This window comes from Mesotoga sp. H07pep.5.4, from assembly GCF_003664935.1.
In the GTDB taxonomy this organism is placed as follows: Bacteria; Thermotogota; Thermotogae; order Petrotogales; family Kosmotogaceae; genus Mesotoga; species Mesotoga prima.
The window spans coordinates 1-47,688 of sequence record NZ_JFHM01000027.1 but is presented as its reverse complement, the minus strand read 5'-3'; the positions used below and the strand labels follow the sequence as shown (position 1 = coordinate 47,688).

The window sequence follows — 47,688 nt, the reverse complement described above, 5'->3', positions numbered from 1 at the left end:
ATGGAAGCGGTAACAAGAATACCACCAAGATGAGAAGTAACTGCAATCACTATCTCAGAGGGACTCTTCATATAGCCAGTCTTGCTGCAACAAATAGCTCTAAATGGATGAAAAGATTCTACGACAACAAAAAGAGCGAGGGCAAGAGCTCTGCTCATGCCCTCCGTGCATTGGCGAACACCATCCTCAAAATCGCCTTCGCCATGCTTAGGGATTTGACTCCCTACTCAGAAGAGAAATTCTTCAAGAGGAATCCTCTTTCTGATTATACTCCTTCTAAAAAGGAGGGAGAACAGAAGCCTGAATACTCGCTGAAAGTGTCTTCAGTAGCTACCTGCCGGTCTACTGCTTGATCCTTTCAGTCTGCCTTTTTTATAACTGTTGACATAGTAGAAGCCAAATCATTATTCATAGAGTAGAAGGGAAAAGCAAAGAGGGCAGGTAAGGTTCCGCGATATTGAAAAGCTCTTAATCACCTCTCGAGAAGGGTGTCGACGGCTCAATCGTCGACGTGGTGTGTGCACATCAAGAACGGACCTCATTTTCAGTCATGACGGAATTCTCTACCAAGAACGAGCAACCTGCACGCGCAGCGTCGAAGAACCGTTCTTCCCAAAGGACGGGTTCATGGTTTGGGACGAAGGACCAAGGACGGCTCTTTGCAGCGACCAGCGGGTTTTTGCTCTTAAGCGCACAGCGATTCTTAGGATCTCGATGCTGAAACAAGTTCAGACGGATTGTAAGGTTTTCAGACCGTTCTTGATCTTCATACCTCTGTCCTCTAACCTCTAGGTTTTTCACATGAACCTCGAGTATTCGATTACTCCGGATATCAGTCCGGCGAAGACCTCAAGAAGCTCTATGTCTGCTCTGCTCCAATCGAATTGGCCACTAAGCCTTTCCAGTCCGACGAAACCGGCCGGCATCTGCCGAGAGAAAATCGGAATGACGACAAGTGAAACGACTCCCTGCTGCGCAAGAACTTCGGCTTCTCTGCTTGCCTCCTCTGGGAGTTCACTGACCACATAAGAGTGTACCCCGCCTTTTTTCATTTCCTTTATCCACCAGGAGAACTCCTCGAACGGCATGTTTTGAAGATGGGGTTTGGCGCTCTTGACGCCTTCTTTACACCATTCGTGGGTGTTCCTGGTCGAATTGGTCCTGTAGTCCAACAAGAAGACATTGGATCTGTCTGCGGAAGTCAGCTCGCCTAGTTGTCCAAGCGCCTTTTCTATCGCATCGTCTATGTTCTCATACTTTTTTAGCGCTCCGGAAACCTCTGAAATCACTCGTTCGAAATTCTGTCGCCACTGGAGTTCTGCGGCCACCTTTCTGAATGCACTCGTGTCTCGGGCCACAACCATTGTGACTATGGAGTTCTGAAGATCAAGCACCTTCAAGCAAATCTCCACTTGAAGTTTCTCCCCGCTCTTCATAGTGAGAAACGAATCAGTTGTACACATTCCCTTTATCTGAAGATCGGCCCTTATCTTCTTTATCTGAGAATCGAGATCTCCGGCCACTGAATAGAAACTCATCTCAAGAAGCTCGTCGTAGGAGTATCCAAGTTTTTCGGCTGCACTGTTGTTAGCTTCGACTATCCTGCCGGGCCTCAATGGATCGTCTAGGCTTACCAGGAAGATCATATCGTCAATCAGGCTAGAAAAACCTTCATACTTGCTCTTGAGATAATTGTTCAGCGTATAGAACTTATTGGACCTTGAGGTTTCTCCGACAAAGGGATCCTCTGAAACAGTTTCCACGTGCATATTCCATCTCAATTTGGAAATCCGCTCAGATAATGTCTTGATCTCCGCCGTACCGTTGTCAACGATGTACACTTTTATTGGTTCCACAGGATCCCTCCATAACTGGGTAGAAAGAAGTCCTACTCAGGATTTAAACACTGTCTTCCCGTTCAGAACGGTTTCTTCAACTTCAAGATTTTCGTCGAGCAATACCAGATCTGCACGATAGCCTTCGGAGATTCTTCCGCGGTCCTTTATGCCCAGGGAATTCAGGGAGTTCAGAGATGAAACCTTCGCAAGTTCCTTCAGTGAACAGCCAGTGAATTCTCTGAAATTTCTTACAGCTCCGCTGAAGACGAGTACGGCCGCGGCAATTGTTCCGTCCTCAAGAGTAGGTCTCCCATTTTTCAGAATGACCTTCTGTCCTCCCAACTCATACTCTCCATCGGGCATGGCTGTCGCATCGATAGTATCTGTAACTATCATAATCTTCTCTGCGCCTTTTATTCCAAAGATAAGCTTCACAAAACCCGGCAAAGAGTGAATACCATCCATTATCATCTCAACCGAAAAAGGCAGCGAAAGAACAGCTCCAACGCAGCCCAGTTTTCTGTGATGAAGAGTGTTCATCCCGTTTGGAAAGTGGGTTATTCTATCGCAGCCTTGGCTATATGCTCTCTCCATGTCTTCGTAAGTTGCATCGGTATGTCCCAACGAAAGAGTTATACCGCGCTTCTGTATCATTTCTTGCGCGTGTGAGAATCCCTTGAGCTCCGGAGCCACAGTAATGAGCTTCACCGATTCGATTAGCGTCTCCTCAATTTCCTTCAGGTCTATGCTTCGAATAAGTTCTGGATTCTGAGCCCCCTTTCTTTTCAGACTCAGGTAGGGGCCTTCATAGTGAATGCCCCCAACTGAAGTCAGACTGTTATTCTTCATGTAATCTCTCACTACTCTGGCTGCTGAAAGGATGGCCGAAGGAGTCGATGACATAGTAGTGGGCAGGAAATAAGTCACTCCCTGAGAATAAAGGAAGTTCTCCCACTTTTCGAGATCTTTTTGACTCATGGAAAGAGTGTCCACACCCACAGAACCATGAGTATGGGGATCGACAAATCCCGGCATCAGTATTCTCTCGAATTCTTGAGTCCCTTGAACTCGCTTAATTTCCGAGATTACGTTTTCTTCAATTTCTACACTTCCCACAAACTCTCCATCGATAGGATCAACAACCAATACGTTCTCGAATCTCATCTTCCTTCCATCCTCCCTGCTATGAAAAAATCATGGCCAAGTTATTTGATTACCCGTCGACATCTTTCCTCTTCCCATAAGAACCCTCTCATCGAGATCGAAGATGCCTCTGTAGTAGGCCGAATATACTGCGAACCACTGGAGAGGGATCATCAGAAGGAACGGGGCGAAGAGTGGGTCGAAGTCTCCATAATCCTTCACATCAAAGCGTATTACCTCCGCGCCGTTAGACTCAGCGATTTTTATAACCCGTTCGCTCATATCTCTCGACTCGTCGCTCCCCACAAGGAAGACCATCAGTGGCTTGTGACCGTCAAGCATTTCCGCAGGGCCATGTCTGAACTCCGACGTTTCAATGAATGAAGCGTTGACTCTCATATTTTCCATGAAGACAGTCAGTCCGAACTTATAGCCTATGGCGTAGGCCGCTCCGCTTGCTAACACGTAAAAGAGGTCACTATCCTGATACTTCCTGGCCAGTCTGTAAGCTCTTGACTCCTCTTCCCTGTATATTCTGCCCAATTGCTCAGGCATAATCTCTATCTGTTCGTATAACTTCGAAACGTCTCTCCCTTTGAACCTGGCTATTTCAAGACTGAAAATGAAGGCTCCGGCGAGTGGAAGTATAAACAGTCCATTAGAATCGTATACTATCGATTCGTCGGCTTCCCTTGCCAGAATGCTGTCGGCTTTGCTTGTAAATGAAATCGTTGTCGCTCCCTTTTCGTTGGCAAATCTAAGTGCTGCCGCAGTATCTTCGGTATTTCCAGAGAAGGAGGCGAGTATTACCAGCGCATCCTTGTCAAGTCTAGAAGGACTCGTCCAGATGAAATCATAGCTCTTGTAGTAATCAGAGGGAAGATCGGTCATCTTCTTGAGTATATAATCACCTGAATAGAGATTGCACCAGGAGTTCCCGCTACCCACCCAGTAAATCTGCTTAAAGCCTTTATCTAAAGCAGTCTTCGCAAGATTCTTGATTCTTTCCGCATGCTCTTCAAGGAAGGCAGAAAGATCCTTCTCAAGAGAAGGGGCAGTAAAGAGTACGCTTTGTTTTGCATTATTCAAAAAATCTTGAATTGTCAATCCAAACACCTCCGAATATCTATCAAGAAGTTTAGTTAGTCTCTTGGTGAGGTACATGATTCCCTTATGATGAGTCGTGTAGGCAGTCTGGTAAGTCCCTTTTCATATCTCTGACCTCTGATATTCATCAGTATCCTTTTCGCGGCCATACTGCCAATCTCTCTCGTATCCTGAGCCACAGATGTTATTGGAGGATTACATAGATCAAACCAAACAATATCATCGAAGCTAATGACCGATATATCTCGCGGAACCACAATTCCCATGTCCTTCGCAGCAAGAAGCAGTCCCGCCGCCATATAATTGTTTGTTGCTATCACCGCTGTAATATCTTTGTTCTGACCCAAGAGAGAGACGCCGCTTTTGTAAGCTCCCTCAACCGTAAAGCCGCCAAGTTTTACCCACGACTGCTTTTCCTCTATTCTGTACTTTGAAAGCGCTTCCCTGTATCCGGCAATCCGATCGTAGTTTGTACTTATGTCGAGCGTATCCGAAAGGAAACCGATTCTCCTGTGACCAAGCTCCAAAAGATATTGAGCTGCCTCAAAACCTCCACCGAGATCGTCGCTTACAATCATGTCAACATCAAGGCCTTCAATGATTCTGTCAATCAGCACTATGGGTATCTCGGACTTCACAAGATCCTTTAAATGATCGGAATTGCTCCGCGAAACCGGAGCGAGAATCAAGCCATCTACCTGTTTCTGAAAAAATCGATCTATAGATGTCTTCTCGACCTCCACTTTTTCGTCGGTACTTGTGACAATCAAACTGTACCCTTCCGGAACAATGACATCGCTTATCGCTCTCGCTATCGTGGAGAAAAAGGGATTCTGAATATCGCCCACGATCAATCCGATATTCTTCGTCTCACCGGTAGCCATGCTCTTGGCAATGTAGTTTGGCTTGTAGTTAAGTTTCTTTGCAGCCGCTATGACCTTTTCTCTCGCCTTCTTGCTGACGTATCCATATTTCCCGATCGCCCTCGCTACCGTTGCCCTCGAGAGACCGGTCTCTTTTGCAATGTCGTCCAGCGTTGTTGCCATAACTCATCACCTGCTCAAAATCCAGATACACGATTCATTATGATACCGCTATCATATATATCAATTCATTCTATCCCAAAATCAGATATCATGTCAAGTTTTTTTCGCGTTTTAAGTTAGCTCATGGATGGGTGTTTAATTTCTCCCAGTTTTGTGTTATATAATTGACTCAAGATAACTATGATACCGCTATCATATTTTATGGTGGCTTTTGTTTGATTCTCTCGCTAATTTTGCTTACGGAGGTGCCTCTTTGGAACAGATCGACAGGTTTTCGAAAAGGTTTGACAGCACGCTTCTGAAGGCGACCGCTACAGTAAAGGAGTCCGAAGTCTTTATCGACGATAGTATCTCCTATGGCTTCAGAGCGATTGTCGTTCCCTGGTATTTGATGGACAGAGTCGTTAGAAAAGTCAGAGGTACGGATATCTCGGCGGCCTGCGGGGCGGGTTTTCCCTTCGGGTTCGAGACAACGGAAACTAAGGCTTATATGATCAGGCAGTCGCTTCGGCTCGGCCCCGAAGTGAGAGACATAGACATAACAGCCAACATCTCCGCTATGAAGTCCGGAGACTGGGATTACTTTGAAAGGGAGATCTCTTATCTTTCCGGTCTCCTGAAGAATGTCATTTGCAAGGTAATTATCGAAGTTTCTTATCTCGACGCAGTTGAAATTGAAAAAGCTTGCTCTATTCTGATGAAGCTTCCTTACGTCGATTTCGTCAAGACCGGTACGGGCTACGGTTCCAGAGCCACCACGGTAGAGGATGTCAAGATAATCAAGAGAGTTGTTGGAGATCAGAAAGGAATAAAGGTATCGGGAGGTGTGAAATCTCTCTCTCAAGTTGAGGATTTCATGGCTTCAGGAGCGGATATTTTCGGTTCCAGCAGTGCGATAGCAATATACGGGGAATTTACCGAAAAATACCCTGGAATAGCCGATCTTAAATGAAAGGAAAATGAATGGAGGCATAAATGAGGCTTTTTATAGATGATGGAAATGTACAGGCGATAAGCGAACTGTTCGATTTAGGTTTCTTTTCCGGGATAAGCACTAATCCCAGTATTCTGAAGAGAACGGGAAGAAAACCGCTCGAAGTCATAAAAGATATGTTGAATAGGTTCACGGGTTCTATCTTTGTCCAGTGTGCCTCGAGAGGTCACGATGAAGTTCTCAAGGAGGGGCAGGAACTCTTCCGGCTAGACCCCGAAAGGATAATTCTCAAAATCCCCTTCTCCCGAACGGGCATAATGGTCTTGAGAGAATTCAAGAAGATGAATATAAATACTTTGATTACGGGGGTTTTCTCCGTTCCTCAAGTGCTGATGTCTGCAGAGGCAGGCGCCGACTATGTGGCGCCATATGCGAACAGGATCGAAAATCTGGGAATAGATCTCTCTGTTGTCGGTAGTATGCAGAAAGTCTTGTCCAACGGCGACTACGAGACGAAGTTGATTGCCGCAAGCTTCAAGACCCTGACACAGATCTCAAAGATGGCGGAGCTACCCATTTACGGAATGTCGCTTCCTGTAGGTATGTACAACGAGTTCTTTTCACACAGCGGTACATTGAAGGCGATCGACAATTTTGAGGCCGATTGGGATTCTATTGAAGACCGTGAATGGGTCCCTCTGAAATCATGAGCAACCATTCTCTCTGAAAGCGAGGTTTTCCCTTGAAGTATATAATGGCACATGACCTGGGAACAACTGGAGATAAAGCGACTTTGTTCAGCCAAACAGGTTCTCTCGTCGCTTCATCATTCGCCGGTTATGAAACCTTCTACCCCGGACCCGGAATGGTTGAGCAAGATCCTGAGGCATGGTGGACTGCCTTCTGCAAGACTACCTCCGAAATCGTCCAGATGGCAGAAATCGACAGAAAAGAAATCTCTGCACTCAGTATTAGCGGCCAGATGATGGCAGTAGTGCCGGTAGATAGATCGGGCAAACTGCTCAGAAGGTCAATAATTTGGGCAGATTCGAGAAGCAGCGAACAGGTAAGAGAACTTCTAGCGAAAGTTCCGGCAAGCGATCTGTACAAAATAACCGGTTCCAGGCTCTCACCAACATATCAGGGGTTGAAGATAGCCTGGCTGAAAAAGTACGAACCCGATCTCTATGAAAGAACTTTCAAGTTTCTTCAAGCAAAGGATTACATAAACCTTCGCCTGACAGGTAAGTTTGCGACAGACTTTTCCGATGCCGTCATGACAGCTCTATTTGATATCTCGAGGTTAGAGTGGTCTGAAGAACTGATTTTCGCTCTCGAAATTGAAAGCTCAAAGCTTCCAGATGTGCACGCTTCCATTACAGACCTTGGAGAAATAAGGAAAGAGGTGGCGGCTGACCTAGGCCTTCCAAACTCATGCAGAGTAATACTCGGGGCAGGAGACGGTTGTAGTGCGGCCGTGGGGGCAGGCGCCGTTGAAGTGGGCGATACTTACCTTTATCTCGGGTCCTCGGCCTGGATTTCCACAATTGCTGAAGAGCCTCTACTTGAGAAGGAAATGAGAGTATTTTCCGGGGCGCATGCAGTAAAAGGCCTCTACTTTCCGTCCGGCACTATGCAGGCCGCCGGAACCTCATACAGCTGGATTAAGGATACTATGTACTGTGATGGATCCATGAAAGAAAGCGATCGTGATATCTATTCTTATCTCGACACCCAACTCTGCCAATCTCAACGTCATAGTGAATCAATATTATATCTTCCGTATCTGCTTGGAGAGAGAAGTCCGATATGGAATTCCAATGCAAGAGGTACTTTCATAGGATTGTCGGCCTCCCACAAGAAGGTCGATATCGTGCGAGCGGTAATCGAAGGCGTTTCTATGAATCTGAAATGGATTCTGGAAAGTCTGGAAGAATCCTTGCCTATAGGTAAGATCAGGGTCATTGGAGGAGTAATAAAAAGCAGAATTTGGAAGCGAATGATCTCAAACATTCTCGGAAAGACTATCACCATTCCGCAAAACGTCGATGAAGCTACTTCTATCGGGGCGGCAATGATTGCCGGAGTAGGTGCCGGTCTTTTTAATTTCTCCGCGGTTCGGAATTTCGTCGTTGATGTCGAAGAAATCGAGCCGAGCGGGGAACAGCAAGAAGATTACCTGAGACTCTACGACTTGTTCAAAGAATCATATCTTGCTCTAGAGAAGACATTTGAAGGGCTTAATGGAGTCAGAAGGGGTTAGGCTAACGTTACGGGAGTTGTACTGAAACAGGGTGTCGCGGATCTTTTAGCATAATGGCTGCGACACCCTGTTCTTTTCTTCCTTCTGGAAACCTTCTTCAAAAAAGCCCTCAATGTAGGGAAATTCTTTTCCTGAACAAACCTATCTTTTGAACATACTAAGTTCATAACCCTTGTTTTTCGACAGGAATCACCTTGAAATGGCTTCCCACGTATGTTCAAAAGTGTTGCCTCCTAGGTCAATTACAGAATCATTTTGCTCCATTTTTCCCTTCTGCTAACCTCGTTTTGAACATCACTGCTCCACTAATTCTCAACAATTAATGAAGACCATTTGTGTATCCAGCTATAATGGCTAATTACAACTTATACGCTTTTGAACAACCCCAAAACTCTCTTCTAAACAGCCATCTCAAGGTTGTCTACATTCAATGTTCAAAGCGAAAAAGTTTTGAACATGACTCCAAACACTTAGCAGAAAAGAGATCTGTGAGTTTTCGACGAGTTTTGAACATACCTAATTATTATTATCTATAAAGATATATAGAATAAGAAAAAGACCTATACTACACTCCACCGAAACCAACTATATTGAAAATCACCAAGCATAATTGATTACACAACAACCTCGAAACTATTGCAAACATTGACATAAATCAAAAAGCATCTATGACTGAGAATTCTCTATCTACAATTATCGATTCATGATCATTTCCATTGGAGAAATCGATCTTATTAAGATCTACAAGAAACAGAGAGGAACAATCATAAGACCTGAAATAGAGCTTCAAATTTTTGTTGTCCTTTATGGTAACCCACTGAGTATTCTCGAAAGATGCGATGCCACTACCTCCTCTCTTTGAAACTCCTGCAGGAATGTCCACTGCATTTGGATTATCGTAAATCTTCATATCACCATCAATGAACTCGACAACATGCTTACACTAGACTTGTCATGCAAAGAGGGGTGAAGAAGGGGAACTTCCCCAAGCAATTCGTTTTCTTTGCCCCATATTGTCATACTTTCAAGAGCTTCTCTAACTGATCGAGTGTGTCAAAGTTTCCAAGAATCCAGGAACGAAGATCGAACAGCTCTATAACCTTTGTAGGATCTGAATCGGGAGAGACTTCTTCATACTCTGTTCCCGTTAACCAAAGGGCGCTTAAAGACAATCCCTTTTCATTCAATCCATCTGAAATTGCTATGGGAATATCAAAAGCATTCAATCCCGCAAATGCATATTTATTTTCCCACGAGACGGCTTCAGACCCATCAGGCATATGACTGCTAAAACTTGCACCCCTGTTGAAGAATACAACTTTCGAGTTCAGAGGATATGAGAACTCCATACTTCTACCTGAGATAACTAAACCATTGTTTTTTTCAGGCGAAAGAAGAAACTCAGTACATCCAAGCGAAGCGGAAATGAAAGCTAACAAAAGAAGAAAGACCAATGCGATTTTTCTCACCTAAATACCTCCTTTTTGCGGCAAATCTGACAACTGCAGTAACTATATGACCATGAATTCCATGAGAGGTTTCCAGAAATCAAATGCAGAAAACAAGAGTGTGATTATGAAGTATAAACAATATCAGGAGCCATACATAACCATTATACCCGAACTGAACTCGAGAACTTGACTTTCTCAGCAGTAAAAGAACAAAAAGAAAAGAGGGGATATAGATTGATGCATCCTTACCCCATCTCAAATTCAAAGAACTCATCCAGTCTTAATTACGAAGAAATCACTTCTTCTATGCAGACTCCTTGCCCATAAACGCTAGAACAATGTGGTTTACACCAAAAACAAGGAGAGTTATCCCAATAATTACGGCAACCGACAGACCGGCAATGAGCGGGTGTAGAACGAGTATTATTCCTCCAAAAAGAACAAGAACATTGAAGACAATGCTCAGAAAGTAGATTCCCTTTCCCGCAGGTTTCAGCCGATCGGCGTTTATCAGGTTGTTAATGGCATCCACAATAAACCATATCGCTATTATGAAAGCAAATACGTTTGTGGCAAAAAGCGGTCTGAAGAGAAATATTACCCCCGTAATAGCCAGCAATATTCCTAGAATTAGCGCGAAGAAAACCTTAGCTCCGGTTCGGTTTTCAAGTTTGAAGTAGGCAACTATCAACATGATTCCAAGAACAAGAACAACGATACCTAACATTATTGCAAGGGTAAGGAACGTTGCAAGAGGATTGCTAAGAGAGAAAATACCTCCAATTATCAGTACGAAACCCACGAGAAGAGAGATCCAGTCGAATTTCCTTGCTTCTGCCATGCTATCCACCACCTTTACCCGTTAGCATATAACGGGTCTATTGTAAATCATTTGCTCTTTGTAAGTATCAGACGCCATTGTGTTTCATGAAGCCTAACCGAACTCCACTTGACTTCTTTCATCACAACCGTGTTCATCCCGCGTGAAAAGAAACTGTATTCTCCCCAGCCGGATTCCTTCTGAGATATCTCACTACCCAACACTCTTAGCTCCTCAAAGGGCTCTTAAAGCTGGTCAGTAAAGAGATTTCTGCCTATCTCCATTTTATCTTGATCATTGAATATTAACCCATCTGGCTGCATGACCCAAAACTCATAAGGTTCATAGTTCTTGGGGATTAATAAGGGCGCGAGGCGGCCACTTTTTCTTTGAGGGAGCTATCATGGACATTACGTGAGTTCCTTCTGGACATATCGAAGGTATGTATACTGTGACATCGCTTTTGGCTATTTCGTCAAATTCCTCGACAAGCATCTCCAGCAGATTAGTTCCGGCCGGGATAGCAGAGGAATCTACAGCGGCGTACACGACCATGGCGGGAAAAGTCGGCTCAAGGGACTCCACCCATTTAACTCTTTCCTGACTAACATGTTCCTCGGGAATGATTCCTCCATAGAGATTCCAGACCGTTCCGCCGTAAATCACGAAGTCAGATCTAATTTTGCTCCCATCTTCCAGCTTTATCCCCGATGCCTTCCCATCATCAAAGAGTATTTCATTAACGCGATTTTCGTATAGCATGTAGCCGCCGTTTTTCTCGATCGCCTTTTCGAGTTTGCTCGGTATCATCTGAGAAGAACCTACGGGGTAAAAGCCGCCTCCTTCATGATTGTCTATGAACATAGTTACGGCCAGTACGCCGGGGGTTTCCTTTACAGTCGTATAGCAGTACGTGGAAGTAAGAACATCGAAAAACTGATAAAGCTCCGTTGCCTCGGGGTCGATAAACTTTTTCATAAGTTCTTCAGTGCTTTTGAATAAAAGCCTGATCATTTTGGCCTGTCGTACAGGATGCTTCAGCAGAGATCTGAGACTATCGCTTCTCTTCATTTCAGTGGGAGGGACGATTACAGGATCAGCAACTATCACTTCGTGATATAAGTCGGCAGAATAGTTGTAGAACTTCCTTAGCTGTTCTTCATATCCAGGAAAGTTATTTCCAAGCTTTTCTATAAATCGGTCGAGATCTGGCCAAAAGACAATTTTCTTCTCTCCGAAGGTCACGGAGTATAAAGCCTCGTGTCTTACCATTTCAATGTCTTCACCGATCTCGTTGAAAACAAACCTGTGAGAATTGAAGCCGCGGTTTCCGAATCCGAATACCATGCCAACTGCAGAATCAAACGTGAAGTCACTTCTTCTGAAGATCGAGCAACATCCTCCGGGAAGATAATGCTGCTCTGCAACGAGCACTTTTAGTCCCTTATTAGCTAGCATAGAGGCAGCCGATAAACTTCCGAGTCCAGATCCAATTACCGCAACGTCGTATTTGCTTTCGGGAAAGAACTTACCGTTCATATACACCCCCCGATCAATAAATACATCTTGTCTATTAGAATTCTAAATTATTGGAATGCCCTTCTCCTAGAGTTTTATGCAGCTTCGGAAAAGCAGATTGGCAGAGGATAAGGAATAGTAAAGGCGGAGCAAAATGCTCCGCCTGAAAGATCTGCTTATCGCTTGATAGTGGTACGAGGTTACCTTTAAGGAATCATCACCGTATCTATTACGTGGATTACGCCATTTGCCGCAATTATATCCGTTACGATTATTCCAGATCCTTGAATCTTGACTTCGGTTGGGTTTATCATCAGCTAATCGCCATTAAGAGCAGTCAAAGATCTCATTCCCAGTAAATCTTCAGCCATGTATTCTCCCGATACGACATGGTATAGGAGGATGTTCTTTAGAGTTGGTATGTCCTTGAGCAATAATTCGATAGTTCCTTCGGGTAATTTTGCAAAGGCTTCATCATTAGGGGCAAAGACTGTAAAGGGACCATCACCCATAAGCGCTTCGACTAGACCGGCTTCCTGAAGTGCCGTAACTAGTGTCGTAAAGGAGCCTGCATCGATAGCAATTTCAGGGATTCTCCTTGTCTCTTTTTCCGGGGGAAGGATGACCGTGTCAATAACATGAATTACTCCATTGCTTGCCTCAATATCAACTGCCGTTATCATTGCATTACTGACGTAAACCTTGCCTTCTTCTACTTTTATTGGTATAGAGCTGCTTTCTACGGACTTGAGCGATTCAAGAGATACCACGTCTGAAGACATATACTTTCCAGGAACCACATGATATGTAAGAATTCTCGTAAGCGCCGGTATATCGTTTAGGAGACTTTCAACAGTTCCTTCCGGAAGCTTTGCAATTGCTTCGTCAGTTGGAGCGAACACAGTAAAAGGTCCATCTCCTATTAGAGTCTCCACTAGACCTGCCTTTTCAACTGCCGCTACGAGTGTACTGAAATTGCCTGCTGAAACCGCTACTTCTACTATGTTCTTGGAGAAACCAGTGAAGACTAATCCTATTAAAACTAATACCAGAAATACCTTTTTCATCACTATCACCTCAATCAGAATTTTTTATACTACATTTTTCAAAACTATATCGTTTACAATTTACTTTTATTCTGCCAAACTTGCCGTTGTCAATAGGGTTGTGCACAATGGAAAATCTGAGACTCTGATTTCTCTTTGCCTCTTTGAAAAAGCCACACAGAAATAATCATTCGAATGCTTAACTACTTCTTAATCTCCGCTTTACTTCGATGATCATGGTTATCTTGAAAGATTAGTAGTTGACAAGAGATAAGCGACTTTGGAAGTGAGGTTTGAGAAGACAATGATTGGTTCCTCAAATTGGCTATCACTTACGTGTAGATCTCAACTCGGCCGAGCCCTTTTCGGTAAGCTTGAAGTGTCCGTCCTACTCGGTTATCAACATTTCTTTGTCTAGCGCCTCGAGGGCGGTCTTAACTATCGATTCGTCAGACTGCGAATCGGAAATTCCAAAGGCTCTGAGTAGTTCAATATCTTCATAAGCCATGGATGCCTTTGCTTCGCACTCGAGCTGATCGCGAGTCTGTATCTTCTCTTGATCGATCATGAAAAGAAACCAGCGCTTTAGCTGCTTCACTCTGAACTTGTTGAAGAGGGAAAGCCATATCTTTCGAAGTCGATCCGCTCTCCTTCTAATTTTTAATTAGGTCACCAGTGGGCCTTTATGTGAAACATTCTGTATAAACAGCAAAATTTCGATCAGATTTCCAAAGAAAAAGCATAAAGGTGTCCTATAACTCAAGGCACCCATAACCTCTAAGCTTTAAACTTTTCCGTCGCGCCAACCATGAGCGCGAACGATTTTTTATTTAATTTTAGTTGTCTTATTCCCAGTGGTTCTAGCACAACCCATTAGAACAGTTCTGATTTTGGGAAACAGTGTAATGGTTTTCTTGTTAAAGTTTCTTCTTACTCATAATAGGTAATCAGGTAAACTGTCTTTGTTATCGGCTTCCACAGGTCCTTGTCTTCAAGGTAAACGAAGTACTTTTCCTGAATACAGTTTCCTCTATCGTCGTAAAGGTATTCATAACTGTAAGTGAGCGGACTTCCACTGATATTTCTGTTATAGTTGGTTTCTTTTAGCTTTAGTCCTTCACTATTGTATTCGGCCGAGTATACAAGATTGCGCGACTCAGAAAGACAGTCGACCTCGAGAACCATATTGCCATTATCGTATTGAGCTTCATGCTCGGATAAGATCTTTCCACTTGCATCGGATAGGATAAATCTTACTAGATTCCCCTCATCATCGTAAGAAGCTTCGTAAACAGAAACGATCGTATCGCTCGCACTGTAGCTGTATGCCTTTATCAAATTACCTTCTTCGTCGTATTCATAACCGTACTTATAAGAGAAGTCTCCGTACTTGCCATAGCCGATCTCCAGAAGCAAGTTGCCGAGGTCATCATATCGATACTCGTTTCTGAATTCAGTTTGAAGTCCTTCCTTTTCTTTGTACTCATAGACAATATACTTGGTTTCCTCAGTCATGTAACCGAGTTCGTTATAGCCGGCTAAATATCTAGTACTGTTTGATGAATCATACTGAACATCGTTCCCTTCGACGAAGTTTCCACTTTCGTCGTACTTTGCAGAGTATTTTGAGATTATCGAACCATCTGAGGCGTACTGAATTCCTTCGATCTGTCTCCCGTTCTCGTCGTACTTGTATTCATAGCTATGTTCTAATGCTGAGTCGTTTGCTATCCTCTTACCTTGCATGGTAAGCATATTACCTTCACTATCGTACTGATAGGAATAGTCAAACTCCAGAACACCATCGCCGGAGAGTTTGCTCTCACGGATGGTGTTTCCTGATTCATCGTACTCAGCGGTCAGAGTGGCAAACTTTATCCATAACTCCCCGTCCTGAGTATTATAGTTTCTTATCTCAATCCTTTTCACTCCGGATGTATTGATCTTGTCCAGGTAAGAATCAACCCAGAAGGCTCCACAAAAGCTTCCTATAAACAAGGAGACGATAAGTATGAAACAACTAAGTCTGAAAGCACTTGATAACAATTTAATCACCTTCCATCGGCGCAGTTTCACTTTGTTTTATTGAAGAAGTTCTTTTGAATATCTGAGAGAATGACTGCAACCGCTCTGGCCCCCGCGTCATATGCGCCAATGCTCCTGTCACCCAGATATCTGGCCCTTCCTTTCGTCGCAACAATCGTTTTTGTAGATTCAGCTCCTTCTTCTGCTTTGGTTGCGGCCTTGTCAAAGGCCGCTTCTATTGGTTCGTTCAGCTTTGCACTTTCCTTCAAAGATTCTTTGAAGGGGATAAGCGCATCTAGAAGAGTTTTGTCACCCAATTGAGCTTTACCGACCTTCTGTACTCCATCTACCATTGCCTGGAAGAGTTCAGCAATGTCGGCTATTTCGAGAGTCTCCTTTCCTTTAGAAGCTCTAGAAGCGCTCAAAAAAGCATTGCCCCAAATTGGACCAGAGGCTCCACCACATTTTTCCATTATTATCATGCTGCAGTCTCTCAAAAAGGTTCCAACATTGCTCTTTTCGAGATCCTTCCATTTTGACTTGACTTCAGAGAAGCCTTTCGCCAAAGAAGCTCCGAAATCACCGTCTCCGGCAACAGAATCGAGATCACAGAAGTACTGTTCGTTTTCTAGTATAGAATCGACAGCGATTCCAACTATTTCTATGAATTCATCCTTCGAGATTACGGTCATCTTCTAAGCCTCCGTTTCCTTCCAGGCAGCGGTTTCACAGGGTGCAGAGAGAAGTCTCTTCATCTGTTCGTCGAGAATAAGAACGGAAATCGACGCACCTTCCATATCTATAGACGTCATGTAGTTTCCAACGAGAGTCTTTGCCACTGCTATTCCCTTACTGTTAAGAATCGTGGCTACCTCATTGTTCAGAATAAAGAGCTCTTGCAGCGGAGTTCCACCAAATCCATTTACCAACACGGCAACCTCTTCATCCTTTGATACGGATAATTCGCCAAGTATTCTTTCGATAATCAATTCAGCGGTTTCTTTCGCCGAGAGTAATCTGTCTCTAAATATTCCGGCTTCTCCGTGAATTCCGACACCAACCTCAATCTTGTCCTCTTCAAGGTCGAAAGTCGGTTTTCCTCTTGCTGGGACGGTACAGGAAGTCAGTGCAATCCCCATAGTTCTAACATTGTCGATAACTCTTTGGGCGATCTCCTTTACCTGCTTGAGAGAAGCTCCCCTTTCTGCCAGAGCTCCAGCAATTTTGTGAACGAAGATCGTTCCAGCCACGCCCCGTCTGTCTTCCTTCTTTTCGATTGATATATCATCATTCACACAAACGCTATCAACTCTAATATCGTAGTCTTCGGCCATTGCAGCAGCGCTTTCGAAATTCATCACGTCTCCAGAATAATTCTTTATAACCAGCAAGACCCCTTGCTCTGAATGGTTGTGTTTTATGGCGTTGAAGACTTGCATTACAGAAGGTGAAGCAAAGACATCACCACATACGGCCGCATCAAGCATTCCCCTGCCTACGAACCCTGCATGAGCAGGTTCATGACCACTTCCACCGCCACTAATTAGGTTAACCTTGTTCTTGTTGGGATTCTTTCTCGAAATCACCATGAATTCCTCGTCGAGTGCAAGGTTCTCCGGGAAAGCCTTCACCATTCCCTGACACATTTCGATTACCACGCTTTTGGGATCATTGATCAGCTTCTTCATCTCTCTACACCACCTCAGCTATTCTTATACCATATCTCTTACTAGTTCTTGCTCGGTTGGTTTCCGCCTCTTATCGGCATCTACGATAAGCGAAATGTTTCCATCTTTCATAATTACTATCCGGTTGCTCAATCCTATGAGTTCGAGCAAGTCGTCTGTTATTAAGATGATGGCAAGGTTCTTATTTGCCGCTTCTCTTATGAAGGTGTATATTTCCTCTTTTGCTCCGATGTCTATGCCTCTGGTGGGATTGTCGAGAATCAGAATATCGAGATTCTTCATAATCCATTTGGTCAGTACGATTTTTTGTTGGTTTCCTCCACTCAACGAAAAGCACAGATCTTCGCTAGTTGCCTTAATTCGGAACTTCTCTATTCCCTCTTTGATCAATTTGGATTCTTGCCTGTTGTTTATAAAGCCCAGGCGACTGCTGAACTCACCAAGTCTTGTAATCGTAAGATTTTCTGCGACCGTTGACAAGCCGATTATTCCGTTTTCCTTCCTTTCGGAAGGAACATACCCGACTCTTAGCTTGGTCATATTTCTTATCGTGGCTTTAGACACGGAATGGCCATCTATAATGATTTCTCCTTCTGTTGGCTCTCCCACCCCAAAAAGGGTCTCGCCCAGGAACTTCTTTCCAGAGCCAATCAGTCCACCTATTCCAAGGATCTCCCCACGACGGACTTCCAGAGAAACAGAGTCATAAAGGCCCTTCTTGGAAAGATTTCTCACCCTCAAGACGGGATCCTCATCCCCATTGAATTCCTTTTGATCTTCAACTCTGTAGGTGTCGGCACTTAACTCTCTTCCTACCATAAGCGGGTGGATCTCTCTCTCTTCCGAGACCTCGGGATCAACTTCTCCAACCAGCTGCCCATCTTTGAGAATTAGAATCCTGTTACAGGCATTCATCAGTTCTGAAAGACGGTGTGAGACAAATATGAATGTTGCCTTGTTTGAAAAACTCTTAATTCTGTCGAGAAGAATCTCTCTTTCCTTTTCTGGGAGCGCAGCAGTTGGTTCATCAAGAAGTATTAGAGGGGTCTCGATCTTGTACATGTCTGCTATGACAAATGCCCTGATGATCTCAAGCATCTGACGCTCGTGAAATGAGTATTGGGAGACTTCTTTTCTTGGGTCGATATCGAGCCCAAAACTCTCCAGATAACGTTTCGCTTCGGAGATCATCTGCCTCTTCTTCAAAGTACCGGCCACCTGGAATCTCTTCTCGTGTGAAAGAAAGAGATTTTCGTAAACAGTCAGGCTTTGGACAAGGTTCTGCTCCTGGAAGACCATCGAAACTCCAAGTATGTTAGCCTCTCTGAAGCTTTGAGGAGCATACTTTTTTCCTTCCAGAAACATCTCTCCTTTATCGGGTGGTTCAACTCCCGCTATAAGCTTTAGCAGAGTTGACTTTCCCGCCCCATTTTCACCGGCGAATCCAATAACGTCGTTCTTATTGATCTTGAAGGTAACATCTTTCAGTGCCTGCACACCAGGATAGTTTCTATCGATTCCCTTGATCTCAAAGAGGATTTTGCTATTTTCTTTTACTTTTTCATCCATAAAGATAAACCTCGCATTCTCAGTATCACCTTTTTGAATCGAAGATCACTTAACGGCGATCATCTTCGGTCTTCCAACATTGGACATAAGCGCACCGGCAATTATCAGAGCACCCATTGCAACGTTCCTGAATTCAGGCGTTACACCCATGAAATTCAGGCCGCTTATCAGAACGGTAACCAGCATCGCTCCGAGAACTGTGCCGATTGGTCCTCCTCGGCCTCCGCTAAGAGGAATGCCGCCCATGACAACGATTGCTATTACGGGCAAGGTATAAGTATCACCAGTATAAGGGCATGCAGCTTCAAGCATAGATGCGTCAAGTGCCCCGGCTAGTCCTACGAGCGAACCATGAATCATAAATACAAAAGTCTGAATCTTTACAACGCTGATCCCTGAATACTGGCATACGTACTCGTTGTTGCCGATGGCGTAAATCATTCTGCCAAGCACTGTTTTCTTGGTTATCAAAAGTGTTATAAGCACCACAATGATAGGTATGGTGATCAGGTTCGATATGCCGTCTAGAAAACTTCCCCTTGCAACTGCGAGAAAGGATTCAGAACTGACGTTGTAAGGAGACCCTTTTAGCATCAAAACTGCAGTTCCATTTAAGATTCCCATCATGGCGATAGTGGATAGAAACGTCGGGATTTTCAGGAAAGTAGCCAGAAAACCGTTTATCAGACCTACCAGAGCCCCCACTATCATCCCCACAATAATCGATGCGCCACCTAGCGCAGAGCTAGCCATTGCGGATGCCACGGCAGTAATCGTTATCGTCGCTCCGACTGATACGTCAATACTTCCCATCAGAACGACCATAGACATACCCATCGATGCAATCAGCAGAATGGCCATTTGTACGAGCAAGTTGTTGAAGTTCTTTGCAGACAAGAATGTTGGATACTGCAAACCGAATATCAAGAACAAAACCACAAGTAGCAAGGGAGTCCACAGCTTTGAAAGTGGGAACTTTCGCTTCCTGTTTCGATTATCCATCATCATCCACCTCCCTGCCTACTTGGTGAGAAGTAATCTTCCGCGTCGATGAGGAAGCATTACGAGTGAAATGGCTGCGATTAGCAGTATGCCTTTTGCAATGTTTTGGACATTCGATGTACTTCCAATTAGACTCATTCCATTATCGAACATACTGATGAGAAGAACCCCTATGAGTGTCTTCAATAAACCACCAGAACCTCCCATGATGGAAGTCCCACCAACGACCACGGCTATTAGCGTATTGAAGAGGTACTTGTCTCCAAGTCTTGCTGGTGCCATTCCCAGATAAGAAGAAAGTAAAACAGAGGCAATACCGACCAATAACCCGGAGAATGTGAACGCGATTATCCTATATTTATTTGTATTGATTCCCATTTTCTTCACGGACTCTTCGTTGCTTCCTATTGCCAAAATGTATCTTCCCACTACTGTCTTCCTGCTTATGAATACGAAAACTGCAAATACAATGAAGGCCCAAATAATGACATTTGGAATGCCTTCGATCATCTGTCCCGTCGAAATCCAGGCAAAGTCCCTGTTTCTAATGGATATGTTATAACCATTTGTTAGACCAGTAGCTATTCCCACATAGACATACATCATCGCCAGTGTAACGATGAAAGACGGAAGTTTCAGAAGTACCACCAGTAGACCGTTAATCAGTCCCGAAAGGAATCCTACGACTATCGCAAGAACTATCATCCCTAATCCACCCTGAGGAAAGAAGTAAGCGGCAACAATCGCACAGGATGAAAGCATGGCGCCCACAGAGAGATCTATGCTTCCCATGAGTATGGGAAAAGTCTCTCCGGCGGCAACCAGAAGGAAGACGCTCGAGACTGTCAGAATACCTGTGATATTCCTTATTCTTGAGAATGGCGGATATAAGATTGCGAAAACCACAAAGATTCCAACAAGCAACAAGTAGGGAAGTACTTCAATAAGGTTCTCTGCTTTTAGTCCTTTTTTTAAGAGATTTTTGAGAGCCAAATTCCTCATCCTTCCAGAAAGAGTAGACTGATCCCCCGTCGCTGGAACAGTCTACTCCAGCATTCAAAAGTGTTTTTTTAGATTCATACGGTGCTTAGTTATTACATCCTTCTCCAAAATCTGGAATGTCGAAGCGGTAGGGAACGTCAATAACTTCATGAACAAGCACATCGTTTTCCATTCTCTTTACGATATCTGCTCTGAGACCTTCTTCCAGGTTGTTCGCAACAAATACGTAGTTGTATGGGGAGCTCTCGAATGGAGGTACGACCCACGCGGCTGTGAACTTTTCAAGGTAAAGCTCGTAGATCTCCTGGTAAAGACCGGATTCCATAGCTTCCTTGTATTCCTTGGGAACTTCGTAACCTCTGGGCTTGTCAAGGTAAATCCAGTTGGTAAATCTCTCGGGGTATATGGGAACTAGAAGTCCCTGTGGATCCCAGTCGTCTGGATGAAGCGTTCTTGACATCTTCTTCCAGTCGTAGTCATATGGAGCGTCCTTTCCGAAAGTCTCGATGTACCAGTCAACGTTTTCAGGGGTAATGAAGGTCTGCATTGTTGACATCATCGTTTCAGGAACGGTCGGTTTCCAGCCGTTCTTCATGTCGTATACAGTAACGGCCTGTCTTCCGGCCATCCAGAATCCGTAAATTCCAGCGACAACGTCGAGACTTCCATCCTTGATATCGACGAGGTTGGACTTGTTAGCATCGGTTGTGACCTGGAAAACGTGGTCCAGTCCGGCCTCTTCACAGGCAATTGCCGCACCAACATTCATGCTGGTATTTGCGCCAAATATTCCGTCTATCCTGTCACCGAACTTTGCGATCCAGTCTTTGGTAACAGAGTAGCCCTTGTCTCTTATGAAGTCTGCATATTCCTCTCCGATAACAGTGATATTCGGGAAGTTCTCCATAAGAGCTGCTTTGTAGCCTCTAACTCTGTCGTTACCTGCTTTGGAGCCAGGGAATCCCCAGAGAACACAGGTCTCGCCCTCTCCATTGAGAAGTCTGCCCATTTCCAGACCGCCTAGATAACCATCGACATAAGCGTCAGGTCCAATGAACTGACCGTAGTATGGACCAGCGTCTAGTGGTGTCCACCAGTCGGCTATCTCTAGGATATTCGCGTAATAGACTTTCTCTCTGTTGACGAAGTTCGATGCCTGAATAACGGATTCGATTGTTGGTGAGTAGCCGAATATCATCTTGACACCAGCGGCAGCGAAGGACTCGATTTGGAACAGGAACTTTTCGGGGCTCCTGTCGTCGCTGGCTGCTATGTACATGTTTCCAAGAGCCTCGACAGCCTCCCTTGCGCCTTTGTCAAAAGTAAGGAAGAAGTCGTTTGCCATCTGTGCATACGTGCATACCATTGTTTCCGTTGAAAGTGCAGTAACACCAAACAAAGCAATAAGAGCAATTAACAGAACACTGAGCTTTTTCACCTGTCTTATCCTCCTTCAAAAGAAGTACTCTCATAGATCAAAACATTTACACGAACAGCTTTTTTCTTTGTGTCAACCTCCCTTCAAACAAACGAATCAAAGAATGATTCTTATCTTGTATTCGCCTCCGTAACCTTCGCCATAGTAATCGGTTTTCAATGCGTGCAGTTGTCCCTTGAAATAGCGGTTTCCAACAGGAGTCTCCCACTTCTTTCCATAGGCCTCAGTTACGTCGCCGGTGACTTCTCCAAGTTTTCCAAAGCGAGGCATTAAAACAGGGGTAGGGCCGTCAATTGCGAAAGGCGGGTAGTGCCATGTTCCTTTGTTCAAAAGAACGCCTTCATTCGGTCCAATGAGAAAGGCTCTGGTCTTCTCCGCTTCGGGGATCTTCGACTTCGGAGCAAGAACAAAGATGAACTGCTTTCCACCCAGAGGGAAAAAGAATTCGTAAGTTTCGTAATGAACCTCAGTCCAGTTTAGAACCTCACCTATTGGCTTAGGGTAGACAAAGAGCATACCCATCGAAAAGCGGTCCTCTTTGTTGTCCTTGAAAGGAATTAGATCCCAGTATGCCTTGATCATGCTGTTTTCGACTGCGGGTTTTGCGTCCACAGGATGCAACTCATACTTACCTTCTTCCGTGTCTTCATCTCTACCGATGATTCTGCCAAAGGTGCTGAAATCTCTCATACTTACTTCACTTAGTTTTTCCAGTTTTACGTCAACCACTGCCATAATCTCTCTCCTCCATTCTCAGATTTTTTGCTCACACGGTGAACAGATATCTATTTTCCGAAAACTGATTCCTGTAACTCCCAAAACAAAAAAGGTGCCTGCAACTAGCCAGGCACCCATAACCTTTATATTTCCTTACTCAGCAACACCAATCATAAGCATTGCTTTTAAGTATATTCACTTTTCATATATTCACTTAACAATTATGCACAAAAGGATGCGTTTAGCAAAGTCCCGTGTGATGATCTCTGTTCTATTTATGAGTCATTAATAACGATTATGAGAAAAAAGCTCAAGCTTTCGCGAATTCTGTACAGCTGGAACTACGGACCTACATACCGTAATGCAGAGTATTGTCTGCTTCTATGATTTCCCTCGCAACAACAACAAGCTTCAGATTCTTATCTCTACTAATCTTCTGGAGCAACTTCATCGCCTCTGATTCCTTGATCCCATTACGGTCCATCAGAATCCCTTTTGCCCTTTCTATGAGTTTTCTTGCCTCTAGAGCCTCTTCCTGCTCATGGAGCTCCTTCTTCAAAAGCGCAAACTCCTTGAATCGGCCCATCGCAATGTCTATGGCGGGCTTCAGTTCCTTCTCATCAACGGGTTTTACCAGATAGTTGAAGACCCCTACGGAGTTGGCTCGCTTAACGGTTTCTTCGCTGCTGTAACCTGTAACGATTATTGATGGTACGAGTTTGACTTTTGCTATTCTCTCAATAGCTTCGATTCCGCTAAGCGCTGGAAGGTTAACATCTACGATCAGTAAATCCGGATCCTTTTCAAGCGCTAGTTTTACGAAGGTTTCGCCATCCATAGCCTCTCCTATAACATTGTGACCGAGATCAGTCAGTGTTTCTTTGAGCCCTCTAAGGACTATGTACTCGTCTTCTGCGATTAGTATGTTTAAAGAATTATCCATAGGAACTGACTCCCCTTTCGGCTAGGTTTAGCGCATAATCGCTAATAATTCTTTTATGAGCCTTTTGTTAGCAAAAGGCTTTCTTTTGGAATCAGGATCTTTACTTTTGCTCCTTTTTCCGAGGCGATTTCAAGAGTACCGTCGAACTGATTTTCAACGATAGATCTCGCTAGAGAAAGCCCCAGTTTTTCGTCTTTTTCGGAGAAGGATCTATTGGGAAATCCCGTACCATTATCCTCGACGATTATTTCCACATTATCGTCAAAGCTCTTGCAGGAAATCGATATTAAACCGTTCTCTAAATCTTTGAAAGCGTGTTTCACGCAGTTGTTTATCAATTCGCTTATCGTCAGCGAGATCCCGCTTGCTTTGTCGTATGGAATAAAGATGTCATCGAGATCTTTCCTTACCTGAAGAGTACCATCTACTATGTTGAAACGCACAATAGTATCTACGAGACTCTTCAGGTTTATTATACTTCTACCAAGCTCGTCGTGAGAAAGAAGATCATGAACGGCGGCGATACTTTTCACCCTGGAAACAACATTGTCCAGAAGATCTTCGACTTCGCTGCCTGTCTTTCTATCCAAACTCCTCTTCTGGATATTTATAAGACTTACAATGGTTTGAAGATTATTCTTTATCCTGTGGTGGCTTTCCTGAAGCAACACCGAACTCCCCATAAGCCGGGTATTGTCTATTGCAAGGGCGACCTGCCTCGAAAGCGTATGAAATATCTTTTTCTGCTTTTCAGTTGGCTCGTAGAATTTACGATAGCCTACCTGAAACAAGGCAGTGTGGTGAGATCTTACTGAGACTGGGTCACAAACAATTGTCTCGGTATTTCGAATGCTCTTAAAGAGCTTTTCAAAAAGCACATCATCGAAATTTGAAACAAAGAGCTTCTTGTTGTCCATTATTCTCATTACAACTTCGTCATTAAGGGCGGCTTCAACTAACTCAGTCTCTTTGTGTTTTATTGTGTCCATAATCGTTCTGGTCTTTTCATCGACCAGGTACACATAACAGGAGTCGGACTCCATAATTTTGCATGTGTAGTTTTCAAGCATTTTCAAGACGTCATTAATCTCGTAATTAGAAGTAAGATACTCGGCCGCCCTCAAAACGGCGTCGATAATGTCCTCTGTTTCTATTTCCTCGGTCTCTCGTTTTATCGAATCTGATTTTTTCCATCCTAGTATGAGTCTTAGAAGTTTCTCCGGCTTGTCTTTCGCTTCTTCGGAGCTTAGAGTTCCACATAGCACCCCTTCGGATAGAACACTTATTCTGTCGGAGTATTTCATTGCCTCGTCCCACTTGTTTGTGACATAGAGTATTCCCGTTCCCTTTTCCTTCAGTTCGGTGAGTATTCTAAGAAGAAGATCCTGTGACTTGGAACTTAAATTGGCAGTAGGTTCGTACAGAACCACCAACCGAGGCTCATAAATACATAGCCTCAGAAGCTCTATAAGCTTTTTCTCCTCGGTCGAAAGCTTATACACGTGAGTCTTCTCTGAAATGCCAAGGTCGAATCTTGCGATGAGTTCTTTCACAGTGTGGTTTATCTTCGAATGGTTAATCAGCTTGATAACATTGGAATGACTTCTCAACATGTACATGTTCTCTGCCACGGTCAAGCCCTCTGCGACCATCGGTTCTTCAAGGAGGAACAGGATATCTGTCGAACCTCCAATCTTCATTTTGCCCGTGACATCTATTCCATCAAAAAACACTCTTCCGGAAATCTTCTTTTCAGCTCCGGTGAGAACATTAACAACAAGCTCCTTTCCGGCGCCATACTCTCCAACAAGGGCGTGAACTTCAGAAGAGTTGACTTCCAGATTGATCTCCTTGAGATTGACATTGCCCGTGTCATTGCTACTAAGTTCTTTGATATCAAGAATACATTGCTCCATAGCGGATCCCTCGAATTCTGCAGCCTTTTTCCTTTCATACAGCTGCAGCAACAATAAATAGATCACGGATCAGAAAAGAAAGTCGAACAAACATTTGCTTGTTGAGAATGAGTCTCATAATCATTCTACAACACAATGTATCGAAACTATATGTATGTGTAGGTTTCTACATTTTCAGAGTCACATCTAACTCGAAAAAACCTTGATCAGCATTAAGAATAGTAGGATTCGAGACTCGCGAAAACTAATGTTATGTGAAGTACAACTTTTGAAGTAAAAACATCACAGTAGAGAATGATAATAAAATATTAATTAGTGTTAAAATTTATATGTAAAGCAGATTGACGAGTCTCTTCATTTTGAACGAGATTCGGTGGGGTCTGCCTGCGTTAGAATTGACGTCCTGATGCTTAACTGGTTTGGCTTATCCGTCAGGGCAAGGAGGAATCTGAAATGTCTTACAAGCACTATTATGTTGGTGACTCCGTTTTGTCGACGGGTGACTACGAGGTTCACACTGGTGATTGTGTTGAGCTGGCAAGAGTAGAGTCAAAGACTTATCTTGGCTATTATGATAACTGTCAGGATGCGATTAGGAAGGCAAGTGATATCTATCCGAACGTATGCGGCTGCAAATACTGCTCGCCTGGTTGTCACAGGAGATAATTTTCCCGTAATTGCGGGGCTATCGGTTCTTTTATTGCAACACTGTAGGTTGGCACGTGTGCGATCTGAAGAAACTGTTCAAAAGCTCTTCAGGTTTAATTGCCGTTTTGGTTTCAAGTGCCTATTGATAATTCTTTATGGCTTTGGCTTCTATTCGAAAACACTGCTCGTGCTAAAATCAATCGAACCTGTATGGTTATCGATACCAGATAGTTATCTACTTTCTAGAGGGAGAGACCTATTTGAATGACGGCAGAACAAAGGTTGGAATAGGTTTTGCGACGGGGCGAAGGCACTTTCAGAGAGTTTTGCGTAGCTACGTCTACAACTGGAAAGAGTCTGAACTGGTTGACAGCAAAGAACTAACGCTGAATCTATTTGTTGCGTATGATCTGAATTACAAGAATACAAAGAAGGCAAATTACACCAAGATCAGTTCCAGTGTGGACGAATTACTGTTCTCCAAACATTTCATAGGTCAGAAGGAAGTTGAAGAAGAAAAGAGGTCGCTCATTAAGCGCGGGATTGTCGATTCGGAAGAAGCTTCTTTGGTTTTTGCAAAAGGATATGCTTCCCAGAGAAATATCGTTCTGTACAGCGCTCTGAAGAATCACATCGATTGCCTGCTCTATCTTGACGATGACGAGTATCCAGTTGCCGTTACGAACTACATGGGCTCTGTTTCGTGGATGGGCCAGCATCTTCTGAAAACTCACTTGAACTACATTGATCAAGCCGACATCACCTACGGTTATCACTGTGGATACATTTCTCCGATCCCCTTCATAGAGTTTTCTCCAGCACTACCGGAGGATACTTTCAGACTCTTCATTGAGGCAATTAGCAACGACATAGTCAAGTGGGAGACTCTCAAAAGACTTATAGTTGCCGGAGGAGTATCGTACGCCGATCCGAAAATACTGAACAGTGGTGAAATCTTTGAAGTTGAAGAGGTAAATCATGCCAAATTCATCTCTGGATCGAATCTCTGTCTAAATCTAAAAGATCCAGGCAGACTTTTCCCCTTCTATAATCCACCTGGAGCGAGAGGTGAAGATACTTTCTTGAGTACCTGTCTGAGCGACAGGAGGGTGCTCAAAGTGCCAAGTTACGCATTTCATAACGCATTCTCAACGTACAACCACATTTTGATGGGTGTTCTCCCAACCGGTCTCAGACCTATAAGAGCCGATTCGAGAGATATAGTTAGACGTTTCTACAGATCCTGCATTGGATGGATCAGGTACAAGCCTTTGCTTCTTTACATAACCGATCGCGACAACTATTCGAACAAGATTGAAGAGATGAAGATCAACCTTAGGGAAACATTACCTTCTATTTCATCGTACTTTGGTACCGATTCGTTCTACAACATTTCCAAAGAGCTGAACAAGTATCATAAGTCGGTCGAGAAACACTACGAGCAGTTCGAAAGAGTAAAAGAGATTTGGTCGAAGATATCGGATTATCTCCGCGAAGCTTACTAAGGCTCTTGAATACAAGTTTAATCTGAAACTTTTATGGAACCCCTAAACAGAAAAGATCAGAACTTCTCGGGCTTTTCTGCCTGAAGATCGAAAATATGTCCGCATTCTCTGCAAACGCGCACTATAACCTTAGATCCCATCGAAAGAGGCTTTCCTAAAGGCATAAGAGCCGCAAAACCTGACCAGTAACCCTTTCCAATGTCCAGTGAGCCGCAGTTTGGGTATTTGTCCGTTCGAATCATCTAATACCTCCAGTCATCATCTAGAATCGAAATGTTTCTATCATCTATTAGAAATTACAAAAAAAATCGGGAGTCTTGGTTTTTTTGTCTGCCGCCACTCGACTCTTCAACCTTGTTGATAATTCGCTCACCATGAGTATTGCAGTCATGTCATGCGCGTCGTATAGATAGCATTTGAAAATCCTAACCAAGGCGGGAGATAAGCCCCATTATTCTCTTGAAGAGATGAAGGCGGCGAAGAGAACCACAACACCTCCCGCAAGAAGTACTGCCCAACCAAGCCAGTGAAGTTGCGGTCCACCGATGATATTCGCTATTTCCTCTCCAGAACTACCGGGAACATTGCTCTGAATAAGCTCTTTAAACTGTGTTCTCAAAGAATTCTCGTCGGGAAGGTCCCTAATCACGGTAATCAACCTCGCTATTACAACGCCAATCGAAGCAAGTCCGGAAAGAAAGACCATAGATCTCATTTTCACGATTCCCATGATACCCGCAAAGATAGCAATTGCCATTGTTAGTGCGCCATATAGATCTCCGCCGTTGAAATAGGTTGCTTCGCCTCCTCCTGGGAAACGTACTATCGGCAGGAACAAACCAGCTATAATCATTGCCGCTCCGACGACGGCGAGAAAAATGCCCTTTTTCATAGTCTCCACCTCTTTTCTAATATCCAACGGGCATAAGACTTTAATCAAGTCTAGGCTAATGATATCAGAATACCACTTGAAGGCGTTGTATGTTTTATCTCATCGGGAGAGCTCTGATCGTAAAACTGTAGGTTATCAGATCGCTAACTCCAAGGTTTTCATTTCCGAATTCGCTCTCGAAAAATGGGAACTGCATTACCTTTTCCAGAGACTGAACATCGTTCGGTCTTTCTTCTGGTATTGTGTCAACTGAATTCTGAACTACCATTCTCAGCGGATCGAAGTTCTCGAAGTAGAAATCCTTATAGATTCTGCTCCCTTCCTCAGTTACACCGACAGAGTACATTACACCCTGTCCTACTGAAGTATCTACTGGAATCCAGCCGTAACTAGGGAGATGAAATTCAGCCCGGAAAAGAGAGGTGAACCCCCCCCCGGGTTTTCTCGCCGGTATTCCAATTGAGCGGCAGAAAAATTGATTGCATTCCATAATCTCCATATCCGTGTTCCATAGCAAAAAGGCTTTCTGGAATACCTTCCGCCTCTAGAGAAGCTTGGGCAATTAGACTGTAGTAGATATTCTCTACGACGTAATCGTAAAGAAGTCTGCCTGAAGATATGGGTTTTTCTCTTCTCCGACGATCCTTCCGACAAGGTCCTTCATCTCTTCGTTGTAATAAATTGATTCGGTAGAAAGGGTACTCTCCATGTATGTAGGGCTTTCCATGTCATATTCTCCGATTTGCGAAGGATCGACGTCGAATTCCTGCCTGAAATGCCTGAAAGAGAACACTATTTTTATGGCTAGATCCTCCCCAGTGAGCCTAGATCAAAAGAAAGAAGCATGCAGGCAATCTTCCCATCGGTCCTAGGATAGTCGACAAGGGTTTCGGCCGGGACTATGCCAATTATCTCGATCATGTCCTGTCCTAACCTGTTCAGCTGAAGGGGAAGCCAGATCTTTAGATTGTCTTCATCCGGAAGATCTGATTTTGAAACCTCGACCGAGTATTCGACCAGGAACTCTCTGGGATCAAATAGCCCGCTCCAGTCACACTTGAACTCGGCAAAGCCCGCCTGTCTCTTCCGCCCATATTGTGAAAGAACGAATTTCACAGCTTCGGTGAAGTCATCGGCCCAATCTGGATTCTGCTCCACTAGATCGAGATCCCTGTGAAAAGATTTCTTTCAAAGCCTGTGAAGAATATCTCGCCATTCCTCTATCTTTCTCTGAATGTCTCTTTCTTCAATGAACTCATAGAGCTTCTCATTTGAATCGATCTGAGGACAGTGACTCTTGATTATTTCTCTTTCATCATCGAATGTGATTGTGCATTCCATTTTGGATTTGGTTTCCTTCTGTGATGTATAGTAATCCAGGCTCTTTTCAAGAGCTGTCACGGTGGTCGTCACGAACAAGATGATTTTCAACAATGCTATCAAACTTTTGATAGGAATATCCCAGCATACTGTCAATAAAACCGATGAAATGTGTTCTATTTATATAATTTATGGACTACGTAGCGCAGAGTTGTTATCTTTCTAGAGTGAATGAGTTTCTGGATGCTTCTCTTAGATATTCGAGCTCTAACTGAGAGCAACAGAATGGGGATTTCAAGCGAAGAAAGCTGTCCTTATGCAGATAAGAGTTAAATTTGATAAAATTAGTCATATTAAATTCTTTGTTGTTTGCATGAGAAGGACTGTTTCTATGCTGTGTCTTGACACTGACACCGAAGATTGTGGAGGGGAATACATGAAATCAAAGATGTCATTGTTTTTATCAGTCATATTCATCGCGTTTCTAATTTCGCCGCTTTACGCAGGCGCTATCGAGCCTCTTGCAAGACCGCCGATTATTGCAACGGCGATAGGCGACGGTGCAGCATCAGACGTTCTCGCTCTAGTCTGTGAAATGAACGGAATTGATTACGAGAACATCCTTCAGTTGAAACCCGAAGAGTTCATGGAGAAGCTCGACTCGGAAAATGCACCCGGAACACTCTTTATTGCCCCCGGTGCCATGGTCGAGGGGGATCTATATACCTTATGCGGTGTTGAGAAAATCGATGTAGGGCAGGAGATCCACAGAATAGAACAGCTCATATCGATAGCGAAAGCGCGAGGAGTTCCCGTCGTGGCAGTTCACATTGAAGGTGGCTTCACTTCACCAGATAGCGATCCGAGGCCGTCGTTCGATTTGCTTATGCCAAAAGTCGACTACATAATCCTGGTGTCGCCGGAAGGGCCAAGTGAGTATTTCTCCGCGCTCTCGGAGCAAACCGGGGTACAGCTGATAGTGGTCGACAAAGCTGAAAGAATTCTCGATGCTCTTGATCTCTTATTCTCAATGGGTGGATCTTGATATAATGCTTGAAACATAGTCTCACTTAATCAGTTTGAAATTTCTTTGATGAGTTCTGAATAGAGCTAAAGTTCTTATAAATCAATCTTCTTAAGGGATTGAGTTACAGAACGGGATTAAGGATTCTGTGTTGTTCAATATTGGAGCATGCAAATCACCCTCGAGATTTCTCTCTTGCACAATAAGGGCTTTCCAATTCGCCGAATGGCTATTGCTACTAATCTAGCCTCTTCAGGTACCTTGAATTCTTCGTGAGTCGCTCCAGCTAATTGCTCTCCTTGTTACCAGTGATAGAATTGGGATGCGGGAGGAAGACAGAATTATCCTAGAAAGGATGGTTGTTATGGATTCCGAAAAGCTTACGGAGCAGGAATGGCACAAAAAGCAGGCGATAGTGAACTTCAACCTTACATGGGACCTAATAGATAAGAAAGACAGAACTGCAGAAGATGACCTTCTTATGATACATGCCGCTCACGCATCTCGCTTCCACTGGGGAGTAGTAGGTACCCCGATCGAATTTGCAAGGGGTGAGTGGCAGGTGTCCAGAGTTTACTCTTTACTGAACATGGCAGAGTCGGCCTTGTATCACGGAGAGCTTTCACTTAAGTTTTGCACCGACAATGCTATAAGTGGTTTCGATCTTGCCTTTGGCTATGAAGCCGTTGCAAGAGCCTACATGATCGTAGGAAAACGCGACCGTATGGATGAGTATATGAAACTGGCAAGAGAAGCGGCCGATCTAATCGAGGATGAGCAGGAGAGAAACTACTTTCTTTCTGAGTTGGAGACCATCGCTCCTCAACAATAGTCACAGGGCTCCGTAATTGTAGTTTCAGATCGAAATGACAGAAAATAAATTGCGGGCCCCGTAAGGGGCCCGTTTTCTAAAAGTAAGCTACTTAACTTCCTGCATTACCGTATCTTCAAGGTATTTAGCGAGTTCTACCAAATCAACTTCATAGATTCCCCATCCCGCCTCATCGACTTCAAGGAACTCTATTCCTCGTATTGCATTCCTCTCGATGTATCCCACGCCTTCGGGAGAAGAACGGTACAGAAGTGGCCCAGCCGTGTCAATCGGCAAGATTTTCCAGTTGTTCGTCGGAACTGGATCAATTTCACCTATGTACTGTATGTACTTGATTATGGCTTCACGATTTATCTCGGTTGTCGCCAGAATTACGTTGTCTGCCACATGTGGAAAATTTCCTCCTCCGCTCCCTCTGTAGTTGTTTGTCACTACCAAGAACTCCATTGACGCATCAAGCGGATTGCCTTCAAAGGTCGCAGAAATCAGGCGCTGGCCAGCAGGCCTGCTTATGTCGTAAACATAATCGATTCCCTCGATTACGTCAAAGTTGTATTCCCTAAAATCGTAGTTGACAATATGCTGCGGTTCTGTGGAATATGGGTCAATCTGGTTGAAGTTGTTTGCCGACGCCTCGAGCCAGTCTTTTATCTGTTCTCCGTTGAGTTTTGCCACATAGATAGTGTTCGGATAGATGTAAATGTCTGTTATCGAGCCGATCGTTATGTCTCCTTGAACGTGTGTGAAATATGTTGGACCCTGCCTGCCGGCAATGAAAGGTGCTGCAGCACTAAGAACAGGAAGCCACTCGTATTCAGTTCCAGCGAATTCACGCTCTGCCCACCATATTTGGGCTTCATTGATGATCTGTGTGACTGGGTTATCAATGATTCTTGAGAAATAGGAAGTTATCTCGGTGTCGGTCCAGCCTATTGGAGTCCTTACATACTCAATAGTTGCTTCATGTTTTTGAGCAACCAGCTCAGCAAGCTGCCGATGAGTCTCAACTTCAGGAGTTACAGGAACAAGCGAAGCTGAACCATCTAGTACTTCCCAGTCTCCAGTAGTCCAGTCATAAGCTAGATCGAGATTAATGATACCTAAATGCGAACCCCAGGAACCGGGTTGTACAGTCGGAACACCAAAGATCAGCCCCTTGTCGTTATCGATGCCTTCGATATCTGCGAAATCGCCAGGGAAATGGGAATGCTGATGACCGAGAATCATTGCATCGATTCCTTCGACCTGAGCGAGGTAATAAGCCGCATTCTCCTGAGCATCATAGCTTGTTATTTCATCTGTGGATATTCCGGTATGAGCAACTGCAACAACGAGATCCGACTGATCTTTAAGAACAGGAATGTGTTTCTCCGCCTGTTCTATAATTGTCTGGGTGAACACGGTTCCTTCTAGATGACGCCTTCCCCAGCTCATTATCTGTGGAGGTGTGAAGCCTATCACACCTATCCTAATTGGGATTCCGTCCACTTCCCTTTCAAGAATGACGAAGGGATTCACCAAAAAATCCTTTGGATCTTCGGCCATTCTGATATTTGCGGAGACCCAGGGGAAGACAGAGTTGCTTCTTGCACGTTCAAAAAACTCGAGACCAAAGTCAGTGACATCATGATTCCCTACCGAAACGGCATCATAGCCAATATAATTATAAGCCCGCACGATTGTCTGAAAATCAAAGCCTTCAGGAGGATTAACATCGGCCTCGTAGTCTCCTACTAGACTTCCCTGGATAAAGTCGCCCGTATCGAACAGCAGAGTGTTTGCGTTTCCGCTTCTGACCTTTTCAATGAGTGTGAAAACCTTTGCGAGACCAATACTCTCATTCGGCTTATCCCCCATGTAGTCGTAGGGCATAATGTACTGATGCATGTCTGTCGTACCCATAATAACGAGGTTGTGAACAGTCTTGCCAGTTGCAGAGAATAACAAACTTGAAAAGGCAAGTAAGATCAAGAGAACAGTCGCGATACTCTTCCTTTTCTCAAGCATTTTCTCACTCCTCCTTGAAAGAGACAGGTTGCTTTTCATTCAGGAACGAAGCAACCATGTGGGTATTTATTATATAACTGGCATCATCTCCCAGCAAAGAAATACTTAGGGTGTATCTCAGATAATACATCTACTTTTTGAAGAGGGTTTCGATAAACGTGAATGAGTCTTGCTCCGGATCTCTAGAATTTACATGAGGACAACGAAAGAAGCGGTCAGAGTCTTCCGGCATAGAAGTACTCTTGAATCCTTTGGTAAACTCGACAGAGTTTCATCTGTAATACCCAGTTAGGTCTCTTGGAGACATCACTGAATATTAGATTCACAATGACAAAGGGACAATGGATCACAAAGGAATATGGATACTCGTTGATAAAATCGTTTCTTTGAGACGTGTCAATCGTAGTAGTTATTCTACAGAAATAATTCGTTTAATTCATTACCTATGTAGATCGAACAAAGCTTTTGGCCTTCAAATCCTCTTTGATATTTTTCCTGATTAATTAAGAACTGTAAAAGCTTAACATGTGCGAGTTCCTAAGGCGTAAAGCATTAAATTAAATCTACTCAAGAGAGTCTTCTTTGGCCTTTCTATGGAAACGGACAGGGAGAGTATACTCTCCGCGTTGTTTGAATCCATAGCAATTGACATCAGCATGATAAGCGATGAGATAAAGAGAACGGCACTTGAACCAGGCCAAATTTGTGCCTCTGGAGGAGGAACTAGGAACGAGGTTCTCCTCGGGCTGATCGCCACGGTGCTCGATCGTGAACTCTTGGTTTGACCGCAAGAATACGACTCTGCTAGCGGTGCCGGACTAATTGCTTTGTCGGCGTTTTCGGAATCGAGTCTCTCGGAAGTCGTAGACAAAATCAAAGAGATATGTCATTGTCGAACCCTGGAACGAATTCAGAGAATACATTTTCGAGAGGAAGGAAGTCTTCAAGGAGCTGTACAATTGCAATCGAGATCTTTTTTTGAAGAGATGAAGTTTCTTTGAGAACAAAGGAAGCATCTTAGAGATGAAAAAACCAGCCGGGGAAACCCCCCGCTTGATTATATACTAAGAAATTAACAGGAACGAGGCTTCACAGAAAGATTGCGCCAGTTTTCTGTATATTATAAGTCTTTACAAGCAAAGTCTTACAAGCGAGTTAGCGGTCATGAACTTGGGATTTGCTGTCGTCTTAATTGGCTTGGAATTTGTAGGATCTCGCTTCAAAAAAGGTTGAAAGAATATCGCCCATTCAGGATGCATAGATGCGAAAGATTCGGAAACGTCGTCTTGGACGTACGTGGACCTGATCTCATTCTTGTGAAGAGCACCAAGTGCTATAATTTTGGTGTGAGACGTTCTAGATAAACTCTTTCTTCGGCTATGAAGTATTTGTTTGAAGGAGGTGTTGTGAAGTGATTTACTACGTAGATGACAACGCAAAGCCGACCGGAGAACATGAAATTCATACGGAGTACTGCGATAGGCTCAAAGAAGTAAAATCGAAGACAAGGCTGGGAGATTTCGTTAACTGCTTCGGAGCCCTTCAGAAGGCGAGAGAGATATACCCAAATGTCGATGGCTGCATTCATTGCTGCAGTGAATGCCATAAGGGCTGAAGCGTCTTCATAAATTTCAGATTAATGGTCGCTTGTAGGGAATAAATGCATCTTTCTTGCAGATTCGTATAGCCGGCGTTTTTGCTTTTTTCTGTTGATTTCTCCGGCTATAAGGATTTTGTTAACTTTCACTTTTCAGTGTCTTTTGAGATAACGGCCTGCAACGGTTAATAACACTTCATTTCAGAATTCCGCATTTTTTACGGATGCTATAATCATTCGGAACTGATGATTCATACCCGCAGATATCGGAGAAGAGAGTGGTGAAATGGGCAGAGTAGTTATCGTTGGCAACGTTGATGTCGATATCATAGCAGGTCCGATTGACGACTGGCCAGAATGGGGAACGGAGATAGGAGTAGATACTGTTGATATGCGTATCGGCGGGCAGGCGGCCAACACAGCTGTTGTGCTCGCCGACCTTGGAGTACCTGTGGAAGTAGTTACTGTAGCCGGAAATGATCTCTTCGGGAAGGCCTTAGAGCAACGATTCATTCAAATGGGAATTTCCGTCGAAGGGCTTGCCCTCATCGAAGGCAAGACTCCTCATACAGTTGCGATAACTCATACAAGCAGTGAGAGAAGCTTCTTGAGCGACGAATCTGTCATGCGTTTCATGGATGTTGACTTTGTTAGCAATAAGCTTACTAACGTCAAAGGCGCACATATCCTGTTTTGTGGAATCAATGTTCTTAACGGTTTGAGAAGGGGAGACTTGAAGGCCCTTCTGGAATCTCTCAATGATGATAACGTCATCTACATGGATCCAGGATGGCCTCCAGACGGCTGGAAGTCATTCAGACCTCAGATAAGGAGCTTGCTGAATTCATTAGACTGGTTCTTACCCAACGAAGCCGAACTAATCGAGGTGACACAAGAAGCTTCGATTTCCAGCGCCGTGGAAAGCTTTCAGAGGGAGTTCACCAGTAATGCGATGGTGAAGATGGGCTCTGAAGGTTCGCTCATGATCTCTAGAGACAGTTCAAAAGAGTATTCGACCGAAAGGTCAGAGAACGTTGTGGATACGATTGGAGCCGGGGATTCCTTCAATGCCGGGTTTATCTATTCGGCGGCCGTCAAAGGAAGCTATGATGTCGACCTTGCCCACAGGATCGCCAGAGACTGGATCGAGGGAAGATACAGGGAGAAAATTTCCTTGTAGGTTGCTCTGATTAGTCTTCGCAGTTTTTTGGAAGTATACTGTCTATTCATAAGCAGGGGGATGAAGAGAGTGTTTCTTAGAGAAGGTCAAAGAGTACTCTTTCAAGGGGATAGCGTGAATGATACTGATAGGGACAGAGAGGACTTCTACTCTCTTGGGGACGGTTATCCTGCAATTATCTCCGGACTCGTGGGTTCTGCGCATCCGGAACTGAGAATCGAGTTTCTGAACAGAGGCGTTGGAGGAGATAGGGTACGGGATCTTCGCAGACGCTGGGAAGTTGATTGCCTTGATCTCTCTCCTGACTGGGTTTCGATACTTGTGGGTATAAACGACTGTTGGCGCCTCTACGACAGCAACGATAAAACGGAGCCGGAGGACTTCGAAAACGACTACAGGTATCTGCTGGAATCGGTCAGGTCAAAGGGAGCATCTGTGATAATAATGGAACCCTTCTTCCTTCCAGTCTTCTCAGGGATGGAGAGATGGACTGAAGATCTTGGACCGAAGATCCAGATAATCAGGAGAGTTGCAAGGGAATTTGGAGCGATTTATCTTCCGCTCGATGGAATTTTCGCTGCTGCATCTGCGAGATGCGAGCCGGAATTCTGGGCCAAAGACGGTGTTCACCCCACTCCCGAGGGACACGCCCTCATTGCTCGTCACTGGCTTCAGGCAATGAATATCGTTCTCTGATTCAATAGGTTAATCTGAAATTGTCGGCTCGATGCTGTAGTTCACAAGGCGATCGTAGTATTCGCGATTCCTTTCATATTCCGAGCGGTATATGATACTTTTGGCATCTAATGCGTGATCTATAGCGAGAATGCCGTCGAGGTGGTCTATCTCATGCTGAAGCAGCTCCGATCTTGCCTGATCGACCCCCTTCCACTCGTGTTCGATTCCCCTTTCATCTTCATACACGACATCTATCGAAAGGCTTCTTTCGAGCCTAATGAGCAGATTTGGAAAGGACATGCAGTCATCCCACATTGTAAATGTAGCCCTACTGCGGTTGACTATTCGCGGGTTTATAATTGCAAAACTTCCTTGACCTAGATTGAGCGCAACGATTCTCTTAAGAATGCCGATTTGCGGGGCTGAAATTCCGCGACCAAAGCCATTTTCTTTTCTGAATTCATCAAGGGCCTGTTTGAGCAAGACGATCTGGCCTATCGTCTCCTGGCTTCGAAAGTCAGTGACGGTAGAGGATTTTTCGCGGAGCAACGGATTTCCAAGAAGCAATACTTCACACGTCATCATCAACCTCCGAAAGCTCTTTGGCTCTTTTCAAGAGATGTGCAAGAGCCGCTGCCGTTCCTAGGGGAAAGAGAAAAGTTCCGGTCTCTAGAGAGCCGGCGACAACCTCTCCCCCCGAGGAGATTATATCTTCAAGTGCTATCTTGCGCTCAAGACTTTCGCAGAGCAATTCCTCCGGTATGGCAATTAAAGCGCTGACCTCTTCGGGGTCGAGTTCGAAGGGAGTGTCATCTGCAAAATGCGCATTAAAGCAAGCGATGAAGTATGGCTCTTTCTCGGGTAAGTCTTTTCGTCGATCTAACATTTCGTAGATCATTCTGGGGGCGGGTGAAGTAAGTTCGATTGTGTCAACAACGCTTCCGTCCGGTTGAACTATATCCGTTCTCGCTGAATGAATTATTTCGACGGCCTTTCCAGTCTCTTCGACTGCTTCGCGTTTTGCTGCCTGGATGAACCCCTCGCCTTCTTCACAGTGGCCACCGATTCCGGCGAAGAACCTTTCTCCGAACTCTGTTCGATGCTTCCTTCCAGAAACCTGAAAGAGGTAAAGGCCCCGGTGCTTTATAATCAGTCCAGTGCCCTTTTCGGAATTATCTGGAACCCAACTGTTGATATTCATAGTATTCTTTCCTTCATTACTCGATTGTCGAGACAATCATCTATTTATCCAAAGAGGCGATCTTCTATATGTGCGAAGACCACTGTCGCTGGTCTACAGACAACGTAATGGTCTTTAGCCGCCGGATCGGTCCCTATTCAAATTCTTTATCACGGAATCGGCTGCCAGCTTTCCCGTAAGGATGCTTATCGGTACACCTGCAGGGCTATAAGCCCACTGGCCGGCCTGAAGAACATCCGGTATTTTCGTTTTGACCGAGCTGTTTACCTTCATCATACTGGCTACAACTGGTATCGGTTCCTCGAAAGACCATCCTACAATCGAGCCTTCAGTGCTGCCGGAGTAACTCTCTATTGAAAGCGGGCTGCTGGAAAATGAAAAGAGAATCCTGTCTTTCAGAATCGGGTAGATTGAATTAGATAGAACTTCGATTATTCTCTTTTCTAGCTCTTCTTTCAGCTCTCCGTACCAGCCGGACTCATACGCTTTCTTCACTATATCGTATTCGAAGAGTGTGCTTACAATAAGACCGGTCTTTCCTTGTGGGGCTAGGTCTCTGTCCTTGAGAACGGGGATCGAAATCTCGTAGGTGCTCAGTTTGCAGAACCTGTCAAGCCAGCTCAAGACTTCTTCTCTTGAATTTACAGACCAGTTCTCCAGAATGGACTTCATTTCGCTGCGATGAGTCTCGCCAAGGCCTTTCTTTGAAGGGGTATAGAAGAAGTGCCCGCTGGAGATCGCTTCAAATTTCTCAGGCGGTTCGTCGACCGCGATGAAGACGCTGAAGATAGAATCGGTCCCATGTTTCTTCGATATCTCTGATCTGAATGCGTTGACCGTTTCCGTTGCGGTCTCGTGCAGGCCGTCTGTTTTTACAATGGAGTAGAGCTTCTTTAGGTCGGCAGCCCACACAAGCTTCTTGTATTTATGGGATCTTCCATTGCTATCCACGATTACTTTTTTCTCGGCATGGACCTCTGTCACTTCCCTACCCGTCTCGATTTCCCCACCGAACTGGATTATCTTTTCTTTTACGCGTTCCGCCATAGCTCCAACTCCACCCTTCGGATAGAAGTAATCCTGATATAGGTAGAAATAACTCATGGCGAAAAAAGTCGGTGTGTTCTTGAAGAAGTGCTGATCAATGATGTCTCTCAAAGAACTGTCTTGGACAATCTTTTCGAGGAACTCCTCGACCGGCATCCTGAATTTTCCAATTCTTCGGAGGGTGAAAAGGAACTTGAACAGCCAGGGCAGGTACACTTTGACAAAATACGACTTGTTGTTCTTGAAGTCCATGAAAAGGGGATTATCGACTCCGTAGAGAATCTCCATGTCCTTCATGATTCTCTTTATGAATGAAACGACTCTCTCGATTTCATCCTCGCTTCCAGAATACATCTTCCTAAGAAGATCTGAATACTCCTTTAAACTTTCCTTCGAGGTCACACGTATAACACTGTTTTCGATCCCCACAGATACCGGACTCTTGACTCTTTCGATTTCAATCCCAAGCTCCCTCAGCATGGGGAGAATAATTCCCGCGCTTTCGAGCGCCCTCACACCGCCGTCGAAGAGGAAGCCATCTCTCCAAAAGGAGTTGATCAGGCCCCCACACTTCTCGTTCTTCTCCAACAAGAGGACTCTAGCTCCGTGCTTTGCAATATATGCGGCACTGGTCATTCCGGCTATTCCACCGCCAACTATTATCGCGTCATAGATTTCCGTCATCGATGCCCCCCATTCGTAGGCTTTCCTGCCAGAGTTTTTTAGCTGTTTCCATGTCGAGTGCGGGAGGGGCGGGAATCTCTTCCGTGGTTAGATTGAAGAACTTTCCGCCGACATCCTGGAGATCACCGGAAACACCAAGATAGTAAAGGGCTTCTGCCGAGATTTCCGGCGTACGGGAGAATCTGTCGACAACATTTCTCTTATACCATTTGTATAGTGCTCCATTTTCCTTTCCCGTACCCGTCTTGACTGCACCGGGGTGCATTGCGTTTATTGTGACTCCGCTTCCTTCGAAGTACTGATTAAGAATAAGCATGCTAAGCAGCTGGCAAGTCTTTGCAGAGCCGTAGGCCTTAAGGCCAGTGTAACGTCTCTTCTGCCAGTTAAGGTCCTCCGTTTCTATTCCCCAGACGGCAAATCGATGGCCTTCCGAATTCACAATCAGAATGCGTCCGCTTCCCTGAGCTTTCAGCTTCTCTCTTATTAGATAGTTTATGACGAATGAGGAGAGATAATTGACTACGAAAGTCGTTTCAAAGCCTTCCTTTGTAGGTTCTTTGCGCTTCAGAAAGACTCCAGCGTTGTGTATCAAGACATCTATGGTATCTCCCATCGTAGAGAGCTCTTTACCGACTCTCAGGCTATCGTCTAGACTGCTGAAGTCGGCTATCATATATGAACACTGAACGCCGAAGTCGCGTTTGAGTTCGTCGCAAAGCCTTTCCGATTTTTCCCTGTTTCGATTTATGGAAAGAATCCTCGCTCCGTGGCTTGCATACTTCCTGCATGTGTAGTATCCAATACCCGAAGTGCCTCCGGTAATGACCATTAGGCGACCCTCAAAAGCATCATTGCAGATCTTTGGATCAGACTTGTTGTTCCTAATCATAGCTCGAATGTTGGACCATTTGTATTGTTTCCAGTATTTGCGGATGGGTTTCTTGCCTCTCTCCATGTGCAAAACCTACCCGAAGTGTTTTCTCATGAAACGCCTGTAAGGCTTTCTGAATGAGGGTATGTTGTCGAAGATATCACCCCAAAGGTCATAGTAATCTCTCTGCTCGATTATCTTTCCCCCTTCACTAATAGAGAGACGGCTCGCACCATAAATCACGGAAGTCCTCGTCTTCTTGAAGAGTATCGTCATCTCCCATTCGACAAAGACCACGTTGTCTTCCTTAATGACTCTAAGAACGGCCATTTTCAGCTCTTTGGATCTCTCGGCAAGTCTTTCGGTCATTTTCTTGAATTCTTCGATTCCCCGGATTTCCTGGATCGTGTCTTTAAAGAGAATGTTGTCGTCGTAGTACGGTAGAATGTGGGACCAGTCAGGTTTCCCTTCTGTGTTGTAAGTCTTTGACCATAGTTCTCGAATCTGATCGGCACTCTCTATACAAAATCCATCCATAATCACAACTCCCCAAAACGGTCATTAGAAACATACAGAGTCCTGTATTCACTCAAGTAACTAGTCAAACATGGAGAATATCTTAAGCAAATCGTATCACGGCGACTCTTGCGAAGCAAATATTTGGAGGATTACAAAATAGCAATCTTCAATTCTGCCCGACAAACTGTGAACGATAGATTTGAAAGTAACAAAAGTTCAGAAACAATGCTGTTGAAAAACGCTCTCTAGCGCAAACTTGAGAAGCCAAGAGCGGCATGATAGGAGCTACGAACGAGAGGACCCGATGCGACGAACGAAAAGCCTCTCTCAAGAGCGAAGATTCTGTAGCCTTCAAACTGCTCCGGCGTAATATACTCGACTACCGGAAGGTGCTTATGAGATGGCTGCAGATACTGACCAATAGTCAACATTCTGCAGCCTGCATCAGACAGGTCCTTTATTACTGACTTAACCTCGTCTTCGCGCTCACCAAGGCCCACCATTATTCCAGATTTGGTAATTATCGAAGAGTCAATTTCCTTCACTCTCCTCAAGAGACCGATAGAACGCTCGTACGTTGCTCCGGGTCTTACATTGGCGTACAGAGAAGGTACGGTCTCTATATTGTGATTCAAAACGTCCGGATGCTCTCTAACGATTCTTTCGAGAGCCTTCCAGTTACCATTTAGGTCAGGAATCAGTAGCTCGATTGTCGTATTTGGACAGTTCTTTCTCAGTTCACGGACTACATCGACGAATTGAGAAGCGCCACCATCGTTAAGATCGTCCCTGGTAACCGAGGTGATCACAGCATGTCTCAGTTGGAGAAGATGGACGGCGTGGGAAATGTTCTCCGGCTCCTTTGGATCTGGAGAGCCTGGTATTCCCTTTGAGACTGCACAGAATCGACAGTTCCTTGTGCAGATATTTCCAAGTATCATGAATGTAGCGGTTCTGGATGCAAAACACTCTCCCATATTTGGACATCTCGCCTCTTCGCACACGGTATGAAGACGCAGGCTTCGCAACATGACCTTTATTTCGCTAAGCTTACTCCTGTCGGCATTGAGCTTCTTCTTAAGCCAGTCTGGTTTCTCCTTCACTTTGACCACTCTCCAGCCATTCTCTCGAAACTTCTATCAGTTTGCTCTTAAAGACAAGAGAAAATTTTTCTTCCACACTCTCTATGATCTCATGTAAATCAACACTATCCACAAAATCGTCCATCGATGCAATCGTATAGTCTTTTATGCCGCAGGGATTGATCAGTTTGAAATGTTCCTTATTCACCCGTACGTTCAGGGCAAATCCATGCATTGTGAACCATCTTTTTACGGCGATACCGACAGCGGCAATCTTTGTTTCTTTTACCCAGACGCCCCTGTATTCCGGTTTCCTTCCGGCTTCAATGCCATAATCTTCCAGCACTCTAATTACTACCTCTTCGAGAGAGTGCACGTACCATGGAAGATCTTTCTTCCATTTCCCAAGGTTCAGAACGGGGTATGCAACAACCTGTCCCGGACCGTGATAAGTTATGTTTCCTCCCCTACCGGTACTTTGGAGCTCTACCCCCAGTCTCTCAAGCTCGCTTTCATCTACGAGAAGATTCTCTCTTCCGCCAGATTTGCCCACGGTAAGGACTGGTTCATGTTCAAGGAGAATCAGTATGCAATCGGCCTTCCCCGACATAACCTTTTCAAGAGCTAGATTCTGCAGATTCAGCCCTTCAAGGTATTTTGTGAGCCCGTTCAGTCTCAGTGAAAAGCAACTTCGATTCTCCATTTTCAGTCGGACCCCAATTGACGCATAGTCTTATTGATTGGCGAAAAAAGTGTTTCAATCGATTCTACATATTTCATGACTTCTTCTAGACTCAGAGAAGCGGGTCTGGTTTCTCCGGTAACCCATAGTTCGACCTGATCGAAGAAATGGGGGCTGCGTGGATCTTCTGAAGCTCCTGGTGTCAGAAACGCTCTGCACTTGTCTATGTTTGAAAGGTCGACGATCTGTGTGTAAGAGTTTCCCAGTTGCGACCAGATGGTATTTCCCGAGGTGGTTACGAGATCGGGCGCTTTTCGATTCGCATCTGGGTAAATCAAGGGGAGGCCTTCAAGATTAGTCTGATAAACCATAACCACCTTTCTAACTTGAGAAACGGCCTCTCGAAGACTGCCAGCCGAAGCCTCAAGTAACTGGTTGACCCAGACTGCCAATTCTTCCTCTTCCGGCAACTTCTGAGTTCTTTCAAACTCTTCCAGGGCAGAACGAAGTAGGAAGATATTTCCGGAATGGCGCCCGCTGTATTTCGAGGCAACAAGAGCAGTGACCGTATTGGGCCACAGACTGCGATGCATTTCCCGCACTACAGTCTCGGCAACATCGGCCGCTCTGCTGTTCTTCAAAAGGCGATAGTCCCAATGACTCAGGGCATTAAGAAGCCTCGTTGAATTCTGTGACAGAAGGTTCTTCTCAGACAAAATGCCTGCGAGAGATAGAAAATCTCTGGCAATTGCCGAGACATTATCTCGATGAATCTCCGAAAAGCTCTCGAAAGTGAATTCGTTTTGATCATCAAGGGGCTCGTAAAGCCTTATACTTCTTGGGTTATGGCCGGTTTCTCCGGTTCCTATAGTTAGAGAATACGGGTACCAGTCTCTGACGGACAAATGACTTGCACTGGCAACTAATCCCGAAAAAGGATTCTGAACATCAGGAAACTCCTGCGCGTGTTTGTAGAGACCGAGTGTGCGCATGAGCTTGCAGGACTCGAGCAAGTCCTTGCCGTAAATCTCGGATAGCGTCCCGGCAACTTTTCTCCTTGAAAGTTCCATTTGAAACGTACGATCCCCCGCAGTGGCATAGCCCGCCCCGAAAAATAGTTCAGAGTCATTGTCGGCATAGATGTGTGCTACTCCCCATGAATCACGTACTATCTCGATTTGACCGGCAAATATTCTTACGGGAAGAATAGAAAGAAGCACAATGATAGAGATTAAAACCATCCACAACGTGATTTGCTTCCTCATATCTGCCCCCTTTTGCTCACTGTCTGGCGTGACCCTCCAATTATAGATCACTCTACTGATGGGAGGAACTTCAAGTTACAATCCGTCATCCAAGGCGATAGTGAATATAGGAAGTGTCTTTCAGAAATCAGCTATCAGATGAGCCTCCATAATTGGAGATCTGATTTCGAAACGTAAACAATGATTCCAAGGTATCTGTGAAGAAGAAAAACACATGAAAGTAATGCAGTTATTGAAGCGCTGGATGTCAATCACTCACTCTCACTATTGAAGGCTTTTCTCAAACGGTAGTATAACCTGGCGAAATTCAGATCTCGTGTTGAGTGTGCAGGCCAAAGAAAAACGGAGAGGTTTCCCTCTCCGTTCGACTGGCGATTCTGATTAATTGGCCGGGTTGATAATAGTTATTCTTCCCTCGTTGACGGGAGCGATTGTTCCGTGTCTTTCGATGTATTCTGCAAATGCATCTCTGAGGAAGGACTTTGTTTCAATGACTTTCTCCATCCCCAGGAACATGGTGAACTTGTCACCGCCGCCCGTTAGGAAGTCGTTGGCGGTGAGTGTGTACATCTTATCCGGATCGAGTGGAACACCGTTGGACGTAACAGATATCAAGCGCTCATACGGTGGTTTCGATGCGTCGAAAGTGTATTCGAGGCCCGATACCTGTAAGAATTGGCCGGCAGCGGCCGGATAAGCCGAAATTCCGTGTTCGAGGACGTCCCATATTTGCTTCCCGGTTGCTCTTACGGCGACGACAAGGTTGTCGAATGGTAAGACCGTGTAGACATCCTTTATCGTAATATCTCCAGCTGGAATACTGGCTCGAACTCCTCCACCGTTCTGTATGGCAAAGTCAGTTCCAGTCATCTCTCGAAGGCTATCGGCAATCGCGTTTGCAAGGTTGGATTCCTTCAGCCTTACCGTGCCCCTTTCCCCATCGAGATCAACCTCGGTTTTTCCAATCACCGTACCGAGCTTTTCGTCAAGCTGAGAAACATAACTCTGAACCACTTCGACTACTTCTTCATCCTGCGGAAGGTTCTGACTCATGAATACGTGGGCGAAGTTCATCCCAATTACTTCACCATTGTAGATGTTGAGATTCGTCTTTGAAATCAGCTCCGCATGTTTTCCTGAAGAGATCACCCAACTACCGTTTATCTTTTCCGGGAAAGCAACAACGTCCCTTCCTCCTTCGAATATAAGATCGTAGCCGGGAACCTTTGCTGGTAGTACTCTGTTGCCACCGTGCAGATGGGCGAGGGCGACCACCAAATCTGCCTGTGGAGATACTTCATCCAGGAGTCTCTTTGCAGCAGAATACTGTTCTTCGAAGGTAATTCCCGCTACGTTCCTTGGATGGGTGTACCAGGCGCTGCTGTCGTCAGTAAGCCCAACAATGGCTATCTTTACCCCGTCGACTTCTTTTATTATGTATGGCTCAAGGAAATAGGGGGATTCTCCAAGGTATAAAGTATTTGCGCCAAGGAATGGGAAATTCGCAAGTTTGCTGTTTCTTTCCATCACGTTGAATGGGAAATCGAAGTCGTGATTACCGAGAACCATGGCGTCGTAGCCCATCATGTTCATGATCTTAATTACCGGCTCTCCTTCGAAGAGGTTGGCGACGTTGGTGTTGTAAGGAGCGTCTCCAACGTCCAGAAGCAGAAGATTTGGCTGAATTGCTCGTTCTGTCTTAACGTAGTAGGCCATCCTCTCCATCGCGCCTACTGGGTACTTCGCCCCGCTTGGTAAATAAGGCTCTATGTGCCCGTGTATGTCTGCGGTTGCGAGCATTGTGATTATCTTGAAATCTGGATTGTCGACGAAGTTCGAAAGAATCTGAGCGGCTTCTTCCCTCCTCAATGGTCTTTCCAGAGAGAGCAACTGGGACGGCACATAGACAAGTTGTGAGAGCTTTGCCGAATAGTCTATTGGTTCATCAACTCCAAATAGAACCTTGGCTACTGCGAGCGCGAATTCGGCGCCCGTTACTGCTTCAAATGGTCTGTAAAGCCCATCGACGACATCTTCGGCTCGTACCTTAATGAGCCCCTCGATGTACTCCTCTCCTTCGATATCGATGATATCTTTGGCAGACGGAACGACGAAAGCCTCATCGATTACTCCTAGTGGATCGGTGTAGACGAACTTCTTCTCGACCTCTTCTTCGAGCTTCATGGAACTGATGGTCGACAGCTTGAATGTCTTTACTATCCACTCGGCAGCATCGGCTCTTGAAAGCGCTTCGGTCGGACTGAAGAGATCGTCCTCTGCCTCAACAATCCCCGCGGCAAATAGCTTTTCGATCGCAGCCGAATATGGGCTGGCCGAAATGTCTTTGAGCCCGGCAAAAGACAACACGCACATCAGTAACGTCGCAATCAGGATAATTCTGTTCCTCAACGTAGTATCCCTCCTCTTTGTAGGGTTATGTGAAATAAAAAAATAGAAAGAGTTCAAGAAAGACCTGCTGAAGCTCACTTTATCACCAAGACTATTATACGTCAGCCAATCAATTTGACGAACGGTTTTAGAGGGATACGATGAAGAGAATCCGACCTTTGTTTTTTTGGATGGTAAGCTTTTTACAGGGACTACAGCTGTTTACCATGCACAACTTCTTCGAAGGTGATTCTCAATTTTAAGCTGGTAAGACCATTCTGTTGAATACAATCTGTTGATTGATGAATGCGGATTCGATTATGCGCACTTGTTCTATCTATAGAAGGGGTCACCGAGGAAAATAACAAGATTCGACAAAAAGAATGATCGAGATGCTGAATCAAGTTCATGACGATATCTGACGTTTCTTTACTCTAGAGCTTGGCACACTGGAACAGACAACTTGCAACTGCTCTTTCGAAGGACGGGTTTCACGATCCCGGCCGAAGGACCGAGGACGGCTCCTACTCCTATTTGTTGTCCGTCAACGGTCCACCGTCCTCCGAGAAGATCTTTTCTAGAAAGTCCAGATCCTGAACAGGATCACGAGGATGACAAAATGAGTTCGTTCTGATCCGAGGGCGTAATTTGTTTCTTGAGGACTGGGTCAAGCTCTTGTTTTTTGCTCCCGACCAACACCCGACCTTCGACCCCTAACCACGGTCTGGTGAGTAGCCCAGGGGGATTTCACCCCCAGGCTCTCTCAGAACCGGACTTGAATCTCTCGATTCATCCGGCTC

Annotated in this window: 46 protein-coding genes and 2 pseudogenes; 12 read left to right on the top strand and 36 right to left on the bottom strand. The window is 44.7% G+C overall.

The genetic code is table 11. From position 1 onward, the window contains the following. Nucleotides 1-353, top strand: a pseudogene (locus tag Y696_RS12060) (IS110 family transposase); the annotation flags it as partial. 444 nt (nt 354-797) lie between these two features. Here the strand turns inward: Y696_RS12060 and Y696_RS12050 are convergent. Genes Y696_RS12050 through Y696_RS12035 form a run of 4 tightly spaced genes read right to left on the bottom strand, consistent with a single transcriptional unit; the run spans nt 798 to nt 5,134 of the window. After that, nucleotides 798-1,856: a GAF domain-containing protein gene (locus tag Y696_RS12050; protein WP_121510680.1), complete on the bottom strand. Its 1,059-nt coding sequence runs from the start codon at nt 1,854-1,856 to the stop codon at nt 798-800. Between the two features lie 36 nt (nt 1,857-1,892). After that, nucleotides 1,893-3,002, bottom strand: a complete 1,110-nt coding sequence (nagA, locus tag Y696_RS12045) for an N-acetylglucosamine-6-phosphate deacetylase (RefSeq protein ID WP_121510679.1) — start codon at nt 3,000-3,002, stop codon at nt 1,893-1,895. Between the two features lie 30 nt (nt 3,003-3,032). Beyond that, nucleotides 3,033-4,097, bottom strand: a complete 1,065-nt coding sequence (locus Y696_RS12040) for an SIS domain-containing protein (protein WP_259459947.1) — start codon at nt 4,095-4,097, stop codon at nt 3,033-3,035. A 26-nt stretch (nt 4,098-4,123) separates the two neighbouring features. Then, nucleotides 4,124-5,134 (bottom strand): LacI family DNA-binding transcriptional regulator, encoded by a 1,011-nt coding sequence (locus Y696_RS12035; protein ID WP_121510677.1) that lies wholly within the window; start codon nt 5,132-5,134, stop codon nt 4,124-4,126. A gap of 253 nt (nt 5,135-5,387) precedes the next feature. Here Y696_RS12035 and deoC point away from each other — a divergent pair, with 253 nt between their 5' ends. From deoC to Y696_RS12020, 3 genes are read left to right on the top strand one after another with little or no spacing between them, the layout of a single operon-like run. Beyond that, nucleotides 5,388-6,086 (top strand): deoxyribose-phosphate aldolase, encoded by a 699-nt coding sequence (gene deoC / locus Y696_RS12030; RefSeq protein ID WP_121510676.1) that lies wholly within the window; start codon nt 5,388-5,390, stop codon nt 6,084-6,086. Nucleotides 6,087-6,109: 23 nt separating this feature from the next. Next, nucleotides 6,110-6,778, top strand: coding sequence for a transaldolase family protein (locus Y696_RS12025; RefSeq protein WP_121510675.1), 669 nt, complete (start codon nt 6,110-6,112; stop codon nt 6,776-6,778). Between the two features lie 32 nt (nt 6,779-6,810). Then, nucleotides 6,811-8,331: an FGGY-family carbohydrate kinase gene (locus Y696_RS12020; protein WP_121510674.1), complete on the top strand. Its 1,521-nt coding sequence runs from the start codon at nt 6,811-6,813 to the stop codon at nt 8,329-8,331. Between the two features lie 655 nt (nt 8,332-8,986). Here the strand turns inward: Y696_RS12020 and Y696_RS12015 are convergent. From Y696_RS12015 to Y696_RS11935, 16 genes and pseudogenes are all read right to left on the bottom strand, one after another. Continuing rightward, nucleotides 8,987-9,241: a hypothetical protein gene (locus tag Y696_RS12015; RefSeq protein WP_121510673.1), complete on the bottom strand. Its 255-nt coding sequence runs from the start codon at nt 9,239-9,241 to the stop codon at nt 8,987-8,989. A 106-nt stretch (nt 9,242-9,347) separates the two neighbouring features. Next, nucleotides 9,348-9,800: a linear amide C-N hydrolase gene (locus Y696_RS12010; protein WP_121510672.1), complete on the bottom strand. Its 453-nt coding sequence runs from the start codon at nt 9,798-9,800 to the stop codon at nt 9,348-9,350. Nucleotides 9,801-10,086: 286 nt separating this feature from the next. After that, nucleotides 10,087-10,623, bottom strand: coding sequence for an HdeD family acid-resistance protein (locus Y696_RS12005; RefSeq protein ID WP_121510671.1), 537 nt, complete (start codon nt 10,621-10,623; stop codon nt 10,087-10,089). 321 nt (nt 10,624-10,944) lie between these two features. After that, nucleotides 10,945-12,141 (bottom strand): NAD(P)/FAD-dependent oxidoreductase, encoded by a 1,197-nt coding sequence (locus tag Y696_RS12000; RefSeq protein WP_121510670.1) that lies wholly within the window; start codon nt 12,139-12,141, stop codon nt 10,945-10,947. A 185-nt stretch (nt 12,142-12,326) separates the two neighbouring features. Next, nucleotides 12,327-13,187: pseudogene (locus Y696_RS11990) on the bottom strand (fasciclin domain-containing protein). 367 nt (nt 13,188-13,554) lie between these two features. Further along, entirely contained in the window at nt 13,555-13,734 is a 180-nt protein-coding gene (locus Y696_RS11985; protein ID WP_121510667.1) for a hypothetical protein, read from the bottom strand. Nucleotides 13,735-14,096: 362 nt separating this feature from the next. Next, nucleotides 14,097-15,221 carry an RHS repeat domain-containing protein gene (locus Y696_RS11980; RefSeq protein WP_259459946.1) on the bottom strand — a complete coding sequence of 375 codons (1,125 nt, stop codon included), beginning with the start codon at nt 15,219-15,221 and terminating at the stop codon, nt 14,097-14,099. 17 nt (nt 15,222-15,238) lie between these two features. Beyond that, nucleotides 15,239-15,883 carry a dihydroxyacetone kinase subunit DhaL gene (dhaL, locus tag Y696_RS11975; protein WP_121510665.1) on the bottom strand — a complete coding sequence of 215 codons (645 nt, stop codon included), beginning with the start codon at nt 15,881-15,883 and terminating at the stop codon, nt 15,239-15,241. Nucleotides 15,884-15,886: 3 nt separating this feature from the next. After that, nucleotides 15,887-16,879, bottom strand: coding sequence for a dihydroxyacetone kinase subunit DhaK (gene dhaK / locus Y696_RS11970; RefSeq protein WP_121510664.1), 993 nt, complete (start codon nt 16,877-16,879; stop codon nt 15,887-15,889). Between the two features lie 24 nt (nt 16,880-16,903). Then, complete coding sequence (locus Y696_RS11965) at nt 16,904-18,448, bottom strand: sugar ABC transporter ATP-binding protein (protein ID WP_014731864.1); 1,545 nt, start codon at nt 18,446-18,448, stop codon at nt 16,904-16,906. A 45-nt stretch (nt 18,449-18,493) separates the two neighbouring features. Beyond that, nucleotides 18,494-19,453, bottom strand: coding sequence for an ABC transporter permease (locus Y696_RS11960; protein WP_259459945.1), 960 nt, complete (start codon nt 19,451-19,453; stop codon nt 18,494-18,496). A gap of 15 nt (nt 19,454-19,468) precedes the next feature. Next, nucleotides 19,469-20,452, bottom strand: coding sequence for an ABC transporter permease (locus tag Y696_RS11955; protein WP_121510662.1), 984 nt, complete (start codon nt 20,450-20,452; stop codon nt 19,469-19,471). A gap of 85 nt (nt 20,453-20,537) precedes the next feature. Next, nucleotides 20,538-21,890 carry a sugar ABC transporter substrate-binding protein gene (locus Y696_RS11950; protein WP_121510661.1) on the bottom strand — a complete coding sequence of 451 codons (1,353 nt, stop codon included), beginning with the start codon at nt 21,888-21,890 and terminating at the stop codon, nt 20,538-20,540. Between the two features lie 96 nt (nt 21,891-21,986). Next, entirely contained in the window at nt 21,987-22,625 is a 639-nt protein-coding gene (locus Y696_RS11945) for an ureidoglycolate lyase (protein WP_014731860.1), read from the bottom strand. A gap of 331 nt (nt 22,626-22,956) precedes the next feature. Next, nucleotides 22,957-23,550, bottom strand: a complete 594-nt coding sequence (locus Y696_RS11940; protein ID WP_121510660.1) for an ANTAR domain-containing response regulator — start codon at nt 23,548-23,550, stop codon at nt 22,957-22,959. Nucleotides 23,551-23,603: 53 nt separating this feature from the next. After that, a complete protein-coding gene (locus Y696_RS11935) occupies nt 23,604-25,466 on the bottom strand; it encodes an ATP-binding cassette domain-containing protein (RefSeq protein WP_121510659.1) in 1,863 nt (620 codons plus the stop codon). A gap of 453 nt (nt 25,467-25,919) precedes the next feature. On the opposite strand from Y696_RS11935, the gene Y696_RS11930 reads away from it, so the two are divergent. Next, nucleotides 25,920-26,132, top strand: coding sequence for a hypothetical protein (locus tag Y696_RS11930; RefSeq protein ID WP_099772346.1), 213 nt, complete (start codon nt 25,920-25,922; stop codon nt 26,130-26,132). Nucleotides 26,133-26,374: 242 nt separating this feature from the next. Further along, nucleotides 26,375-27,619 (top strand): hypothetical protein, encoded by a 1,245-nt coding sequence (locus Y696_RS11925; protein WP_121510658.1) that lies wholly within the window; start codon nt 26,375-26,377, stop codon nt 27,617-27,619. Between the two features lie 56 nt (nt 27,620-27,675). Here the strand turns inward: Y696_RS11925 and Y696_RS11920 are convergent, their stop codons facing one another. The 6 genes from Y696_RS11920 to Y696_RS14375 all read right to left on the bottom strand — a co-directional run bounded on the left by Y696_RS11920 (nt 27,676) and on the right by Y696_RS14375 (nt 29,942). After that, the gene (locus Y696_RS11920; protein WP_121510657.1) at nt 27,676-27,861 is read right to left on the bottom strand and encodes a transcription initiation factor TFIIIB; all 186 of its coding nucleotides are present in this window, start codon (nt 27,859-27,861) and stop codon (nt 27,676-27,678) included. 209 nt (nt 27,862-28,070) lie between these two features. Continuing rightward, nucleotides 28,071-28,511, bottom strand: a complete 441-nt coding sequence (locus Y696_RS11915; RefSeq protein WP_121510656.1) for a hypothetical protein — start codon at nt 28,509-28,511, stop codon at nt 28,071-28,073. A gap of 94 nt (nt 28,512-28,605) precedes the next feature. Then, nucleotides 28,606-29,001, bottom strand: coding sequence for a transglutaminase domain-containing protein (locus tag Y696_RS14110; protein ID WP_183084230.1), 396 nt, complete (start codon nt 28,999-29,001; stop codon nt 28,606-28,608). A gap of 93 nt (nt 29,002-29,094) precedes the next feature. Next, nucleotides 29,095-29,238: a hypothetical protein gene (locus tag Y696_RS14105; RefSeq protein WP_183084229.1), complete on the bottom strand. Its 144-nt coding sequence runs from the start codon at nt 29,236-29,238 to the stop codon at nt 29,095-29,097. A gap of 77 nt (nt 29,239-29,315) precedes the next feature. After that, nucleotides 29,316-29,669 carry a hypothetical protein gene (locus Y696_RS11900; protein ID WP_121510653.1) on the bottom strand — a complete coding sequence of 118 codons (354 nt, stop codon included), beginning with the start codon at nt 29,667-29,669 and terminating at the stop codon, nt 29,316-29,318. Between the two features lie 30 nt (nt 29,670-29,699). Next, the gene (locus Y696_RS14375; RefSeq protein ID WP_259459567.1) at nt 29,700-29,942 is read right to left on the bottom strand and encodes a hypothetical protein; all 243 of its coding nucleotides are present in this window, start codon (nt 29,940-29,942) and stop codon (nt 29,700-29,702) included. Between the two features lie 325 nt (nt 29,943-30,267). Between Y696_RS14375 and Y696_RS11890 the strand changes: the two genes are divergently transcribed. Both Y696_RS11890 and Y696_RS11885 read left to right on the top strand, forming a co-directional pair. Then, complete coding sequence (locus tag Y696_RS11890; RefSeq protein WP_259459944.1) at nt 30,268-30,876, top strand: DUF6305 family protein; 609 nt, start codon at nt 30,268-30,270, stop codon at nt 30,874-30,876. 343 nt (nt 30,877-31,219) lie between these two features. After that, complete coding sequence (locus tag Y696_RS11885; RefSeq protein WP_183084228.1) at nt 31,220-31,687, top strand: hypothetical protein; 468 nt, start codon at nt 31,220-31,222, stop codon at nt 31,685-31,687. Between the two features lie 87 nt (nt 31,688-31,774). Here the strand turns inward: Y696_RS11885 and Y696_RS11880 are convergent, their stop codons facing one another. After that, nucleotides 31,775-33,694: a bifunctional 2',3'-cyclic-nucleotide 2'-phosphodiesterase/3'-nucleotidase gene (locus Y696_RS11880; protein ID WP_121510650.1), complete on the bottom strand. Its 1,920-nt coding sequence runs from the start codon at nt 33,692-33,694 to the stop codon at nt 31,775-31,777. A 551-nt stretch (nt 33,695-34,245) separates the two neighbouring features. Here Y696_RS11880 and Y696_RS14515 point away from each other — a divergent pair. The 4 genes from Y696_RS14515 to Y696_RS11860 all read left to right on the top strand — a co-directional run bounded on the left by Y696_RS14515 (nt 34,246) and on the right by Y696_RS11860 (nt 37,167). Continuing rightward, nucleotides 34,246-34,479 (top strand): FGGY-family carbohydrate kinase, encoded by a 234-nt coding sequence (locus Y696_RS14515; RefSeq protein WP_409071685.1) that lies wholly within the window; start codon nt 34,246-34,248, stop codon nt 34,477-34,479. Nucleotides 34,480-35,105: 626 nt separating this feature from the next. Next, nucleotides 35,106-35,309, top strand: coding sequence for a hypothetical protein (locus tag Y696_RS11870; protein WP_121510648.1), 204 nt, complete (start codon nt 35,106-35,108; stop codon nt 35,307-35,309). Nucleotides 35,310-35,577: 268 nt separating this feature from the next. Then, a complete protein-coding gene (locus Y696_RS11865; RefSeq protein WP_121510647.1) occupies nt 35,578-36,471 on the top strand; it encodes a carbohydrate kinase family protein in 894 nt (297 codons plus the stop codon). Nucleotides 36,472-36,540: 69 nt separating this feature from the next. After that, entirely contained in the window at nt 36,541-37,167 is a 627-nt protein-coding gene (locus tag Y696_RS11860) for an SGNH/GDSL hydrolase family protein (RefSeq protein ID WP_121510646.1), read from the top strand. A 9-nt stretch (nt 37,168-37,176) separates the two neighbouring features. Here Y696_RS11860 and Y696_RS11855 read toward each other — a convergent pair whose 3' ends face one another. From Y696_RS11855 to Y696_RS11815, 9 genes are all read right to left on the bottom strand, one after another. After that, complete coding sequence (locus tag Y696_RS11855) at nt 37,177-37,731, bottom strand: peptide deformylase (protein WP_259459943.1); 555 nt, start codon at nt 37,729-37,731, stop codon at nt 37,177-37,179. Further along, on the bottom strand, nt 37,721-38,350 hold the full coding sequence (locus Y696_RS11850; protein WP_121510644.1) for an NUDIX domain-containing protein: 630 nt from the start codon (nt 38,348-38,350) through the stop codon (nt 37,721-37,723). Before Y696_RS11850 ends, Y696_RS11855 begins: the two co-directional genes overlap by 11 nt. A 114-nt stretch (nt 38,351-38,464) precedes the next feature. Further along, nucleotides 38,465-40,081: an NAD(P)/FAD-dependent oxidoreductase gene (locus Y696_RS11845; RefSeq protein ID WP_121510643.1), complete on the bottom strand. Its 1,617-nt coding sequence runs from the start codon at nt 40,079-40,081 to the stop codon at nt 38,465-38,467. After that, a complete protein-coding gene (locus Y696_RS11840) occupies nt 40,065-41,036 on the bottom strand; it encodes an SDR family NAD(P)-dependent oxidoreductase (protein ID WP_121510642.1) in 972 nt (323 codons plus the stop codon). Before Y696_RS11840 ends, Y696_RS11845 begins: the two co-directional genes overlap by 17 nt. Nucleotides 41,037-41,045: 9 nt before the next feature. After that, nucleotides 41,046-41,489, bottom strand: coding sequence for a nuclear transport factor 2 family protein (locus Y696_RS11835; RefSeq protein WP_014731849.1), 444 nt, complete (start codon nt 41,487-41,489; stop codon nt 41,046-41,048). 227 nt (nt 41,490-41,716) lie between these two features. Then, nucleotides 41,717-42,574, bottom strand: a complete 858-nt coding sequence (gene lipA, locus Y696_RS11830; RefSeq protein ID WP_014731848.1) for a lipoyl synthase — start codon at nt 42,572-42,574, stop codon at nt 41,717-41,719. Continuing rightward, nucleotides 42,549-43,256, bottom strand: a complete 708-nt coding sequence (lipB, locus tag Y696_RS11825) for a lipoyl(octanoyl) transferase LipB (RefSeq protein ID WP_121510641.1) — start codon at nt 43,254-43,256, stop codon at nt 42,549-42,551. Before lipB ends, lipA begins: the two co-directional genes overlap by 26 nt. 2 nt (nt 43,257-43,258) lie before the next feature. Further along, a complete protein-coding gene (locus Y696_RS11820) occupies nt 43,259-44,500 on the bottom strand; it encodes a penicillin acylase family protein (protein ID WP_121510640.1) in 1,242 nt (413 codons plus the stop codon). Nucleotides 44,501-44,881: 381 nt separating this feature from the next. Further along, entirely contained in the window at nt 44,882-46,909 is a 2,028-nt protein-coding gene (locus Y696_RS11815) for a 5'-nucleotidase C-terminal domain-containing protein (RefSeq protein ID WP_121510639.1), read from the bottom strand. Nucleotides 46,910-47,688: the final 779 nt, after the last annotated feature.

Excerpts from the sequence above, each read along its gene's own strand:
- Y696_RS11850 (WP_121510644.1), bottom strand. The coding sequence starts at position 38,350 with ATGAATATCAACAGTTGGGTTCCAGATAATTCCGAAAAGGGCACTGGA.
- Y696_RS11985 (WP_121510667.1), bottom strand. The coding sequence starts at position 13,734 with ATGATCGATCAAGAGAAGATACAGACTCGCGATCAGCTCGAGTGCGAA.
- Y696_RS11855 (WP_259459943.1), bottom strand. The coding sequence starts at position 37,731 with ATGACGTGTGAAGTATTGCTTCTTGGAAATCCGTTGCTCCGCGAAAAA.
- lipB (WP_121510641.1), bottom strand. The coding sequence starts at position 43,256 with ATGGAGAATCGAAGTTGCTTTTCACTGAGACTGAACGGGCTCACAAAA.
- Y696_RS11880 (WP_121510650.1), bottom strand. The coding sequence starts at position 33,694 with ATGCTTGAGAAAAGGAAGAGTATCGCGACTGTTCTCTTGATCTTACTT.
- Y696_RS11920 (WP_121510657.1), bottom strand. The coding sequence starts at position 27,861 with ATGATTCGAACGGACAAATACCCAAACTGCGGCTCACTGGACATTGGA.
- Y696_RS11915 (WP_121510656.1), bottom strand. The coding sequence starts at position 28,511 with ATGAAAAAGGGCATTTTTCTCGCCGTCGTCGGAGCGGCAATGATTATA.
- Y696_RS11885 (WP_183084228.1), top strand. The coding sequence starts at position 31,220 with ATGGATTCCGAAAAGCTTACGGAGCAGGAATGGCACAAAAAGCAGGCG.
- Y696_RS11835 (WP_014731849.1), bottom strand. The coding sequence starts at position 41,489 with ATGGATGGATTTTGTATAGAGAGTGCCGATCAGATTCGAGAACTATGG.
- Y696_RS11960 (WP_259459945.1), bottom strand. The coding sequence starts at position 19,453 with ATGATGGATAATCGAAACAGGAAGCGAAAGTTCCCACTTTCAAAGCTG.
- Y696_RS12035 (WP_121510677.1), bottom strand. The coding sequence starts at position 5,134 with ATGGCAACAACGCTGGACGACATTGCAAAAGAGACCGGTCTCTCGAGG.
- dhaL (WP_121510665.1), bottom strand. The coding sequence starts at position 15,883 with ATGACCGTAATCTCGAAGGATGAATTCATAGAAATAGTTGGAATCGCT.
- Y696_RS11865 (WP_121510647.1), top strand. The coding sequence starts at position 35,578 with ATGGGCAGAGTAGTTATCGTTGGCAACGTTGATGTCGATATCATAGCA.
- Y696_RS12005 (WP_121510671.1), bottom strand. The coding sequence starts at position 10,623 with ATGGCAGAAGCAAGGAAATTCGACTGGATCTCTCTTCTCGTGGGTTTC.
- Y696_RS11820 (WP_121510640.1), bottom strand. The coding sequence starts at position 44,500 with ATGAGGAAGCAAATCACGTTGTGGATGGTTTTAATCTCTATCATTGTG.
- Y696_RS12000 (WP_121510670.1), bottom strand. The coding sequence starts at position 12,141 with ATGAACGGTAAGTTCTTTCCCGAAAGCAAATACGACGTTGCGGTAATT.
- Y696_RS11940 (WP_121510660.1), bottom strand. The coding sequence starts at position 23,550 with ATGGATAATTCTTTAAACATACTAATCGCAGAAGACGAGTACATAGTC.
- Y696_RS11945 (WP_014731860.1), bottom strand. The coding sequence starts at position 22,625 with ATGGCAGTGGTTGACGTAAAACTGGAAAAACTAAGTGAAGTAAGTATG.
- Y696_RS14110 (WP_183084230.1), bottom strand. The coding sequence starts at position 29,001 with ATGGAATGCAATCAATTTTTCTGCCGCTCAATTGGAATACCGGCGAGA.
- dhaK (WP_121510664.1), bottom strand. The coding sequence starts at position 16,879 with ATGAAGAAGCTGATCAATGATCCCAAAAGCGTGGTAATCGAAATGTGT.
- Y696_RS14105 (WP_183084229.1), bottom strand. The coding sequence starts at position 29,238 with ATGGAAAGCCCTACATACATGGAGAGTACCCTTTCTACCGAATCAATT.
- Y696_RS11935 (WP_121510659.1), bottom strand. The coding sequence starts at position 25,466 with ATGGAGCAATGTATTCTTGATATCAAAGAACTTAGTAGCAATGACACG.
- Y696_RS11845 (WP_121510643.1), bottom strand. The coding sequence starts at position 40,081 with ATGACGGAAATCTATGACGCGATAATAGTTGGCGGTGGAATAGCCGGA.
- Y696_RS11965 (WP_014731864.1), bottom strand. The coding sequence starts at position 18,448 with ATGGATGAAAAAGTAAAAGAAAATAGCAAAATCCTCTTTGAGATCAAG.
- Y696_RS11930 (WP_099772346.1), top strand. The coding sequence starts at position 25,920 with ATGTCTTACAAGCACTATTATGTTGGTGACTCCGTTTTGTCGACGGGT.
- Y696_RS11955 (WP_121510662.1), bottom strand. The coding sequence starts at position 20,452 with ATGAGGAATTTGGCTCTCAAAAATCTCTTAAAAAAAGGACTAAAAGCA.
- nagA (WP_121510679.1), bottom strand. The coding sequence starts at position 3,002 with ATGAGATTCGAGAACGTATTGGTTGTTGATCCTATCGATGGAGAGTTT.
- Y696_RS11840 (WP_121510642.1), bottom strand. The coding sequence starts at position 41,036 with ATGGAGAGAGGCAAGAAACCCATCCGCAAATACTGGAAACAATACAAA.
- Y696_RS12025 (WP_121510675.1), top strand. The coding sequence starts at position 6,110 with ATGAGGCTTTTTATAGATGATGGAAATGTACAGGCGATAAGCGAACTG.
- Y696_RS12015 (WP_121510673.1), bottom strand. The coding sequence starts at position 9,241 with ATGAAGATTTACGATAATCCAAATGCAGTGGACATTCCTGCAGGAGTT.
- Y696_RS11890 (WP_259459944.1), top strand. The coding sequence starts at position 30,268 with ATGAAATCAAAGATGTCATTGTTTTTATCAGTCATATTCATCGCGTTT.